The sequence below is a fragment of the Nocardia albiluteola genome (assembly GCF_018860155.1).
In the GTDB taxonomy this organism is placed as follows: Bacteria; Actinomycetota; Actinomycetes; order Mycobacteriales; family Mycobacteriaceae; genus Nocardia; species Nocardia albiluteola.
This window is the reverse complement of the sequence record NZ_JAHKNI010000027.1, coordinates 1-57,671: the sequence shown is the minus strand read 5'-3', so window position 1 is coordinate 57,671 and position 57,671 is coordinate 1. Positions and strand designations below refer to the sequence as shown.

49 protein-coding genes (1 of these 49 running past the window's edge) are annotated in these 57,671 nt (G+C 68.2%); 24 read left to right on the top strand and 25 right to left on the bottom strand.

The genetic code is table 11. The features are described from left to right. Positions 1–1,632, bottom strand: the 5' portion of a protein-coding gene (locus KO481_RS41300) for a thiamine pyrophosphate-dependent enzyme (RefSeq protein ID WP_308166983.1). Its footprint begins 699 nt before the window's first position; 1,632 of the gene's 2,331 nt are visible here — the first part of the coding sequence; it begins with the start codon at positions 1,630–1,632; its stop codon lies off the left edge, out of view. Positions 1,633–1,782: 150 nt separating this feature from the next. Beyond that, the gene (locus tag KO481_RS41295) at positions 1,783–2,556 is read right to left on the bottom strand and encodes an META domain-containing protein (protein WP_215924023.1); all 774 of its coding nucleotides are present in this window, start codon (positions 2,554–2,556) and stop codon (positions 1,783–1,785) included. 169 nt (positions 2,557–2,725) lie between these two features. On the opposite strand from KO481_RS41295, the gene secG reads away from it, so the two are divergent. Further along, positions 2,726–2,959, top strand: a complete 234-nt coding sequence (secG, locus tag KO481_RS41290) for a preprotein translocase subunit SecG (protein ID WP_215924022.1) — start codon at positions 2,726–2,728, stop codon at positions 2,957–2,959. A 45-nt stretch (positions 2,960–3,004) separates the two neighbouring features. On the opposite strand, the gene pnuC is transcribed toward secG, so the two are convergent. The 3 genes from pnuC to KO481_RS41275 form a co-directional block, all read right to left on the bottom strand. Next, positions 3,005–3,697 carry a nicotinamide riboside transporter PnuC gene (gene pnuC, locus KO481_RS41285; protein WP_215924042.1) on the bottom strand — a complete coding sequence of 231 codons (693 nt, stop codon included), beginning with the start codon at positions 3,695–3,697 and terminating at the stop codon, positions 3,005–3,007. A 93-nt stretch (positions 3,698–3,790) separates the two neighbouring features. After that, a complete protein-coding gene (locus KO481_RS41280) occupies positions 3,791–7,234 on the bottom strand; it encodes a DEAD/DEAH box helicase (protein ID WP_215924021.1) in 3,444 nt (1,147 codons plus the stop codon). 114 nt (positions 7,235–7,348) lie between these two features. After that, entirely contained in the window at positions 7,349–8,188 is an 840-nt protein-coding gene (locus KO481_RS41275; RefSeq protein ID WP_215924020.1) for an SDR family NAD(P)-dependent oxidoreductase, read from the bottom strand. A 41-nt stretch (positions 8,189–8,229) separates the two neighbouring features. Between KO481_RS41275 and KO481_RS41270 the strand changes: the two genes are divergently transcribed. Next, positions 8,230–9,219 (top strand): alpha/beta fold hydrolase, encoded by a 990-nt coding sequence (locus tag KO481_RS41270; protein WP_215924019.1) that lies wholly within the window; start codon positions 8,230–8,232, stop codon positions 9,217–9,219. A 15-nt stretch (positions 9,220–9,234) separates the two neighbouring features. On the opposite strand, the gene KO481_RS41265 is transcribed toward KO481_RS41270, so the two are convergent. From KO481_RS41265 to tkt, 6 genes are all read right to left on the bottom strand, one after another. Then, the gene (locus KO481_RS41265) at positions 9,235–10,308 is read right to left on the bottom strand and encodes an MCE family protein (protein ID WP_215924018.1); all 1,074 of its coding nucleotides are present in this window, start codon (positions 10,306–10,308) and stop codon (positions 9,235–9,237) included. Between the two features lie 198 nt (positions 10,309–10,506). Next, the gene (gene pgl / locus KO481_RS41260) at positions 10,507–11,241 is read right to left on the bottom strand and encodes a 6-phosphogluconolactonase (RefSeq protein ID WP_215924017.1); all 735 of its coding nucleotides are present in this window, start codon (positions 11,239–11,241) and stop codon (positions 10,507–10,509) included. A gap of 121 nt (positions 11,242–11,362) precedes the next feature. Next, complete coding sequence (opcA, locus tag KO481_RS41255; RefSeq protein WP_215924016.1) at positions 11,363–12,271, bottom strand: glucose-6-phosphate dehydrogenase assembly protein OpcA; 909 nt, start codon at positions 12,269–12,271, stop codon at positions 11,363–11,365. Further along, complete coding sequence (gene zwf / locus KO481_RS41250; RefSeq protein ID WP_215924015.1) at positions 12,268–13,830, bottom strand: glucose-6-phosphate dehydrogenase; 1,563 nt, start codon at positions 13,828–13,830, stop codon at positions 12,268–12,270. The genes opcA and zwf overlap by 4 nt, the downstream gene beginning before the upstream one ends. Positions 13,831–13,835: 5 nt before the next feature. Beyond that, positions 13,836–14,963 (bottom strand): transaldolase, encoded by a 1,128-nt coding sequence (gene tal, locus KO481_RS41245; protein WP_215924014.1) that lies wholly within the window; start codon positions 14,961–14,963, stop codon positions 13,836–13,838. Between the two features lie 5 nt (positions 14,964–14,968). Further along, the gene (tkt, locus tag KO481_RS41240; RefSeq protein ID WP_215924013.1) at positions 14,969–17,113 is read right to left on the bottom strand and encodes a transketolase; all 2,145 of its coding nucleotides are present in this window, start codon (positions 17,111–17,113) and stop codon (positions 14,969–14,971) included. A gap of 461 nt (positions 17,114–17,574) precedes the next feature. Here tkt and KO481_RS41235 point away from each other — a divergent pair, with 461 nt between their 5' ends. Continuing rightward, positions 17,575–18,558 carry a heme o synthase gene (locus KO481_RS41235; protein WP_215924012.1) on the top strand — a complete coding sequence of 328 codons (984 nt, stop codon included), beginning with the start codon at positions 17,575–17,577 and terminating at the stop codon, positions 18,556–18,558. A gap of 59 nt (positions 18,559–18,617) precedes the next feature. On the opposite strand, the gene KO481_RS41230 is transcribed toward KO481_RS41235, so the two are convergent. Further along, positions 18,618–19,787: a hypothetical protein gene (locus KO481_RS41230; protein WP_215924011.1), complete on the bottom strand. Its 1,170-nt coding sequence runs from the start codon at positions 19,785–19,787 to the stop codon at positions 18,618–18,620. A gap of 193 nt (positions 19,788–19,980) precedes the next feature. Continuing rightward, positions 19,981–21,495 carry an FAD-dependent monooxygenase gene (locus KO481_RS41225; protein ID WP_215924010.1) on the bottom strand — a complete coding sequence of 505 codons (1,515 nt, stop codon included), beginning with the start codon at positions 21,493–21,495 and terminating at the stop codon, positions 19,981–19,983. An 84-nt stretch (positions 21,496–21,579) separates the two neighbouring features. On the opposite strand from KO481_RS41225, the gene KO481_RS41220 reads away from it, so the two are divergent. Next, positions 21,580–22,254: a TetR/AcrR family transcriptional regulator gene (locus KO481_RS41220; protein ID WP_215924009.1), complete on the top strand. Its 675-nt coding sequence runs from the start codon at positions 21,580–21,582 to the stop codon at positions 22,252–22,254. A 29-nt stretch (positions 22,255–22,283) separates the two neighbouring features. Here the strand turns inward: KO481_RS41220 and KO481_RS41215 are convergent, their stop codons facing one another. Further along, entirely contained in the window at positions 22,284–23,249 is a 966-nt protein-coding gene (locus tag KO481_RS41215) for a quinone oxidoreductase family protein (RefSeq protein ID WP_215924008.1), read from the bottom strand. 81 nt (positions 23,250–23,330) lie between these two features. On the opposite strand from KO481_RS41215, the gene KO481_RS41210 reads away from it, so the two are divergent. From KO481_RS41210 to KO481_RS41200, 3 genes are all read left to right on the top strand, one after another. Then, a complete protein-coding gene (locus KO481_RS41210; protein WP_215924007.1) occupies positions 23,331–23,675 on the top strand; it encodes a hypothetical protein in 345 nt (114 codons plus the stop codon). Between the two features lie 405 nt (positions 23,676–24,080). Next, positions 24,081–24,803: a transporter substrate-binding domain-containing protein gene (locus KO481_RS41205; protein WP_215924006.1), complete on the top strand. Its 723-nt coding sequence runs from the start codon at positions 24,081–24,083 to the stop codon at positions 24,801–24,803. Between the two features lie 70 nt (positions 24,804–24,873). Further along, positions 24,874–25,758 (top strand): class I SAM-dependent methyltransferase, encoded by an 885-nt coding sequence (locus KO481_RS41200; RefSeq protein WP_215924005.1) that lies wholly within the window; start codon positions 24,874–24,876, stop codon positions 25,756–25,758. Positions 25,759–25,953: 195 nt separating this feature from the next. Here KO481_RS41200 and KO481_RS41195 read toward each other — a convergent pair whose 3' ends face one another. After that, on the bottom strand, positions 25,954–26,172 hold the full coding sequence (locus KO481_RS41195; RefSeq protein ID WP_215924004.1) for an FmdB family zinc ribbon protein: 219 nt from the start codon (positions 26,170–26,172) through the stop codon (positions 25,954–25,956). Positions 26,173–26,240: 68 nt separating this feature from the next. Beyond that, a complete protein-coding gene (locus KO481_RS41190; RefSeq protein WP_308166981.1) occupies positions 26,241–27,215 on the bottom strand; it encodes a COX15/CtaA family protein in 975 nt (324 codons plus the stop codon). Positions 27,216–27,335: 120 nt separating this feature from the next. Here KO481_RS41190 and KO481_RS41185 point away from each other — a divergent pair, with 120 nt between their 5' ends. The 3 genes from KO481_RS41185 to KO481_RS41175 all read left to right on the top strand — a co-directional run bounded on the left by KO481_RS41185 (position 27,336) and on the right by KO481_RS41175 (position 30,772). Next, the gene (locus KO481_RS41185; RefSeq protein ID WP_215924003.1) at positions 27,336–27,686 is read left to right on the top strand and encodes a VOC family protein; all 351 of its coding nucleotides are present in this window, start codon (positions 27,336–27,338) and stop codon (positions 27,684–27,686) included. Between the two features lie 325 nt (positions 27,687–28,011). Then, positions 28,012–29,295, top strand: coding sequence for an MFS transporter (locus KO481_RS41180; RefSeq protein ID WP_215924002.1), 1,284 nt, complete (start codon positions 28,012–28,014; stop codon positions 29,293–29,295). 217 nt (positions 29,296–29,512) lie between these two features. Beyond that, on the top strand, positions 29,513–30,772 hold the full coding sequence (locus KO481_RS41175; protein ID WP_215924001.1) for an MFS transporter: 1,260 nt from the start codon (positions 29,513–29,515) through the stop codon (positions 30,770–30,772). Positions 30,773–30,907: 135 nt separating this feature from the next. Here KO481_RS41175 and KO481_RS41170 read toward each other — a convergent pair whose 3' ends face one another. Further along, positions 30,908–31,561: a TetR/AcrR family transcriptional regulator gene (locus tag KO481_RS41170; RefSeq protein WP_308166980.1), complete on the bottom strand. Its 654-nt coding sequence runs from the start codon at positions 31,559–31,561 to the stop codon at positions 30,908–30,910. A gap of 199 nt (positions 31,562–31,760) precedes the next feature. Here KO481_RS41170 and KO481_RS41165 point away from each other — a divergent pair, with 199 nt between their 5' ends. From KO481_RS41165 to atzF, 5 genes are all read left to right on the top strand, one after another. Beyond that, positions 31,761–33,275 (top strand): amino acid permease, encoded by a 1,515-nt coding sequence (locus KO481_RS41165; protein WP_215923999.1) that lies wholly within the window; start codon positions 31,761–31,763, stop codon positions 33,273–33,275. 115 nt (positions 33,276–33,390) lie between these two features. Beyond that, the gene (locus KO481_RS41160; protein ID WP_215923998.1) at positions 33,391–34,155 is read left to right on the top strand and encodes a DUF1989 domain-containing protein; all 765 of its coding nucleotides are present in this window, start codon (positions 33,391–33,393) and stop codon (positions 34,153–34,155) included. A 118-nt stretch (positions 34,156–34,273) separates the two neighbouring features. Continuing rightward, on the top strand, positions 34,274–34,891 hold the full coding sequence (locus KO481_RS41155) for an urea amidolyase associated protein UAAP2 (RefSeq protein WP_215923997.1): 618 nt from the start codon (positions 34,274–34,276) through the stop codon (positions 34,889–34,891). A 496-nt stretch (positions 34,892–35,387) separates the two neighbouring features. Then, the gene (locus KO481_RS41150) at positions 35,388–37,325 is read left to right on the top strand and encodes a 5-oxoprolinase/urea amidolyase family protein (protein ID WP_245402265.1); all 1,938 of its coding nucleotides are present in this window, start codon (positions 35,388–35,390) and stop codon (positions 37,323–37,325) included. A gap of 317 nt (positions 37,326–37,642) precedes the next feature. Then, complete coding sequence (gene atzF / locus KO481_RS41145; RefSeq protein ID WP_215923995.1) at positions 37,643–39,274, top strand: allophanate hydrolase; 1,632 nt, start codon at positions 37,643–37,645, stop codon at positions 39,272–39,274. 366 nt (positions 39,275–39,640) lie between these two features. Here the strand turns inward: atzF and KO481_RS41140 are convergent, their stop codons facing one another. From KO481_RS41140 to mptB, 3 genes are all read right to left on the bottom strand, one after another. Next, positions 39,641–40,423, bottom strand: a complete 783-nt coding sequence (locus KO481_RS41140; protein WP_215923994.1) for an ABC transporter permease — start codon at positions 40,421–40,423, stop codon at positions 39,641–39,643. 163 nt (positions 40,424–40,586) lie between these two features. After that, positions 40,587–41,516, bottom strand: coding sequence for an ABC transporter ATP-binding protein (locus tag KO481_RS41135; protein ID WP_215923993.1), 930 nt, complete (start codon positions 41,514–41,516; stop codon positions 40,587–40,589). Then, a complete protein-coding gene (mptB, locus tag KO481_RS41130; RefSeq protein WP_215923992.1) occupies positions 41,513–43,192 on the bottom strand; it encodes a polyprenol phosphomannose-dependent alpha 1,6 mannosyltransferase MptB in 1,680 nt (559 codons plus the stop codon). The genes KO481_RS41135 and mptB overlap by 4 nt, the downstream gene beginning before the upstream one ends. A gap of 172 nt (positions 43,193–43,364) precedes the next feature. On the opposite strand from mptB, the gene KO481_RS41125 reads away from it, so the two are divergent. The 9 genes from KO481_RS41125 (at position 43,365) to KO481_RS41085 (ending at position 50,920) form a co-directional block, all read left to right on the top strand. Further along, the gene (locus KO481_RS41125; RefSeq protein ID WP_372452189.1) at positions 43,365–44,180 is read left to right on the top strand and encodes a helix-turn-helix transcriptional regulator; all 816 of its coding nucleotides are present in this window, start codon (positions 43,365–43,367) and stop codon (positions 44,178–44,180) included. Next, complete coding sequence (gene sufB, locus KO481_RS41120) at positions 44,177–45,613, top strand: Fe-S cluster assembly protein SufB (protein ID WP_215923990.1); 1,437 nt, start codon at positions 44,177–44,179, stop codon at positions 45,611–45,613. Before KO481_RS41125 ends, sufB begins: the two co-directional genes overlap by 4 nt. Further along, positions 45,613–46,791 carry a Fe-S cluster assembly protein SufD gene (sufD, locus tag KO481_RS41115; protein WP_215923989.1) on the top strand — a complete coding sequence of 393 codons (1,179 nt, stop codon included), beginning with the start codon at positions 45,613–45,615 and terminating at the stop codon, positions 46,789–46,791. The genes sufB and sufD overlap by 1 nt, the downstream gene beginning before the upstream one ends. Positions 46,792–46,821: 30 nt before the next feature. Further along, positions 46,822–47,595 (top strand): Fe-S cluster assembly ATPase SufC, encoded by a 774-nt coding sequence (gene sufC, locus KO481_RS41110; protein WP_215923988.1) that lies wholly within the window; start codon positions 46,822–46,824, stop codon positions 47,593–47,595. A gap of 1 nt (position 47,596) precedes the next feature. Then, positions 47,597–48,862: a cysteine desulfurase gene (locus KO481_RS41105; RefSeq protein ID WP_215923987.1), complete on the top strand. Its 1,266-nt coding sequence runs from the start codon at positions 47,597–47,599 to the stop codon at positions 48,860–48,862. Positions 48,863–48,865: 3 nt separating this feature from the next. Beyond that, positions 48,866–49,366, top strand: coding sequence for a Fe-S cluster assembly sulfur transfer protein SufU (gene sufU, locus KO481_RS41100; RefSeq protein ID WP_215923986.1), 501 nt, complete (start codon positions 48,866–48,868; stop codon positions 49,364–49,366). Beyond that, positions 49,359–49,721, top strand: coding sequence for a metal-sulfur cluster assembly factor (locus KO481_RS41095; protein WP_215923985.1), 363 nt, complete (start codon positions 49,359–49,361; stop codon positions 49,719–49,721). The genes sufU and KO481_RS41095 overlap by 8 nt, the downstream gene beginning before the upstream one ends. Before the next feature lie 140 nt (positions 49,722–49,861). Beyond that, positions 49,862–50,284: a DUF4189 domain-containing protein gene (locus KO481_RS41090; protein ID WP_215923984.1), complete on the top strand. Its 423-nt coding sequence runs from the start codon at positions 49,862–49,864 to the stop codon at positions 50,282–50,284. 159 nt (positions 50,285–50,443) lie between these two features. Next, entirely contained in the window at positions 50,444–50,920 is a 477-nt protein-coding gene (locus tag KO481_RS41085; RefSeq protein ID WP_215923983.1) for a DUF2231 domain-containing protein, read from the top strand. A gap of 1 nt (position 50,921) precedes the next feature. On the opposite strand, the gene KO481_RS41080 is transcribed toward KO481_RS41085, so the two are convergent. From KO481_RS41080 to KO481_RS41060, 5 genes are all read right to left on the bottom strand, one after another. Beyond that, entirely contained in the window at positions 50,922–52,148 is a 1,227-nt protein-coding gene (locus KO481_RS41080; protein WP_215923982.1) for an RDD family protein, read from the bottom strand. A gap of 45 nt (positions 52,149–52,193) precedes the next feature. After that, positions 52,194–52,730: a GNAT family N-acetyltransferase gene (locus KO481_RS41075; RefSeq protein ID WP_215923981.1), complete on the bottom strand. Its 537-nt coding sequence runs from the start codon at positions 52,728–52,730 to the stop codon at positions 52,194–52,196. Positions 52,731–52,769: 39 nt separating this feature from the next. Then, the gene (ku, locus tag KO481_RS41070) at positions 52,770–53,639 is read right to left on the bottom strand and encodes a non-homologous end joining protein Ku (protein WP_215923980.1); all 870 of its coding nucleotides are present in this window, start codon (positions 53,637–53,639) and stop codon (positions 52,770–52,772) included. Positions 53,640–54,645: 1,006 nt separating this feature from the next. Then, positions 54,646–55,509 carry a DUF8453 domain-containing protein gene (locus KO481_RS41065; protein ID WP_215923979.1) on the bottom strand — a complete coding sequence of 288 codons (864 nt, stop codon included), beginning with the start codon at positions 55,507–55,509 and terminating at the stop codon, positions 54,646–54,648. A gap of 266 nt (positions 55,510–55,775) precedes the next feature. Then, the coding region (locus KO481_RS41060; protein ID WP_215923978.1) for a tetratricopeptide repeat protein at positions 55,776–57,671 on the bottom strand (1,896 nt) is incomplete at its 5' end.

Genomic DNA, 57,671 nt, shown 5'->3' with positions numbered 1-57,671 from the left:
GAAGAACGGCAGGGTCGCGGCCTCGCCCCGGATCTGATCCAGCGCGTTGTGGACGTAGGCGAGATACTGGATCTCGGGAATCGGCACGAATCCGGCCAGCGCGGCCCCCAGCGCGGTGCCGAGCACGCTCTGCTCGTCGAGCAGCGTATCGAACACCCGCCGCGCCCCGAACGCGCGCTGTAATCCCTTGGTGACCCCGTACACCCCGCCCTTGCGCCCGACGTCCTCACCGAACACCAGCACGTCCCCGTCCCGCTCGAGCAACTGGCCGAGGGTGTGATTGATGGCCTGCCCCAGCGTCATTCGCGGTGCCGCGGCCGAGTCTCGCATCGCTGATTCGGGTGATTTGTCAGCGGGGACCACCTCGGCGGCAGGTTGGTCGCCGGATCCCTCGCGGTGCGCGGAATTCAGGTCGGCGGGATCCAGGCGGCGGGTGTCTAAGATGCCGGTTTCGGTCGGCGGGGCCGGGTGGGGGAGTGGCCGAGTGCGCAGGGCGTCGGCCCGGATTCGGTCCGGATGGTGCGGCGCGAGGGTGGCGGTGACCGCGGCGGCCGTGGTGAGCTTCGGTTCGCGCTGGACCTGTTCGGCGATCTCGGCGACCTCGGCGGCAACGGCGTCATAGCGGGCGATGACCTCTGGCCCGGTCGCCGCGCCCGCGGCGACCAGAAGGCGGCCGGTGGCGGTCACCGGGTCGCGGCGCAGGTCCTCGTCGATGTCGGCGGCGCGGCGGTAGGCCGATTCCACATCGGATCCGGCGTGGCCCAGCAGGCGGGTCGTGCGCAGCCGCAGGAACGCCGGGAGGCGGTTCTCCCGCACCCAGCGCGCGGCGGCATCGCAGACGCTCAGTGTCTCCAGGAGATCGGTGCCGTCGACCTCGAAATACCGGAGCCCGGGCCGCGATCCGTAGGCCTGCTGGATCCAGTCCGGGGGTGTGCGGACACTGATGCCGATCCCGTTGTCCTCGCAGACGAACAGCACCGGCATCGGCACCTGCTGGTGCGCGGTGTGCACGGCGGTATTGATCGCCCCGACGGCGGTGGAATGGTTGGCCGAGGCATCCCCGAAGGTGCACAGGATCACCGAATCCGATGGCCAGGCGGTGAATCGGCCCAGTCGGGTGGCCCGGTCCAGCGCGAATGCCAGCCCGACCGCGCGGGGGAGATGGGAGGCGATCGTGGAGGTCTGAGGGATGACGGCGGCGGGCGCGCTGCCGAAAACCTTGTGGCGCCCACCGGATATCGGATCGGTGGCCGCGGCGACCACACCGAGCAGCACGTCGCGAATCGGATCCAGCCCGGGCACCCGGCGGCAGCGGCGCACGAAGAAGGCACCCGAACGATAGTGCAGCAGTGCGGGATCGGTGGGCGCCAGCACCTCGGCCAGCGCGACATTGCCTTCGTGCCCGGACGATCCGATGCTGTAGTACCCCTGCCCGGCCGCGGTGAGCCGCCGTGCGGCCAGATCCAGATGCCGGCTGGCGACCTGCGCGTCGAACAACTCCAGCACGTCGGCGGCGGAATATCGGCTACCGGGCACCACGGGCTCGGTTGCGGCGCGGGCGGATCCGGGGCGGATGGCGGACACAGCGGCGCGGAACCGCCGATCGAGTTCAGCTTCCCGTTCGTTGATCACGTGTCCATGCTGCCTCTCGCCGCGGCTCCGGGTGGGCGTTTCTGCCGCGCGCTCGAGCGGGCCCGGCGCCTCCCGGTGTTCCGGTTCGAGGTTGGCGCGGGCGGTTGTATCCGGGTGCGCTCGATCCGCGTGGCTGAGCGCGGCCGCGGCTCACTCCGCGCGGAGTACGAGTCCGGTGTTGTTCGACGAATTACGGATGGTGAGGGTGTCCGAATCGACCGTGGCCTCGGTCGCGCCGTTCAGGGCCTCGAGGACTTGCCGTTCGACGTCCATGACGTCCGGCGCGCACACCATCCGGGTCGTGCCCAGTTGGAATGTCACCTGTGAACCGTCGATCTGGGCGGTGCCGGTCATCCGGTTGCAGCCCGCGCTGCCGAAGACCTGGCCGTCGGGGGCGATCGTGAGAGTCGGGAGCGCGGTCTCGAGGGTCTGTGAGCGGACCTGGCCGCTCGGGCGCAGCAAGGTCGTCACCACCCAGGTAGTGCGGGTGAGCGGGAGATCTGGCCGCAGGACCTGCTTGTCCGTCAGCGTCACTCTGGTGCCGTTGCCCGAGAGGGTCAGGGTGCTGCCGCTGAGCTTCCAGGTCGGTGCGGATTGCAGCAGCCCGGTCTGCCAGGCATCCGCGCCGGACTTGGCGGCTGCGCAGGCCATCATCGTGCTCGCCATTCCCGACACCCGGAGCACGGAGCCGTCGAACGAGACGGGGCCGGTGCTGGTGTTGCAGCCGGAATCGGCGGATACCCGCCCGTCGGCGAAGGTGAGCGTGAGTGGCCCACCGCCGGGAATCTGGGTGCCGGTGACGGCGGTGGAGATGTAGGTGTGTCCCATCGGCGTCGGCCCGGGCCCCGTGGTCGCCCGGCCGGAGCAGGCGGCGGCCAGTCCGGCGGCGACCAGTACGGGGACCAATCGCAGCAGTGCGGGCATGCGAGCGATGGTACCGGTGCTCATCGTTGCGGCCGGGTAGCCGAGCCCGGGCGATTTCGGCCCCGTCGAGGGAGTCCCGACCGGTGGACCGCGGGTCGCCGCCCGGTTGGCGGACGCGCACGATCACCTGATGCGAGCTTTGCGCCAGGTAACGCATAAACTATCGGACATGCGCATGTTCCTGGATATCCTCCTGGTGATCACCAGCCTGCTGCTGGTGCTGCTGGTGCTGTTGCACCGGGCGAAGGGCGGAGGCCTGTCCAGCCTGTTCGGCGGCGGCGTGCAGTCCAGCCTGTCCGGATCGACCGTCGTGGAGAAGAACCTTGACCGCATCACCATCTTCACCGGCCTGGTCTGGGTCATCGCGATCCTCGGCATTGGCCTGGAGATCAAGTTCGGCTAGCGGGTCCGCGACACTACGAGGGTTCGCCGTTGGGCGGGCCCTCTCTCAATGTGTACCGGTTGCCGCGAGATCCGGCCGCGGCATGGAGTCCGCGGCCTTGATGGTCCGGAACCACACGGCGAATCCCCACACCACAAAGCCCGCGTAGGCGAGGTAGAGGGTGGCCGAGGGGTAATAGCCCGCCTTCAGCAGCAGCGGCACCCCCACCAGGTCGACCGCGATCCAGATCACCCAGAACTCCGCCAGCCCGCGCGCCATGCCGTAGGTTGCCAGCACCGATCCGGTGAAGATCCACGATTCGGACCACGGCCCGTACGAGCCGATCAGGGCGAACAGCTTTGCGAACCCGAGGGTGCCCACCGCCATCGCGACGACCAGCACCCAGCGCTCCCGGGTCGTGGCCCAGCGCGGGACCACGCCCCGATGCTCGAGCCCGGATTCGGTCCGCGCGTGCCGGTACCACCCCCACCAGCCATACGCGCTGACCGCGATGAACATCAGCTGCCGACCGGCCTGACCCGCCATGTTCAGGTGCTGCGGGGTGTGGAAGATGCCCCCGACGAAGACCGTGAACAGCAGCGCGTTGCCCACGATCCCGATCGGCCACGCCCAGACCCGCCGCCGCATGCCGCCGACCGCGGAGCCGACGCCGAATACATTGCCGATGATCTCGCGCCACAGGATCTGCGAATGCGCGATGGTCAGCTTGGCGTCGAGCAGCGCGAAGACAGGATTCACCTCAGCTGTAACCGTAGCCATTGGGACGAGCATTCCCTATTGGGCTGCCTCTCCTGCTGGACCGGCGCTCTCACCGCGGCGGCAGTAGCCGTCTCACATCTCGCCGGCCTGAGTCTTCATGAAGGAGGCGAGCACGCTGAAGTTGTGCTCCTTGCACCACTCCTCACGGTTGCCGATCACATAGAACCTTCGCTTCGCGCGGGACACCGCGACATTGAGCAGATTCGGCTTGGCCGCGGCCCACTGGCGGGCGCCACCCTTGTGCGGTGGGGTTCCCAGGACGAGGATGACGACATCGGATTCCTGTCCCTGCACGGTATGGACGGTGCCGACGTTGTCGTTGGCGAAAGAGTGGCCGATGGTTTGCCGGGCAACGGTTTTCGCGCCTCGCACCACGTCGCGAAACGGGCTGATCACCCGAATGCTGTTGGCGGGCAGTCCCATACCGTTGCGGAGCATATCGAGTAGATGGTGCAGTTGCCGTCCCTCTGCGTGGACCCAGTTGCCGTCGGCATCGTTGGACCTGATGTCGAACCAGATGTCGTCATCGACGAACGGCTGACGGTCGGGCGTACCGAAGACCATGAGGTCGCCCCCGTACGCGATGCGGTTCGAGACCTCGAACATCGGCCGGTCGCACCGGCGATGCACGCGCAGTGGCGCGCCGACCCAGAACCGGCCGTCGCCTTCGGGCTCGGCGAGCATCGTGCCGAAGCGGGCCAGCCGATCGGACACCCGCTGCACGGACGTCGAGTCCGGCAGCCACTGGTGATCCACGCGATGGTGCTCGAGCAGCGCCCGCTGGGCACTGACCGGAAGCGTGACGACGGGCTCGAGCTGTTGGGGGTCCCCGACAATGACCGCGCGGCGGGTTCGCCAGAGCCCTCCGACCGCCTGCTGCGGTGTGGCCTGGCCCGCCTCGTCGATGAACAACCACCCCAAGGACTCCGAGGTCAGATCGGCAAACAGCCGCGGGAGCGATGCGAATGTCGTGGAAACCATCGGGACGACGAGAAACAGCGCCTGCCACGCCGCGAGGACAACCTCGGTCGCGGGAGTGTTGCGAACCTTGTTGCCGATCAACGTCATTGCCGCACCCAGATTGCTGCGCAGTGGGCCGGCCGCATTGAGGGCGAACGCCTTGTGCAGGGTGAGCGCCTGGAGGAAGAGTTTCTGCCTGGCCGCGGTGAATTCCTCGTCGGACCAGGCGTTGAGCAACTGGAAGCGGTCCTCGTCGGCGATCGCTTCCCCGAAAGGGACTGTGGTCGGCCAGTTCTCGCGTGCTTCGTCGATCAGATCGGCATGACGGCGTGCGTCGGCCACTGCGGCCCGATGGTCCTGCACGCAGCGGCGGCCGGTCTCGGCGGCGGTGCTCCAGCCCGCGGTGCATCGGGCAACCTCCGCCTCGCAGAGGCTCAGCTTCTCCCTGGCGGCGCTGTGTGTGTCGGCGAGTTCTTCGCTGCGCCTGCTCCACGTCCGTCCGGCCCGGAACAGCGTGGACAGCAAGATCCAGAATCCGGGACGGCTCTGATTATGTAACGAGATGTCGTCCGTGCACTGCTCCAGCGCGTGGGAGGCGGCGTCGCGGGTGTCCGTCGCGATCCGATGCTGTTCGCGCCATCGGCTGTGTTCGATGTCGGCCGCGTCGATGGCGCTCTGCGCCTCGCGAATCGCGGCCTCCAACCGGGGGAGCTCCGCGACAGCGTCCGCGACGACCTGCCGTTCGGCCGCGAGGCGGTGTACCTCGGCGCGGGCGTCCCTGAATTCACGGACCGCCGTCGCCCAGTCCGGCGGTGCGTCGACTCCGTTCGCTGCACGTTGCAGGACACGCAGCATTCCCTCGTCGTCGGAGACGGGTTGCTCCTGCTCACCTGAGGACGGTTGCCGTTCCTGGCGCGGATCGTCGCCGAACCAGAATCTGCTGATGAACTGCCTACGTTTGCCCATATTGCCCAGGACGGCGGCCGCGAGGCCCCAGGCGTCACCGTTGCGCATGCGGGTGGCGATTTCCGTGAAATAGTCGATCGCCACGGCCTCCGCCCTGGCTCCGGCCACCGCGGCGAGTGCCGGAATCTCGGCCGTGACGTTCTCGGCGGCCTTGTTGCCCGCGGTTGCCAGCAGGATCTCGAACCCGGTCAGTTCGGGGCGCAGGCCGCGCACGGACCAGCCGCGGTCCTCCTGATAGTCGATCTGTCCCAGCCGGTCGGTGAACGCGTTGCGCGGGTGGTCCAGCTCAGCGAGCCGTTCGGCGCGTTGCACGACGAGACCGGCCAGGGCATCACGCAACATGGTCGTCTTGCCGGTGCCGGGCGGTCCGTTGACGGCGAAAATGCCAGCGGTGCCGCCGATTTCGGTCATCATACGGTTGACCGCGAACTGCTGGCCGAGCACGAGCGGTCTGCTGAGGGCGCCGGGCCATCGCCCGCCGGGGAACATCGTGGGGGCAACGCCGCTGAGGATCGCGTCACGATTTGTGCGGACATCCACCCGCTGTGAGTCGGCGATGGTGTCGGACAAATAGTCCCGCAGTGCGGCGCCGATGGTGCCGGCGCGGACGGCGGACTCGACCCGCTCGAGATCCTCGGCGATGTAGCTGTTGAGAAACGTGTGGTCGCCGCCGCCGTCGTCATCCGCATAGCGGGTGGCGATCTGGCGACATTGCACGCGGACCCCCTGGACACCGAGATTTTCCGTGATCTCGAGCCCGTCGCCGAGCTGTTTCACGAAGTCGTGAAGGTCGTGTGTGGTGAAGCGGTAACGAGTGGGAGCTGCCGGTGCTCCGGCCTCGGCGTCACCGGAATCCTCTTGGGCCGGTTTGCGTTCCAAGACCTTTTCGACGAAGGCGCCCGCCGCCTTACCGGCGATCCCGCCGACGATCGGCCCGCCGACCGCCGTCGCCCCCGCGGTTGCCGCGGCCGTCGCGGCGGCGCCCGCCCCCTTGATCAGGGCCTCCGCGGCTCCCGCACGGCCCCGCTCGGCCACCGCCGCGCCCGCGCGGGACAACGGGCCGGGACCGGGATCCGAATTCGTGGTGGAAGGCACCGCCAGCTTGTCGACTGCATCGGAAAATTCGGCGGCATCCTTTCCGAAGCCGTGTAGCCAGCCGCGCGCATTCGGTCCGGGATCTCGAAGGCGGCTCATCGCCCAGGCGCATGCGGACAGGACCGACGAGTCCGCCACCACTGTGCCCTGGGCATCGAGCGTGAATGCGAACATCGCGGTGGGGCCGGCCCGTCGTCCGTCGGGCTGAACACCGTCGTCGCCGAACACCCGGGCGAGCTCGACGCATACGTTCTGGACATCAAAGATTCCGCCGTACACGGTAAACCGCCAGGTCTTGTCCTCCGGCAGCGGCATTTCTCGATGGATCCAATGATCTTCGTGCCACGGCGGAACATCATCGTCCGGCATGTCGAGAACGAACGGGCTCGAGGGCCGGTTCGTTCGCGGGCTGGGCGCGGGCACCTCTTGCGGGCTGAACATCTCGATGGATTGCCAGAATCGCACCAATTGCGCAGCATGTTCGGGCCCCCGCATACCGTCCTCCCCCGATCGTCGGCGGTGATCGCTGAACGAAAGTTCAGACTACGCCCGGGATCCGCATGATCAAAGCGCCGTTGATCGGGACCGGGACGGTAGGGCGCTCTCTGCTCAGCCGAGGCGGGGTACGCGGCCGTCGATGTCGGTGAAGCCGTAGGCATCGGCGAGATCGCGCACCCGCCAGGCCTTTCCGGTCCGGGCGCGGCGGTCGGGGTCGGTGGCGAGCGCGACGACGGCGCGGCCGGGAAAGCGGGGAGTCTCGGCCTCGTTCAGGTCGAAGGTGCCTTCGCCGGGCAGGGTGATCAGGCGGCGGCCGTCGGCGTCGGGTGGAACCATTTGCAGCAGTTCGGTATTGACGATGCCGGGCCACAGCGAGACCGCGGTGACGCCGGTGTCGGCGAGATCGTGGGCCATATCGGCGGTGAGTCGGTCGACCGCGCACTTCGCGACGCCGTACACGGTGTTGTGGGTGAAGTGTTCCGCGCCGGGGGAGGAGATGCTCACGATCAGGCCGCCGGACTCGATCAGTGCGGGAGCGGCGAAAACGCTTGCCACGTAATGGGATCGGACGCCGATGTCGAAACTCTCGTCCCAGGCCTCCGGCGGCACCTCCCAGAACGGGCGGCCGAGCCAGCGCGCGGAGGCCGGTGCGTTGTAGACGTTGTTCACCAGCACATCCAGGCGTCCGTGGTCGGCGCGGATCTGCTCGAACAGGCCCCGCACGGCATCGTCGTCGCGGTGGTCGCACACGTACGGCACCCCCACACCGCCGAGCTCGGCGATCTCCTCGGCGGTCTGCGCGACGGTGCCGGGCAGGCGGCCCGGGCTCGCGGTGCGGCCGGTGATGTACACCGTCGCGCCGGCCGCGCCCAGTTCCAGCGCGATGCCCTTGCCGATGCCCCGGCTGGCGCCGGTGACGACCGCGACCTTGCCGGAAAGTGTTCCGCTCATAGTTTCGGGACACTACCTTGGAATGAGAACATGTTCTAGTAATGAATGGAGGCGGCGTGGAGCCAACACATCGGTTCGTGCAGACCAACGGCATCTCGATGCATATCGCCGAGCAGGGCGAGGGGCTTCCCGTGATCTTTTGTCACGGATTCCCGCACGGCTGGTTCGTCTGGCATCGGCAGCTGGCCGTGCTGGCCGCGGCCGGATATCACGCCATCGCCCCCGATCTGCGCGGATACGGCCGCACCGAGGCGCCCGAGGGCGTCGAGGCGCACACCAACCGCGAGGTGATCGCCGACCTGCTGGGCCTGCTCGACGAATTGGGTGCCGAGCGAGCGGTTTTCGTGGGCCTGGACTTCGGAGCGCAGCTGGTGTGGGAGCTGGCACTGCGCGCGCCCGAGCGGGTCGAGGCGGTCTTCGTGCTGAACAATCCGTATGCCCCGCGCCCGCCCAAGGCGCCCTCGGCGTTCTGGACCCGAGCCGCCGAGCGGCATTTCCTCCATCTGTCGTACTTTCAGACGCCCGGGGTGGCGGACGCCGAACTCGCTGCGCGCCCGAGGGAATTCCTGGCCCGTGTCTACTATTCGCTCAGTGGCGACTACCACTACCTGGACACCTGGAAGAACCCGCCGGGCCTGGGCTATCTCGACGTGCTGCCGCAGGCCCCCGAGCTGCCCTGGAAGTGGCTGACCGAGGGTGAATTCGAAATTCTGGCAACGGAATTCGAGCGCACCGGATTCACCGGTGGCCTGAACTGGTATCGGGCCCTGGACCGCAACTGGGAACTGACCGCGGAGCTGCCGACGGTCGTGGAGGTGCCCGCCTACTTCCTGTACGGCGAAAACGACCCGGACATGGAGGGTTTCAGCGGCCGCGACCCACTGGCCACGCTGAGTGCCAACGTCCGCGATCTGCGCGCGGTCGAAAAGGTCGAGGGTGCAGGGCATCTGGTGCATCTGGAGCGTACGGGCGCGGTGAACGAGTTCCTCCTGACGCATCTGGCCGAGCTCTCGCCGGTCGGCCGGCGCTGACCGGTTCGGCGGGACTCAACGCGACAGGCCCAGCAGGGCCGCGGTCAGGCCGAAATCCAGGCCGAGGTCCTGCACGTCTCCGGTGCGGCAACCGTCGGCCCGCATCTGGATGCGCTCGCAGAAGGTGGTGATGATCTCGCCGGAGAAGAACGCACCGAGCACCACGTGCCCGCGGGCATGGCCGCCCGGCCGGTCGACGACACCGTCGAGGTTCTCCAGTAACAGCGGCAGGACGTCGGTGATCTCGGTGACGCCGGCGGCATTCGCGCGGAGCTGTTCCGCGACGGTGATCAGTCCGGTCAGGGCCGAGGTGAGGCGGTCGCGGTACTGGTAGAAGGCGGTTCCCGTACCGCTCAGCACCGCCTCGAGTTGGTCGAGGGTGGCCTGCAATCCCGGTGATTGCTCGGCCAGTAATTCGATCATCCGGCTGATCTGATTGCTGAATTCCCGCACCCAGCGGTCGTTTCCGGCCAACGTCGTCGTCAGCTCGTCCAGCGTGACGATGATGTGCGAGATCGCATCCCGGTCCGCGGCGCCGGTCCGCAGGGCGCCCGTCAGCGCCGCGAGGGTGTCGTGGATCTGCTTGCCCCGGCCGTCGAGCATCCGGGACAGCAGGTCGGCGTCCAGCGGGCCCGCGGTGCCGCCGGGGCGAGGACGCAATGCGGCGGTGAATTGGTCGATCGTCTTCAGGAGGGTGTCCAGTTCGACGGGGCTGCGGGTCCGGTCCAGCGGAAGGTAGGCATCGGCGGGCAGTTCGGGTCCGCCGGTGTATCGCGGGGTCAGCTCGATGTGCCGGTCGGTCACGATCGAGGGGGAAATCAGTGCGGCGGTGACGTTCTGCGGGAGTTGCACGCCGCCGTCAACGGTGATGTGCACCTCGGCGTAGGTGTCGTGTGGGACGATTCGATCGACGCGGCCCACCCGGATGCCCAGTACGGTCACGGGATTTCCTTCGAACATGCCTGTGATACTTCGGAATTCGGCCGTGATGTGGGTGGCGCCGGATCGTGACGACATCGAACAGCCGCCCGTCGTGAGCGTGAGGACTCCGAGCAGCAGGAGCGCGCCGACCCGAACCGGATGTCTCATCGCCCCGCTCCTCATCCCCGAGACAAAGCACCGAGTTTTGTGTCGATGCTTCACTAGAAGGGTGCCGCCATGGCGGGGCTTCCCGCAGCGAAAACGGTGAAACCGGCTATCGGAAATCCGCGAGCGCATAGAGACTCCGGCCCGGCCGCACGTATGCGGCCGGGCCGGAGGAGGGAATATGTGCGGTTTCGGTCCCGGTCAGCGGGGGAGATCGGCGGCGGCGGGCTCGTCCAGCAGCCACGTCGTGGACTCGGTGCCGATCGCGCCCGCCGACGGAATATCCACGGGCGCCGCGCCATTGAGCGCCGCGGCGACGGCCGCGGCCTTGGCCTCGCCGCCGACGACCAGCACCACGTGCCGGGTGCGGCGCACCGCCGGCAGGGTCAGGGTGATCCGGACCGGCGGCGGCTTGGGCGAATTCGTCACCGCCACCACCAGCTCGTGCTCCTCACGGACCGCATCGGTATGCGGGAACAGCGAATTGATGTGCCCCTCACCGCCCATGCCGAGCAGGTGCAGATCGAACGAGCCGTGCTCGGCGAGGTGGGCGTGCACTGCGGCGGAGTACTCCGCGGCGGCCTCGACCGGGTCCGGATATTCGCCGTCCGAGGCGGCCATCGGATGCACCCGCGACGGATCCAGCGGCACGTGATCCAGCAGCGCCTGGCGGGCCTGCAGGTCGTTGCGGTCGCCGTCGTCCGCCGGAACGAACCGGTCGTCGCCCCAGAACACATCCAGTCGCGACCAGTCGATGCCCCCGGGTGACTTGCGCACCATCTCCAGCAGCCCGATGCCGGTGCCCCCGCCGGTCAGCACCACCGACGCCGACCCACGCTCGGACTGCGCCTTCGTCACCACGGCGACGAAGTGCGCCGCCGCCGCGGCCACCAGATCCGCTGTGCCGGAATGCACCTCGACGTTCGGCTGGTTCATGAGTCACCTTTCGTCCGCTGATTCGGTTGTGCGATGCCGCTTTCGGCGATTCGGCTCGAGGATGCGAAACGGCCTGCGCGGGTACCGATTCGGATTCCGCGCAGGCCGCATGCGATCGAGCCTATTCGTAGGTCACCTTCGCGATGCCCGCGAGCGCCTCGGCGTAGACGTCGTCCGCGTCCAGGCGGCGCAGCTCCTCGGAGAGGCAGTCGGTGGTTTCGCGGCGGGCCAGGGCGAAGCGCTGATCGGGTTCCCCGGTGCGGGTGAGCGTCGCGGTGCGGCCGGTCTGCGGCCGGGTGATCCCGACCGAGACCGACGGCCGGTGCAGCTCCACCTTCAACTCGCCCGTGCGCCGGACCACCGGACAGCCCAGGCGCGAGGCCAGCCAGCCTGCCAGGATGTCGAGGGCGGGCTCTTCCCGCAGCCCCGAGACCGTCACCGACTGGACCGGCTCGAACGGCGGCTCGTCCAGGGCCGCGGCCAGCAGCGCCCGCCAGTAGGTGACCCGGCTCCAGGCCAGATCCGAATCCCCGGCCGCGTACGACTCGAGCCGCTTCTTGATCGCGGCCTGCGGATCGGGAGCGAAGGTGGCATCGGTGATGCGGCGAATCGCCAAGCGCCCCACCGAATCCTGCGACGGGAACTGCGGGGCGCCACGCGGCCACCACGCCACCACGGGCGTATCGGCCAGCAGGAACGGGATCACCATGCTGGACTCGTGATTGACCAGCTCGCCCTGCAGCCGCAGCACGATCACCTCGGCCGCACCCGCGTCGCCGCCGACGCGGATCTGCGCGTCCAGCTTCGTCTCGGCGAACCGGTCGCCACGCGCCAGCACTATCACCCGGCAGGGGTGCTCGCGGCTGGCGTCGTTGGCCGCGGCGATCGCATCTTCGGCCTCGGAGCTGTCCAGCGTGCACACCACCAGCGTGAGGACCCGTCCGACGGTGACCACGCCACTGGACTCGCGCAGCGACACCAGGCGCTTGTTGACCGCCTGGGTGGTGGTCTCGGGCATATCGACGATCACGGCCGCCGCCATTCCCGCCCGCTGCGCGCGAGCATCTCGTCGGCCGAGTCCGGACCCCAGGTACCGGATTCGTACGGTTCGGGTTTACCGCTGGCGGCCCAGTGCTCGAGCACGGGATCGAGGATGCGCCAGGACAATTCGACCTCCTCGTTGACCGGGAACAGCGACGGCACCCCGAGCAGCATGTCCAGTATCAGCCGCTCGTACGCCTCGGGGGAGGATTCGGTGAACGCCTCGCCGTAGCTGAAATCCATGTTGACGTCGCGGACCTCCATGCTGGACCCGGGCACCTTGGACCCGAATCGCAGCGTGATGCCCTCGTCCGGCTGCACCCGCACCACCAGTGCGTTCTGCCCGAGTTCCTCGGTCATGGTCTGGTCGAACGGCAGATGCGGCGCACGCTTGAACATCACCGCGATCTCGGTCACCCTGCGGCCCAGGCGTTTTCCGGTGCGCAGGTAGAACGGGACGCCCGCCCAGCGGCGGGTCTCCACGTTGACGGTGATCGCCGCGTACGTCTCGGTGCTGGACTGCGGGTCGAAGCCCTCCTCGTCCAGCAGCCCGACGACGTGCTCGCTGCCCTGCCAGCCCTCGGCGTATTGGCCGCGGGCGGTGGTCTCGTCGAGCGGTTCGACCAGCTTGGCCGCCTGCAGCACCTTGATCTTCTCGATCTGGAGCTGGCGCGGGTTGAAGTTGATCGGATCCTCCATCGCCGTCAGCGCCATGAGCTGCAGCAGATGGTTCTGGATGACGTCGCGCGCGGCGCCGATGCCGTCGTAATAGCCCGCGCGCCCGCCCAATCCGATGTCCTCGGCCATCGTGATCTGGACGTGGTCGACGTAGTTGGAGTTCCAGATCGGCTCGAACATCTCGTTGGCGAAGCGCAGCGCCAACAGGTTCTGGACCGTCTCCTTGCCCAGGTAGTGGTCGATCCGGAAGACCGTCTCCTCCGGGAACACCTCGTTGACCAGGGCGTTGAGCTCCTTGGCGCTGGCCAGATCGTGCCCGAACGGCTTCTCGATCACCACTCGCCGCCAGGGTTTGGGCTTACCCGGGCCCGGATCGGCCGGTTTGGCCAGGCCCGTGCGCGAGAGCTGCTTGAGCACCTGCGGGAAGGCGTTGGGCGGAATCGATAGGTAGAAGGCGTGATTGCCGCCGGTGCCGCGCTCGGTGTCGAGCTGTTTGAGCGTGGCGGCGAGCTGGGAGAAGGCCGCGTCGTCCTCGAAGGTGCCCTGCACGAAGCGGATGCCCTCGGACAGCTGCTCCCAGACCTCCTGGCGGAACGGCGTGCGGGAGTGGTCCTTGACCGCCTCGAGGACGACCTGCGCGAAGTCCTCGTCCTTGTAGTCCCGGCGCGCGAAACCGACCAGCGCGAAACCGGGCGGCAGCAGCCCCCGGTTCGCGAGGTCGTAGATCGCGGGCATGAGCTTCTTGCGCGAGAGATCCCCGGTCACACCGAAGATCACCATGCTGCACGGGCCTGCGATCCGGGGTAACCGCTTGTCGCGCTCCTCGCGCAGCGGATTCACCGGGACGGCCGCTGTCTCGTCTCCGGCCATATCGGTTACTTGCCCCCGGTGAGTTCGGCCGTGGTAGCGGTGAGCAGTTCTTCCCAGGACTTCTCGAACTTGTCCACGCCCTCGCGCTCGAGCACGTCGAAGACGTCGCTCAGGTCGATGCCGACGGCGGTGAGCTGGTCGAACACATCCTGGGCGGCCGCGCCCGTGCCGGAGACCTTGTCGCCCTCGAGGGGACCGTGGTCGGCGAAGGCCTGCATGGTCTTCTCCGGCAGCGTGTTCACCGTGTTGGGAGCCACGAGCTCGGTGATGTACATGGTGTCCGGGTAGTCGGGATTCTTCACACCGGTGGAGGCCCACAGCGGACGCTGCTTGGTCGCGCCGCCGGAGGCGGCCAGGCCGGCGAACGTGGAGGTGTGCTGGCCGCCGTCGAAGACGTCCTGGTATGCGACGTAGGCCAGGCGGGCGTTGGCGATGCCGGCCTTGCCGCGCAGCTCCAGGGCCTCGGGGGTGCCGATGGCCTCGAGCCGCTTGTCGATCTCGGTGTCCACGCGGGAGACGAAGAACGAAGCGACCGAATGGATTCGGGCCAGATCGTGCCCGGCGATCTTCGCGTTGCGCAGACCGTCCAGGTAGGCGCCCATCACCGCGCGGTAGCGCTCGACCGAGAAGATCAGCGTCACGTTCACGCTGATGCCCTCGGAGATGACCTTGGTGATGGCGGGCAGGCCCGCCTCGGTCGCCGGGATCTTGATCAGCAGGTTCGGCCGGTCGACGATCTTCCACAGCTCGATCGCCTGCGCGACCGTCTTGTCGGTGTCGAAGGCGAAGCGCGGGTCGACCTCGATGGAGACCCGGCCGTCGACACCGCCGGTGCGCTCGAACGTCTCGGTGAAGATGTCGCAGGCCGAGCGGACGTCGTCGGTGGTGATGGTGCGGATCGCCGAGTCGACGTCCGCGCCGCGCGCGGCGAGCTCCTTGATCTGCTCGTCATACGCGGTGCCCTTGCTCAGGGCGCCCTGGAAGATCGTCGGGTTGGTGGTCACGCCGACCACGCTGCGGGTGGCGATCAGGTCGGCGAGGTTGCCGGACCGGATGCGGTCCCGCGACAGATCGTCGAGCCATACCGATACTCCCGCCGCGGACAGTGCCGCGAGGTTTTCGTTCTGTGCCATAACGCTTATCCCTTCACCTTGTCGAGTGAACGCTGGGCGGCCTCGACCACGGCGTCGGCGGTGAAGCCGAACTCGCGGAACAGGGTCTTGTAGTCGGCCGAGGCACCGAAGTGCTCGATCGACACGTTCTCGCCGTCCGCACCGGTGAACCGGTGCCACGGCATCGCTATTCCGGCCTCGACGGTGACGCGGGCCCGGACGGCGGGCGGCAGGACCTCGTCCCGGTAGGCCTTGTCCTGTGCGTCGAACCACTCGACACACGGCATGGACACCACCCGGGTACCGATGCCCTGCGCCTCCAGCCTAGTGCGCGCCTCGACCGCGAGCTGCAGTTCCGAACCGGTCGCGATCAGGATTACCTGCGGTGTGCCGGTGGAGGATTCGGCCAGCACGTAGCCGCCGCGGCGCACGCCCTCGTAGCTGGTCCCCTCGAGCACCGGCAGGTCCTGACGGGTCAGCGCCAGCGCCGACGGGCCGTCGGTGTGCACGGCATCGGCGGGCTTGAAGTGCGAATGCCGTTCGGCGCTACCGAGTTCCAGGACCGTCCGCCAGGCGTGCGCGGTCTCGTTGGCGTCGCCCGGACGCACCACGTTCAGGCCGGGGATGGCGCGCAGCGCGGCCAGGTGCTCGATCGGCTGGTGGGTGGGGCCGTCCTCGCCGAGGCCGATGGAGTCGTGCGTCCACACGTAGGTGGCCGGGATCCGCATCAGCGCGGCCAGGCGCACCGCGGGGCGCATGTAGTCGGAGAACACCAGGAAGGTGCCGCCGTACGGGCGGGTCGGGCCGTGCAGGGCGATGCCGTTGAGGATCGAGCCCATCGCGTGCTCGCGGACACCGAAGTGCAGGGTGCGGCCGTACGGGTCGGTCTTCCACGCGCCGGTGCTGATCGCGGTGGGGCCGAAGCTGAGCACGTCGGGCATCGTGGTGTTGTTCGATTCGGCCAGATCGGCCGAGCCGCCCCACAATTCGGGCAGCACGGGGGCCAGCTGCGCCAGCACCTTGCCCGAGGCCTTACGGGTCGAGGTGCCCTTGGGATCGGCGTCCCAGGTCGGCAGGCCGGTCTCCCAGCGCTCGGGCAGCGTGCGCTTCTGCAGGCGATCGAACAGGACCTTGTTCTCCGGGTTGGCCTTGGCCCACGCGTCGAACTGGTCCTGCCAGGCCGCGCGCGCTGCCTTGGCGCGATCGGCGGAGTTGGTGCGGGTGTGGGCGATGACCTCGGCGGCGACGTCGAAGGACTTGTCCGGATCGAAGCCCAGGACCTTCTTGGTGGCCGCGACCTCGTCCGCGCCCAGGGCCGCGCCGTGCGCCGCGCCGGAGTTCATCTTCTTCGGTGCCGGGTAGCCGATGATGGTGCGCAGCTGGATGAACGACGGCTTGTCGGTGACCGCCTTGGCGGCCTCGATCGCGGCCTCGATGGCGGTGACGTTCTCCCCGCCCTCGACCTCCTGCACGTGCCAGCCGTAGGCGCGGTAGCGCGCCGCGGTGTCCTCGCCCAGGGCGATGCGGGTGTCGTCCTCGATGGAGATCTTGTTGTCGTCGTAGATGACGATCAGGTTGCCCAGCTCCTGGGTGCCCGCCAGCGAGGAGGCCTCGGAGGTGACGCCCTCCTCGATGTCGCCGTCGGAGGCGATGACGTAGACGAAGTGGTCGAACGGGCTCGCGCCGGTCGCGGCGGCCGGATCGAACAGGCCCCGCTCGCGCCGCGCGGCCATTGCCATGCCGACCGCGGAGGCCAGGCCCTGGCCGAGCGGCCCGGTGGTGATCTCTATGCCCTCGGTGTGCCGGTATTCCGGGTGGCCCGGGGTCAGCGATCCCCAGGTGCGCAACGCCTCGAGATCGGTGAGCTCGAGGCCGAAGCCGCCCAGGTACAGCTGGATGTACTGGGTGAGGCTGGAATGCCCGCACGACAGCACGAACCGGTCGCGGCCGGCCCACGTCGGATCGGTCGGATCCAGGCGCATGATGCGCTGGTAGAGCGTGTACGCCAGCGGCGCCAGGCTCATCGCCGTGCCGGGATGGCCGTTGCCGACCTTCTGCACAGCGTCCGCGGCGAGCACGCGGACGGTGTCGACCGCCTTGGTGTCCAATTCGGTCCAGTCGGCCGGATGGTTCGGCTGGGTGAGGGCGCGGATGTCGTCTGTGACTGACACGACCGGAATTCTCCTGACCTTCGTCAACTTCAGGGGCGGATTGGGCTGTTGCCCACCACCCTAGAGGCCCGGCCCCGGTCGTGACGACAGAACCCTGCCGGACCGGGCCGTGTCTACTGTTTCGTCACGGTCGTATTCGCGCTGTCCGATACCGTCCGGGCGAGCCGAGGGTGTCGTTTGCGCACGTGGCGGCGCGACCGCGCGCCGGGGCCGCGGCCCGGCGCGATCGGCAGGGGGCCATGACGCCGGTTGGCGGCGCCGGGCCGGGTGAGGGGCGAGACTGTGGCTGCGACAGGGGCGGATTCGCGGCAGGGGGTGCGGGAGCACTCCCGGCCAGGGTCTACCATCGTGTGTAGTAGTCGGCGCTGCCGCCGGAGGAGTGCCCTGGTCGAAGGGGTTCCGCCGAGCTGGCGCGCCGAAGTTCCGTAACCGGATCGATGCACCACCTGCGAGGAGAAACAGTGCGGATTGGGCAACACCCGGGTGGCGCGCATGGCTCCTCCTCGACGGTGCTGGCGGACCGTGTCACCGGCACCGGACCACTCTCGGCGCTGACCCGGCGGGTGCTGGCCTACATCGCGCTGACCAAGCCGCGCGTGATCGAACTGCTGCTGGTGGCCACGATCCCCACCATGCTGCTGGCCGACCGCGGCCACGTCGAGATCCGGCTGATCCTGGCCACCCTGTTCGGCGGCTGGATGGGTGCGGCCAGCGCGAACACCTTGAACTGCGTGGCGGATGCCGACATCGACAAGGTGATGAAGCGGACCTCGAAGCGGCCCCTGGCGCGCGAGGCCGTGCCGACGCGCAATGCCTTCGTCTTCGGTGTGACCCTGGGCGTCGGATCCTTCGCGTGGCTGTGGTGGCAGGCGAATCTGCTGTCCGGTCTGCTGGTGGTCGCGACCATCCTGTTCTATGTCTTGGTCTACACGATGGGGCTCAAGCGCCGCACCTCGCAGAACGTCGTGTGGGGCGGCGCGGCCGGCTGCATGCCGGTGCTGGTCGGCTGGTCCGCGGTGACGGGCACCATCGGCTGGCCCGCGATCGTGCTGTTCCTGGTGATCTTCTTCTGGACACCGCCGCACACCTGGGCGCTGGCCATGCGGTACAAGGAGGACTACCGCGCGGCGGGGGTGCCGATGCTGCCCGTGGTGGCCACCGAGCGTGCGGTGACCAAGCAGATCGTCATCTACACCTGGCTCACGGTGCTGGCCACGCTGGCGCTGATTCCGGCCACGGGCGTCATCTACGGCGCTGTCGCGCTGGCGGCGGGCGCGTGGTTCCTGCTGATGGCGCATCAGCTGTACGCCGGTGTGCGGCGCGGGGAGTCGGTGAAGCCGCTGCGGCTGTTCCTGCAGTCGAACAACTATCTGGCCGTCGTATTCTGCGGCCTGGCAGTGGATTCCGTGCTGGGCTGGCACACAATTGGCCATATGTTCTTCTGAGGGGTGAACGCATCAGGGCCGAACGGTGGAAAACCGCTCGGCCCTTTTTGTGACGATGTTCAGCTGCCCGGGCAGGGCTGCAGGGGGAAGCAGGCCGGGCCGTTGGTGTCGGTCGGGATGGTGCGTTCGGGGGCGGTGGTGAACGACGGTGGTGTGGTGAGGGTCGTCTGGGACGATCCCGGCGCCGGGGTGGTGCGTTTGCCGCCTCCGCCGCCGGTGCACATGGCCGCCACGGCCAGCACGACCACCAGGAAGCCGAGCACGATCAGCGGTGCGATGCTGCGATTGCCGCGGGGTGGGCGCTCGGCCTTGGGGGGGCGTGGATCGAACGGCACCGAATACGGTTGCGGCGTGGGCTGATACGACGGCGCCGCCCCGGATTCGGGTGCCCCGGCGGGGGATTGGGCCCGAGCCGCGGCGAATTCGCGCGGGGGAGTGACCGGCGGTGGTGCGGCGGCGAATTCGCGTGGCGGAGCGGAGCGCGGCCGCGGTGGCGTGGGACGCGGCGCGCTCCGCGGCGGTGCCGGCTCGGGCTCGGGGACCGGCAGCGCCGCGGCCCGCTGCGCCGCGACGGGTTCCGGTGCCGCGGCGCGTTTCGCGCTGGGAGTCCCGAAGCCCTCGGCGACGAGATCGGAGTAGGTTGCCGCCGCTGCGAATCCGAGCATGCCCAGAGCCTGGCCGACCTGCGCGGCATCCCAGGAATCGGGCCCGCCCGCGCCGGATTCGTCGCCCGCGATCCGGGTGAAATAGGCGCGCAACGACGAGGGCCCATCGCCCACCACCACGTCGATTCCCGGTGGCAGCGGGCCTTTCTCCAGCGCGATCCGGGTGCCCAGCTGCGGGATGATCAGCACGATGCCCATCACCGCGACCGATTCGCGCCCGGGCGCGGAGCGCAGTTCGCGTTCGAGTTCGCTCGTGCGGTAATGGATCTCGTCCATCGGCTCGGTGCCTTGGTCGACGTCCTCGAGCGGGGCCAGGGCGCCGTCGATGGTCCAGGGCTCGGTGTCCGAACACCGCAGGGTGCCGTTGACCCGCTCGGTGAAGCCCTTCACCACGACCACCACGCAGGTCTTCGGCGTCCACACGATGACGTCGGCCGCGCGCGACCGCACGAGCGCGATACCGCCGAGCGCATGCGACCCGGTCCACGACTTGAGCCAGTTCACCACCGTCCGCTCGGTACTGGACAGCCGTGACGGGTCGTCACCACGGACCTTCACCAACATCGCTATCAACCCCTACCCGATGTCCTCATCTTCCGACCGCGCACTCGGTCGCCCGAACACCGTAGAGCGTACGGGCACCGGCGCGGACAGGCTTGCGCGCCAGCAGAAAGGATCCAAGATCGAGACCGTCCGGGCCACACCGGGATTCATCCATCGATGTAGGTCGGACGTCCGTCCGGGGACGCGGGACGTGTCAGCGATCGCTGCGCCAGGCCAGATAGCCGTCCGGGCGGATCAGGATCCGGGTGCCGGGAACGGCGTCGTAAGCGGTGAATGCGTGGTTGTCGACGGCGAGCAACTGGTCGCCGCGGGGGTCGGTATCGGGCGTGGTCAGCGAGAACTCCCTGATGGTGGAGCCCGCTGTGAGCGTCGTCGGGAGGTCGTCCGCCGCGCCGGTGAGGTCGGCGGGTGCGGTCCGGACCGTAATGTCGTCGGCTGGAGTGGTGGAGGTCCTGGCGGGCTGGAAGTGCAGCAAGGTGAAGCATGGGCCCGCGAGTAGCTGGAAGAGGCGGATCGATGTGCCGTCGGAGCGGCGCAGGGGAGCGTCCGGCGCGCGGTCGCCCGCGACGAGGGCGCCGGACGCGCCGGGGGCGCGATAGGTGACCGAAAGCTGATGGGTCTCCTCGCCGCGATGCAGTGCGTCCGGTTCGCCCGACACGTGCTTGTCGAGCAGGTCCGAGCTCAGGCCCAGGACCCGCGCGGCGACCGCGCGGCGTTCGGGCTCGTAGGTGTCCAGCGCCTCGGGAGTGCCCGCGAGCGCGGCGGCCAGCTTCCAGCCCAGGTTGTAGGCGTCCGCGATGCCCGTGTTCATGCCCTGCCCGCCGGTGGGGGGATGGGCGTGCGCGGCGTCGCCCGCCAGGAAGACCCGTCCATCCCGGAAGCGCTGTGCGAGACGGATATTCGGCCGCCATACCGTGGACCAGACAGGTTCACCGAGCGCGACGTCGGCGCGCCCGGACAGCCGGTCGAACTGGTCCTGAAGCACCGCGCGGGTGGGTTCGGCATCCTGGGCCAGCGGCGCCGCGAACTGGAACAGCCGCCGTCCGGGCAGCGGGGTCAGCGCGATTCCCGCGCCCGGTTCCCGCGCCGCGGCGAACCAGTAGCCGAACTCGTGGTCGAGCGCGTCGGCAGGGACGTCGCCGAGCAGCATCCGGATCGATTCGTCCGTGCTGCCCTCGAAGACGATGGCGAGGGTCTTGCGCACCGTGCTGCGACCGCCGTCCGCGCCGACCAGATAGTCCGCGCGCATCGTCTCGGGGCCGCCCGGCCCCGCGAGCACGGCGGCGACACCCTCGGCATCCTGGGTGAATGTGACCAGGGCCGTGGACAATTCGACCTCGACGCCGAACTCGGCCAGGCGCGAGCGCAGGATCGCCTCGGTATCGGACTGGCCCAGCACCCACGGATTCGCATACGGCACATCCGGAGTCGACTCGCGCAGATCGCTCATCCGCTGCTCGGTGACGAACTCGCCGTCGAGGAACACGCGCATCGGCGCCTGCGGCGATCCGGCCGCGTGCACCGCGTCCAGGACGCTCAGATCCTCGAATATCTCCAGCGTGCGCGGCTGGATGCCGTCTCCCCGAGATCCGGCGAAGAACTCTTCGGCCTGGTCGACTATCCGTACCGTGACGCCCCGGCGGGCCAGATCGATGGCGAGGGTCAGGCCGGTCGGCCCGGCTCCGGCGATGAGTACCTGGGGTGACATGGCAGCTCCTATGGTGAATCGTGGTTCAGTGAATGTAGATTCAGTATTCTGTTGATAGGCTCCGCTGTCAAGGAGGTGGTGTCGATGGCCGCGGGAGGCGTCGCAGGAGCCGGTGGTGCGTCGCGGGACGGTCGCGGGGAAGAGGCCGGCCGCCGGGAACGTGGCGTCCGCAAGGAGCGCTCGGCCGAGACCGAACAGGCGCTCAAGAGTGCGGCGCGGCGGTTGTTCGCCGAGCGCGGCTATCTCAACACCAAGATCACCGACATCACCGCGGCGGCCGGGCGTGCGGCCGGATCTTTCTACAATCACTTCGGGAGCAAGGAGGAGTTACTCCAGGCCCTGATGAAAGACTTTGCTGCCGAGGGAGATACGGCCGTCGAGGTAGAAGCGCACAATCCCGACTTCACCGATCCGGACGCGGTCCGCTTCCACGTCGAAACCTATTGGCGCTTCGCGCGCGAGCACTGGCCGGTGCTGCGCGCGGTCCAGCAGGCCGCCCTGGTGAACGAGGAATTCGCCCGGCTCGCAGGGCAATTCAGCGCCGAGCAGCGCAACGAGATCGCCGATCACCTCGACGCATTCCCCGCGGCCGGGGTCTCGTTGCCGAGTACCCCGGAGGCCAGCCTGGCAATGATGTTCCTGACCGTGCAGGGTCTACTGGAGGCGCAACAGGACGGCACGGTCGAGCTCGCGGAGGACGAAGCGGTAGCGGGCCTGACCCGCTTCATCTACCGCGGTCTCACCGGCCGTGATTGCTGAAGCCCGTTCTGTGGCAGAGATTTACGGACTCAGGGGATCAGGACGATGGACCCGGTGGTCCTGCGGCCCTCGAGGTCGCGGTGGGCCTGCTGCGCCTCGGCGAGCGGGTAGCGGGCGCCGATCCGGATTTTCAGTGTGCCCGCGGCGATCGCGTTGAAGATATCGCCTGCGCGCCAGAGTAATTCGGCGCGGTCGCGGGTGTAGTGGGCCAGCGAGGGGCGGGTGACGAACAGGCCGCCGCCGCGGTTGAGGCGCTGCAGGTCGAAGGGGGGCACCTGGCCGCTGGCGCCGCCGAACAGGGCGAGCGTGCCGCGCACGCGCAGGGAGTCGAGGCTGGCGTCGAAGGTGTCCTTGCCGACGCCGTCGTAGACCGCGGCCACGCCGGCGCCGTCGGTCAGCTTGCGCACCTGCAGGGCCAGCTCGGGGTCGTAGCGCAGCACCTCGGCCGCGCCGGCCTCGCGCGAGATGGCCTCCTTCTCGTCGGTCGAGACCGTGGTGATCACCCGTACCCCGCGGGCGGCCGCGAGCTGGGTCAGGATCATGCCCACGCCGCCCGCGCCGGCGTGCACCAGCACGGACTCGCCGGGTTCGGGCCGGTAGACCGATTCGATCAGGTAATGGGCCGTCATGCCCTGCAGCAGCGCCGAGGCGGCCACGGCCGGATCGACTCCCGCGGGTACCGGAATCGCGGCCGCCGCATCGACGGTGACCTTCTGCGCGTAGCTCCGCGCACCGCCCGCCCAGGCCACCCGGTCGCCGACGCGGAATTCGGTGACCCCGTCGCCGATCGCGGCCACCACGCCGGTGCCCTCGGCGCCGGGGACGTACGGCAACTCCTGCGGGTAGACGCCCGCGCGGATGTACGTATCGATGAAATTCACCCCGATGGCGTCGGTGTCGACCAGCAGCTGACCCGGGCCGGCCTCCGGATCCGGCAGCTCGGTGTAGTGCAGGACCTCGGGACCGCCGTTTTCGGAAACCTGAATCGCATGCATGGTCTGGTTCTACACCGCAGTGACGCGCTTCATTCCCGGTGGCGCGCCGGACCGGACTTACCGGGCGGTAAACTTCCCGCCATGAGTGCTACAGCGGCCCCCGCGAAGCCGTCGCCCGCCGTGATCGATTCGGTCAAGGAATTCGTCGCCGACCACGGCGGTTCCGCCACCGCGGTGCTGCAGCCGATCGGCCGCGCCGGGGTGCGGATCACCCTGGTCGGCAAGGACGGCATCCTGGGCGACCGCGTCGTCGGCGATATGGCCACGGCGAAGGCGCTGTTCGGCCTCGTGGACGGCCTCACCGAGACCGAGCACTGGGACCGCGAGCTGACCTCCATCGTCACCCCGGCCCCTGGCCACTGGGCCAAGATGGCCGGCTGGGTCGCCCGCCAGACTCGATTCCCCAAGGCGCGCAACGAGCGTTGATCCCGCCGCGCCGAGTAGTCGGCGTTGAAGGGTTCTCGCCGTACGAGATCCCCCGCATCGCCGAACCGGTCGCGCTCGGATTGGTATCTCGAGCGGCTCCCCTGGTCGTACCGGTCCGCGATCGGATCGGCATCGTGAGCGAGGTGTCCGGACCGGTCCCCGGTGACGTCGACGTCTCCGCCCGGCCACGTGGATCCCGGAGCAGACGCGCTGTGCGGCTGCCATTGCGATTCGCAGCGCCGGAGCCGTCCGCGGCCAGGTGACGTATTGTCTCCGTCAAGCCCGGTGAATGCCGGGAGCGCACCTGCACGATACGTGCGCAAATGACGTGAGGCATTGGGAAGTTCTATGCGAGTCCGATATGTTCTTGCCGCTGCCGCGGCCGGTGTTGTATCCCTTGTGCCCGTGACGGTTCCGGCCGGGGCGCAACAGCCCGGCGACGCGCTGCGGGTATGTACCACCGGCGATTACGCGCCCTATTCGATCGCCGACGGCCACGGCGGATACCGCGGCATCGACATCGATCTGGCGAACGGCCTGGGCGGGGTGCTGCATCAACCGGTGGAATTCGTGCACACCACCTGGCCGACCCTGGCGGCGGACTTCGGCGCGAAGAACTGCGATATCGCGGTCGGCGGCGTGTCGGAATCGGCGTCGCGTCGCGCATTCTCGGACTTCTCGATCAACTACGGAACCGACGGCAAGACGCCGATCGTCCGGGCCGCCGACGCGGGCAGGTACGCCACGATCGATCAGATCAACCGGCCCGGCGTGCGGGTCGTCGTGAATCCCGGCGGCACCAACGAGCAGTTCGCGCACGCGCATTTCCCTGCCGCGCACCTGATCCTGTGGCCGGACAACACGACGATCGTGGACCAGGTGGCCAACGGTCGCGCCGATGTGTTCGTGACCGATTCGGTCGAGGGCCGCTACCGCGTACGCCAGCATCCGGACCTGCGAGTGTTGCACCCGGACAAGACATTCGACTCCTCGGGCAAAATCTTCCTGCTCCGCAAGAACGACCCGCTGCTGGCCGCGGAGGTCAACAGCTGGCTCGAATCCCAGCTCGTCACCGACGGCATGAACCGGCTGTTCGACCAGTGGATCGGGCCCAACGCGACCGCGTGAGCCGATTCCGGCGTGCCGCGTCGCGATGTCGAGCGGCGGATTCGGTCCGCGAGGACGATAATCGGCGGGCGTGACGGACAAACAGGCGAGCCGCACCGCAGTGCTGGTATGTCAGGGCCGGGCGGTGGGCGACGGACGGATGGCGCCCGGGCGATTCTCCGACCCCGTTGCGGTGCAACTACTTCGGAGTGAGGAACGATCCGAGGTGGAGCACGCCCGCACCGAATCCGCACCATCGGGCTGGCGGGACCGGCTGGGGTACGAGATGCTGACCGCCACCGCCACGGTTCTGGTCACGCGCACCGTCGTGATCGACGACGCGGTTCGCGCGGCGCGCAACTCCCAGCTCGTCGTCCTCGGCGCCGGATTGGATGCGCGCGCGTGGCGGATGACCGAGCTGTCGGACGTGGCGGTGTTCGAGGTGGATCACCCCGCCTCGCAACAGGACAAGCGGGAGCGGGCAGACGGGCTGGAACCGGTGGCGAAGTCGCTGACGTATGTCCCGGTCGATTTCGGCCGCGACGCGCTCGGTGCCGCCCTAGCCGGTGCGGGGCACGACTCGGCGGTGGCGACCACGTGGGTCTGGGAGGGCGTGCTGCCCTATCTGACGCAGCCCGAGGTCGATTCGACCCTCGCGGTTGTGGCCGGACGGTCGGCCCCCGGTAGCCGCCTGATCGCCACCTATCCCGTCCCGTATCGCCTGTCGGGCATGGGCCGCCGGGCGATGCGTGTCTACAGCGCGCTGTCCGGGGCCCAGAACCCGCTGCGGCACGAGCGCCACGTGTCGGCCTGGACTCCCGAGCAGATGCACACACTGCTTGTCGCACAGGGATTCTCGGTCACCGCGAACGAGAAACTCGCCGATACCGCCCGTGAGCTGTCGGTCCCCGCCCGCGCCGAATCCCGGTTCTACGGCCTGGGGTGTGCCGTTGTGGCGGACCGGCCCGCCTCCTGAGCGCCGACTACTGGGTGCTGTCCGCGCCGTCGTCCGTACACCGAGGCCGGCCGACGCCAAATGTGGCGATTCGGCTATCCGGGCTCGGGTTCGCGGACCAGCCGACGGAGCCGGTGCGGGCGATGGTGGTCAGCAGTTCGGCCGCGTCGGCGTGGCCGTCTGCCGTGGACGGCCGATATGAAGGCGGAGATTCGCCTATCCGCAGCACCCGCCACCGCAGCAGCCTCCGGCCGCGGGTGCGGGGGTCGGGCCGGCCGATCCGCCCGCGGAGCCGGTGAGGGCGATGGTGGTGAGGAGTTTGACCGTATCGGCGTGGCCGTCGGGGCAGGTCGCGGGGGCGCTCGACTCGCTCATCGGCCGGTGGAGCTCGAAGGTCTCGGTGCATTCGCGGCAGCGGTACGCGTAAGTCGGCATGCCGGAATTATCGCCGATACCGGGCGGGGGCCGTGCATCGCTCCCGTGAGCTGGGACGGCGGTGACGATCAGGACGCGTGCGCGACCTGGCTCTCCGTCTGCGCCGTGATTGATTCGCGGGTGCGCATGGCGGCCCAGAGGGCGGCGGTGGCGGCGGTGCAGGCGGCCGCGCCGCCCACGTGCGCGGCGACCAGTGCGGCGGGAACGTGGGTGAAGTACTGCACGATGCCCACCAGGCCCTGCGCGCACACCAGCGCGATCACCACGGCGAGGCGGTTGCGCAGGGCGCGCGTCATGCCGACGGCCGCCAGGCCGAAGCCGAGGCCGATGATCAGCGCGAGGTACGCCACGACCATCTCCGCATGCGCGTGCACCAGGGTCACGATCTCGATCTTCAGGCGCGCAACGGGTTTGGTGACGCTCTCATCGCCCGCATGCGGCCCGGCGCCGGTGACGAAGGTTCCCGCGACGAGGGTGGCCGTCAGCGCCACCGCGCTCAGGACGGTCAGCCAGCGCAGCGGCGCGGGCACTCGCGGCGCGGCGATGCCGTCGTCGGGCTCGCCGATCTTCGCGAACAGCAGGACCGAGAGCCACACCATCAGCATCGAGGCCAGCAGGTGGATCGACACCGTCCACCACAGCAGCCCGGCGCGCACGGTGATGCCGCCGAGGACGGCCTGCAGCACGGTGCCGCCCGGCATCAGCCACGCATAGGCGACGACCTCGCCCCGCCGCCGCGCCCGCAGCACCGCGAGCACCACCAGCGCCGCGAAGAACGTGACGACGAAGGCCGCCATGCGGTTGGAGAACTCGACGGCCTGATGCCAGAACGGCACCGCCGCGTGCGGAACCGGGGTGAAGCTGCCGGGGAAGCAGGTCGGCCACGTCGGGCAGCCCAGGCCCGAGGACGTGACGCGCACCACCGCACCGGTGACCGAGATCCCGGCCTGGGACAACACCACGAGGAACGCAATGATCCGCTGCACTCGAAGGGAGGGCAGCGGCAGCAGGTCGACGAGTCGCATGAAGGCGCGTGACAGCACAAAACGATGGTAGTCCGGGCCGATGCAGCCGCCGCACGCGGGCTACTACGGCCCGTCGTTGTAGCCGCACCGGTCACCCGAACGCCTGACAGGGGACCGCGCGGCTGATAGGTGTTCCACATGACCCTCCGTGCGCGCCTGTTCGCCGCCACCATCGACTGCCCGGACCCCGTCGGCCTGGCACGGTTCTATCGGACCTTCCTCGGCGGGCAGCTGCGTTCCGGGAGCCCGGATTTCGTCGTGCTCACCAGCGACCCCGGTATTCGCCTCGACTTCCAGCGTGTTGCCAACCGTCAACCGGCGCCGTGGCCCGACCCCGCAGCGCCCGGCCGGGTCCACCTGGACTTCAGCGTTGAGGACCTCGGAGAGGCGGAAAGGCAGCTGCTCGAGCTGGGTGCCACCCTCGCGTCGTATCAGCCCGGCGGGGAACGCTTCCGCGTGCTCCTGGACCCCGAGGGGCATCCGTTCTGATTTGCACCGAGCCCGCGACGGCGACTCCGGCCGACCTGGTCCGCTGATGTAATAAATCAACCGCCCAGTTGGTTTTGATCCGAATTATCCCGATTTCTGATGACGCACCGATCACTTTCGCGAGTTATGGCGTGTTGTCGCAAGGGATTTCGCTAGCGTGAAATCCGCAGCGAATATCCAGTGAACTTCGCCGTCGCTTCACACAGCAGCTCGGGACTACCGAATCGCCGCCCGCCTCCGGCCGTTGCCGGTGGTGCATTTCCTTTCGTCCAGACCGGCTCCGCGCCGCGTGGATGGGTACGTGCCGACGCCAGAAAGGTGGCCGATGTCGAAGATCCGGGTGGTCGCGGTGTGTGCCGGGTTCGGGTTGGAGGCTTACGACTGGGGAATGTATCCGCTGCTGCTGAGCTATTTCGGGCCGAACTTCTTCGGTGCGGACGTGCAGCGTTCGCTGGTGTCCGGCTTCGCGGTCTTCGCGGTCGGATTCGTCACGCGCCCGTTCGGTGGGGTGATTCTGGGCCGCTTCGCCGATGTGCGCGGCCGCAAGCCCGCGATGCTGGTGTGCATGACCGGGGCCGGGGTGGCGGCGCTGGGCATGGGGGTGACCCCGAGCGCGGCGGCGTTCGCCGGGGCGCCGGTGCTGGTACTGGGCTGGCGGGCGCTGCTGGGATTCTTCTTCGGCGGTGAGGCCCCGCTCGGGCACGGCTACGTCTACGAGATGACCACGCCCGGCCGCCGCGGCACGGGCGGGAGCTGGCTGTCCGCGGCCGCGGGGGTCGGCGGAATCCTCGCGAATCTGCTTGTGCTGGGCCTGGTTTCGGCCGTGGGATCGGATGGAATGACCGCCGGATACTGGCGCGTTCCGTTCCTGGTCGGCGCCGTGGCGTCCTTCGTATTCGCCGCGCTGCGTGGCGGCCTGGTCGAATCCGGGCAGTTCCAGGCTTACCGCCACGACGACTACTCCTGGTGGTCGGCGCGGCGGCGGCTCGCGCTGCCGATGCTGGTCGTCGCGGGCGTGACGATCGGCGCGTCGGCATCGTTCTACCTGTGGGGCGGAGTGTCCACGACCTACGCCATCAGCGTGCTGCAGCTCGACGATCAGCAGGTGCTGCTGGCGGCGATGTCCGCGACGCTGGCGACCACCATCGCCGTGCCGTTGCTCGGGCGCCTGGGCGACCGGGTGGGGTGCCGGTTTCTGCTGGCGGCGGGCGCGCTTGCGGCGGCCATTGCCGTCGTCCCGCTGCAGTACGGGCTCGAAAACGGTGGGGTACTGGGCTTCTGGCTGGTGATCGTCGCCGCGCACCTGCTGAACGCGCCGATACTGGCGATGATGCCGACCGTGCTCGCCGGCCTGGTGCCGGGCCGCTACCGCGTCGCCGCCGAGGCGCTGCCGTACACGCTCACCACGATGCTGTTCGGTGGGACGGTGCCGATGCTCAAGCAGCTCACCGCCGACCACACCGCGCTGATCGGCAGCTATGTGGCGCTGCTGCTGCTCATCACGTTCGCGACGCTGCAGCTGACCTCGCGCAGCGGTGCGGAGTCGCCGCACGGGGAGGTGGCGGAAGACGTTGTGGGGGAGGTGATTCCGGTCGTCGTCCAACCGTGAAGCCCTGTGGGCAGCCCTGACTCCCACATGGCCGGTGCGACGGGAGCCGCCTGCCGGTTCGCGCCGAACCGGTCCCGCTCGCCGTCCCGTCGCGGTGATCCGGCAAGCCGAACCAGGGCGTCGGTCGCGCTGACGCGCATCGGCCGTGTGGTGTCCGGGTTGGCATCGAACCCGCACGTCGCATCAACACTTGAACGGTGTTAAAGTTGGCGCGCTCATGAATACTCTTGTGATTGCGCGCACCCGCCTGGCCCATCGGCTGACCGCCTCGGGTGCCGGTGCCGCGCTGGAAGCCTACGAATGGTCGCTGTACGCGCTGCTGGTGACCTATTTCTCGCCCCACTTCTTCGGTGGCTCGCTGCAGCATTCGGTGCTGTACGGCCTGGGCGTTTTCGCGCTCGGGTTCGTGATCCGGCCGGTCGGCGCGTTGGTGCTGGGGCGCCTGGCCGATCAGCGTGGCCGGCGGCCGGCACTGATGGTATCGATCTCGCTCGCGGGTGTGGCAACCCTGGCGATGGCGCTGACGCCGGGCCGGGAGAGCATCGGGGCGGCCGCCCCGGCGCTGCTGCTGGTGTGGCGGCTGGTGCTGGGGTTCTCCTTCGGCGGCGAGCAGGCCATCGCTCAGGCGTACATGTACGAATCCGCGCCGGAGGGTCGGCGGATCCTGGGCACCAGCGTGTATTCGATCTTCTACGGATTGGGCACGGTCTGCGCGAATCTGATCGCCGCGGCGCTGCTGGCCGCCGTCGGATCGGCGGCGATGACGGCCGGGTACTGGCGCGTGCCGTTTGCGGTTGCGGCGGTGCTGTCGTTCGTATTCCTGCTCGCGCGGCGCACCCTGCCCGAGACCTTGGACCGCGCCGCCGCCTCGGAAACCGTTGCGGTGCTGCGGGAGTGGCGCACGTTGATCTGGCCGGTGCTGGCCGTGGCGGGTCTGACCGCGGGCTCGCTGTCGTCGTACTACCTGTGGATCAGTGCGCCGACCAGCTACGCCATCAGCGTGCTGAAGATGCCCGACACCCAGGTGCTGTGGGCGGGGGTGGTGTCGCAGCTGGCGTTCATGGTGATCGCCCCGGCCTGGGGCTGGCTGGCCGACCGGATCGGCGTGCTGCGCTGGATGGCAGGGGCATCCCTGATCCTGGCGGTGGCGACGCTGCCGATGCAGCTGTTGATGAATTCCGCGACGGTGACCACCTACTGGGTGCTCATGATCGGGGCGGCGGTGTGCGTGGCGACCCTGTCCGCGACGCTGACCGGCGCCTCGGCCGCGATCGCCCCGGCCCGGCATCGGGTCACTGTGATGGCGCTGCCCTACGCCGTTGCCAGCGCGATCTTCGGCGGCACCACCCCGGCGCTCAAGGAGCTTTCCGCCCCGCATCCGCGGTTGTTCTCGCTGTATATCGCCCTGCTGCTGGTGATTACGGCCGCCACCGCGCTGCTGGCTCGGCCTCTGGATCGGTCGCGAACGGCCGAGTAGATGACTCGGCCGCGCAGCTGCCGGACGTGGCCGCCGCGATACGCGAACTCGGCAAGGTCCTCGAGCTGTCACGAATGGTCGAGACGACTCGGGCTGCCCGCAGCCCCAGGCGCCTGCGGGCGCAGGCAGCTCGCGCTATTGGGCGGCGAGGCGGTCCAGGAGGTCGGCGGCGGCGGTGCGGATTGCAGCCGTATCGTCGTGGCCGAGCATGCGCAGGACCGCGTCCGGGATCAGGCGGTCGACATCGCCGGGCGTGGCGGTCTCGTCGGAGCGGATATTGATCACGCTCTCGACCAGGCGGAACGGCAGCGCCCACGCGTCTGCCGCGGCATCGCCGGTTACGGCGGCGGCCAGGCGCTCATAGTGTTCGCGTAATTCTTTGCGGCGCAGCCGGAAGTCCGCGAAGCGCTCCGACCGCAACTCTGGTAGTAGGTACAGCGCGCCGAGATTCCAACGCGCCGAGGATAGTTGGTGCACGTCGAACCAGGCCAGGGCGTAGAGGCGGACCTCCGACGGCTCCGGTTCGTCGCTCATCCGTCCGAGGAGTTCCAGTGGGGCGGAGATGGTTTGGTCCAGTAGCGCCTCGAGGATGTCGTCCTTGGCGGAGAAATGATGGTAGAGCGAGGCCTGCCGGATACCGACCGCGTCGGCGATGGCCCGCGTGGAGGTGCTCGCGTAGCCGCGCGTGGTGAACAGCTCGGCGGCGGCGTCGAGGATCTCCGCGCGCGGGGTCGGCCCGCGGCGGCGCCGGGGCTCGAGGCGGGGGCGGCCGGGTCCGAGTTGCGTCACGGCTCCCATTCTGGCTCATCGGTGGTGGTCGATGCCCGCGACCTGCGCGGGGAGATTCCTGTCATATGACAGAAATAGCCGCAATCCAAAAGTTACCGCACGTCACGGATCGGATACATCGACGTCACCGGGAACGCGATCCGGATCGCAAAACTATCAGTCGATAGATATTGACCCCGACGCCGAAGGACACGCACCCATGTCCACCACCGTCACCGCTCCCACATCGTCCGATAGCGCCGACCTCGAGGCGTTCGGCTATCGGCCCGTCCTGCACCGAAAACTCGGCCGCTACGCCTCGTTCGCGGCCGGATTCTCCTTCGTCTCCATCCTCACCACGATCTTCCAATTCTTCGGATTCGGCTACGGATTCGGCGGCGGGGCCTTCTTCTGGACGTGGCCGATCGTCTTCGCCGGGCAGTTCCTGGTGGCGCTGAATTTCGCCGAACTCGCCGCGCGATACCCGATCTCGGGCTGCATCTACCAGTGGTCGCGGCGCCTGGCCGGTGAGGTCGTCGGCTGGTTCGCCGGGTGGATGATGATCATCGCCCAGGTCGTCACGGCCGCGGCCGCCGCCATCGCCCTGCAGGTGGTGCTGCCCTCGGTCTGGAGCGGCTTCCAAGTCATCGGCCATGACACCGCGCTGACCTCGAAATCCGGTGCGGCGAACGCGGTTCTGCTCGGCAGCGTGCTGCTGGTGCTGACGACGGTGGTCAATGTGGTCGGCATCGAGGTGATGTCGCGGATCAACACCATCGGCGTCACCGTCGAGATCGTCGGCGTGATCGCGACCGTCGCGCTGTTCCTGACCCACACCGAACGCGGCCCGGGCGTCGTCTTCGATCACAGTACCGCCGCGCCGGGCGGATACTGGGCGGCCTTCCTGGTCTCCGGACTGATGGCGGCCTATGTGATGGTCGGATTCGATTCCGCCGGCGAGCTTTCCGAGGAGACGAGGAATCCGCGCCAGGTTGCGCCGCGCACGATCCTGACCGCGCTCACGGTCTCGGCGCTGGGCGGCGGGCTCATGCTGCTCGGCGCGCTGATCGCGGCTCCGAGCCTGAGCGACGGAAAACTCGCCACGGACGGCCTCGCCTATGTGATATCCGCGAAGCTGGACAGCCCGGCGGGCCGGGTGCTGCTGTGCTGCGTGGCCGTCGCGATCACGGTGTGCACCTTGGCGATTCAGACCGCCGGGTCGCGGCTGATGTTCTCGATGGCCCGGGACGGGCGGCTGCCGTTCGCGCGGCGCCTGGCGGCGGTGCATCCGCGCTTCGGCACCCCGGTGCTCCCGGCCGTGGTGATCGGCGCGCTCGCCATCGCGCTGCTGGTGTTGAACCTCGGCAATGCCGCGATCTTCGCCACGCTGGCGAGTGTCTGCATCGTTATGCTGTATCTGGCCTATCTGCTGGTCACCGTGCCGCTGCTCGTCCATCGCATCCGGAACCGCGCGATCGCGGACGATACCGGACTGTTCTCGCTGGGCCGCTTCGGAATTCCGGTGAATGCGCTGGCGGTGCTGTGGGGTCTCGGGATGGCGGTGAATCTGGCCTGGCCCCGCGCCGCGGTGTATACACCGACCGGCGGTGGGTGGTGGATGCTCTGGGCCGCACCGCTTTTCGTGCTTGCGAGCATCGCGGTCGGCGCGGTGGTGCACCGGTTCGTCGCCGACCGCCCCGCCGGGGACTCCGCGCCCGCGATGCAGCCCGCATGACCGGACGCGACGGCGTTCCCCTGGGTCGGCCGGCCCTCGCGCTGCTGCTCATCGACCTGATCCGGCGAATCGCTCCGGGGGACATCGCATCACTTCGACGCAGAAAGGACTCGTTATGACCGGCACCGCATCCACGACCGGGGCGCGGGTACATGCCCGCTCCCAGGCGGCGGCCGCGCAGATCATGGGCCCCGACCTCCCCGCGGGAATCGAGGCCACGGACGTACGCTTCGCGCAACGTATTCCGGACGGCGGCTACGCCAATGTGGTGCTTGCCAGAGGAACCCGGATCCGGCTGTCCGATCCTCGAGGCGCGGCGTGTGCGCACATACTGCTGCTGCGCGCCGAATCGCCCTGGGAGCGGCTGAATGTCGCGGATACCGTCAAGGTGCCCTGGCAGGCGTACCTACAGATCGGACATCCCCTGCTGTCCGATCAGGGGCGGATCCTGGCCACGCTCGTCGCCGATTCCTCGGGGCACCACGACGCGCTCTGTGGTCCGGGGCCGGACGCTCGCCGGGCGTTGCGGCTGGCCGGTGCGAAACACGGTCTGGCGCCGCGGGATATCGGCCCGACCGTCTCGCTGTTCCGCGGCGTGCGCGTGGAGCCGGACGGCGCACTGACTCCGACCGGCGGAGGCGGGGCGGGCGCCGCGGTGGAGCTGCTGACGCATCTGCCGGTCACGCTGCTGATCGCCAATGCCCCGCATCCGCTGGACGATGCGCCGGCCACCGACCTGGATGTCGTCGCGTGGCAAGCCCGCGGTGATCTGGCCGTCTCGCACAACGACGACCCGGAATATCAACGGGCGGTCGAGAACACCGAGTCGGCTTGGAATGCCGCGCTCGGCGGGAGGACGCGGCGTGAGCAAGCGAAGTAGGCGCGGCCGGGCCCCACGGCATGCCAGAGCCGAGCGGGCGGGAGGTGGCGGCGGGGCGTAACCACACTTCGAGCGGGTCACGACGTCTCGCACCAACCCGGACGCAAAGGAGAATCGTATGAACACCCTCGCACATACCGTACTGCTGGATCAGACCGTGCCCGCCCGGGCGCCGTGGTCGGCGATCGTGCCCGCCGGGGCGCATCTGGACATCGTCGATCTGCACGGCAACCAGGCCGTGGACTGCCTGCTGTATTCGGCCGCCGACCACGCCGAACGCTACAGCGCCCAGGCCACGATCACCGCGCAGCGCAACATCTTCCTCACCACCGGCAGCGTGCTGCGCACCGACGCGGGCGCCGCGCTGATGACGGTTGTCGCCGACGAGGTCGGCAATCACGACACCGTCGCCGGCGCATGCTCCCAGGAGTCGAACACCCTGCGCTACGGGCACCACACCCGCCACCAGCACGCCTGCGTGGAGAACTTCCTCGCCGAGGGCATGAAATGGGGCCTGGGCAAACGGGATCTGGTCTCGAACATCAATTGGTTCATGAACGTCCCCGTGGAGGCGGACGGCACCCTCGGCATCGTCGACGGCCTCTCGGCCCCCGGCAAGAAGCTGACCCTGCGCGCGGAGATCGACACCCTGGTCCTGGTCTCCAACTGCCCGCAGATCAACAACCCCTGCAACGGATTCGACCCCACCCCGGTGCGCATGGTCATCACGCGCTGACGTCCGCACCCCGAATGCCATTGCACTGCAACCCATTCGTTCAGGAGGTTCGGTTATGAACGCCGCCGAAGCGACGGGCGCGACCCTCGCGCATCCCACCGCCCATACGCCGGAGAGTCCTGTCGGCGCGCACGGACCGACTCGGGTATCCGCACGGGTCGCGTCTGTGGTTCATTCTCCTGCGAGGGAATCGGTTCGTTCAGAAGGCGCGGACGTGGCCGATGCGCCGGAAAGTCCTGCGGGGGTGCACAAACAGACTCCGGTGTCCGTGCTCGCCGCCGAGACATCGGAAGGTCACACAGGCACACGAGAATCGACTCCCGCGGACCTGCTCGCGAAAGGGGCCGTGTCGATGGCTCTGGCGAATCCCACGGGCGTGTACGAACCGAGTCGGTTCGAATCAGATCGGGTTGCCGCAGAGGCCGGGGGGCTGACGGCTCCGGTGGCGGACGCGGCGGCGGCTGAGCGGCCCGGCATCGACGTGATCCGGCCGGGAATGCTGACGACGGTGCAGGATTGGCCCGGGCGGGTGGGGTATTGGCATGTGGGGGTGCCGCCGTCGGGGCCTATGGACGATCTGTCGTTCCGGTTGGGCAATCGCGCGCTCGGCAATGCGCAGGGGGCGGCCGGTCTCGAATGCACGCTGACCGGACCGGGATTGCGGTTCCGGACGGCGGGTTGGGTATGCGTGACGGGTGCACCCGTGCCGGTCACCGTCGATGGCGCATCGGTTCCGATGTGGCGGGCGATTCAGGTACCGGCGGGCGGGATGCTGGAAGTGGGCGCCGTGCGCGGGCCCGGTATGCGCTGCTACATCCTGGTGGCCGGAGGGATCGATGTTCCCGAATATCTCGGCAGTGCGGCGACTTTCACGCTAGGACATTTCGGAGGCGGCACCGGGGCCGCGCTGCGGGCCGGGCAGAGCCTGGCGCTCGGGCGGGCGGGGCGGATCGGCTCGGGAGTGCCCGCCGACGAGCGGCCCGTGCTGTCGCGGCGCTGGGAGCTCGCGGTGACCGAGGGGCCGCACGGGGCGCCGGAGTTCTTCACCCGCGCCGATATCGAGACGATCGTCGGCATCGACTACGAGGTGCATTTCAACTCCGATCGGACCGGCGTGCGGCTGGTCGGCCCGAAACCGCGGTTCGCGCGCCCGGACGGGGGCGAGGCGGGGCTGCACCCGTCCAATATCCACGACACCGCGTATTCGGTCGGCGCGCTGGACTTCACGGGGGACACCCCGATTCTGCTCGGGCCGGACGGGCCGAGTCTCGGGGGCTTCGTCTGCCCGGTCACGGTGGTGGCCGCGGATCGCTGGAAGCTCGGCCAGCTGACGCCGGGCGACAGCGTGTGTTTCGTTCCTGTGCGGGCGGCACGGGCGGCGTCGCCGCGTGCGCTGGGGCCCGCGCGGCGCGCCGGATGGCCGTTCGTGCTGTCGAGCGGCGGGGACGGCGACGACGGCGTACTCGCCCGCGCCGAGGCGGACGACACCACACGGATCACCTATCGGCGTGCGGGCGACGACGGCATCCTCGTCGAATACGGCGATATGACATTGGATCTGGGTCTGCGGGCGCGGGTGCACGCGCTGCACGAACATCTGCTCGAGCATCGCGAGCCGGGTGTGGTCGAGCTGACGCCCGGTGTGCGATCGCTGCAGGTGCGTTTCGACCCGGATCGGCTGTCGTCCGCGAAGCTGCTGGAGCTGCTGTCCGCCGTGGAGGCGCACCTGCCGTCCGCGGAGGATCTGGTGGCGCCGAGCCGGACCGTGAATCTGCCGCTGTCGTGGGATGATCCGGCGACGCGGGAGGCGATCACTCGATATATGCACGGCGTCCGCGCCGATGCGCCCTGGTGCCCGTGGAATATCGAGTTCATTCGCCGCGTCAACGGATTGCCTTCGGTGCGAGATGTTTTCGACACCGTCTTCGCCGCGGAATATCTCGTGCTCGGCCTCGGCGATGTCTATCTGGGCGCACCGGTCGCGACCCCGGTGGATCCCCGGCACCGCCTGGTGACCACCAAATACAATCCGGCGCGCACCTGGACCCCCGAGAACGCGGTCGGCATCGGCGGCGCCTACCTGTGCATCTACGGCATGGAGGGCCCCGGCGGCTACCAGTTCGTCGGCCGCACCACCCCGGTATGGCGGCACGGCGGCGACGGATCCGGCGAATCCCCCTGGTTGCTGCGATATTTCGACCGCATCCGCTGGTATCCCGTCGAACCGGACGAACTACTGGACCTGCGGGCCGAATTCGCCTCGGGCCGGGGAGAACTCCGCACCGAGGAGGGCGAGTTCCGCCTCGCCGACCACCGTCGCTTCGTCCATGACAACGCCGCCTCGATCGCCGAATTCCGGACCCACCAGGCCGCGGCCTTCGCCGCCGAACGCGAATCCTGGCGCACCGCGGGAGAACTCGCCGAGAGCCGATGACGGCCACTGGGCCCTGGTCCACCCCGCGTGCGTGCCCAACGCGCCGCAATCCGTCGTCACCCAGTCGGCGCGGTGACGATGTGAAAACGACGCCGGGGGCGCCCGGGTGATGCCGGGGCCGCGAGGTCATGCGGGAGCCGGGCGGTGATGCCGGAGGTCGGGCACGGTGCCGAGACGGGCGGCGACGCCGGGGATGGGTGCGATGCCGGAGCCGCGGGAGGACACAGGAGCGTGCGGCACCGCAAGGGGACGTGCAGTGTCCCGATCAAACGTGAAGCATCTGGGTAAGCGATGACTACGAGTGAGGAGTACCGGCCATGAGCGTATGGATTCACCGGCGGGCCGATGATGACATCGCCCGTGAGATCGCCACGGCGCAGGGCCCGTTGGCTGGGCTGCGGCTGGCCGTCAAGGACAACGTCGACGTCGCGGGGATTCCCACTACCGCGGGGTGTCTCGCATTCGCGTACGTCCCCGAGCGGGACGCTGCGGCGGTTGCGGCGCTGCGGGCGGCCGGGGCAGTGGTGGTGGGTAAGACGAATCTGGATCAGTTCGCGACCGGACTCGTCGGCACGCGTTCCCCGTACGGCGCCGTGCCCGATGTGCATAGGCCCGAATTCGTCTCGGGAGGTTCGAGTTCCGGCTCGGCCGTGGCAGTGGCGGGCGGTGCGGTCGATATCGCCATCGGCACCGACACGGCGGGATCCGGGCGGGTGCCCGCGGCGTTCGGCGGGATCGTCGGGATCAAGCCGACCGTCGGGGTGGTGTCCACCGACGGGGTCGTGCCCGCCTGCCGCTCCTACGACTGCGTCACGATCTTCGCCGCAGATCTGCCGCTGGCGGACCGGGCGATGGGTGCGCTGGCGGCGGGTGCGGGGGCCCGCGCCTGGCCCGCCGATGTCAGGTTCGCCGCGCCGCCGGACCCCGTCGTGGCGGTGTTCGATGCGCTGCCCGAGCTGGATCCGCTGTGGCGCACGGCCTTCGAGCGCACGGTCGCGGCACTGCGCGAGGGGGGTGTGCGGATCGTGACAGTCGATCCGGAGCCGTTCCTGGCCGCGGCCCGGCTGCTGTACGAGGGCGGACTCGTCGCCGAAAGATATGCCGCGGTAGGCGCATTCGTCGACGCCCACCCCGAATCGGTCGACCCGACGGTCGGATCGATCATCCGCGCGGCCCGCGATATTCCGGCCCACCGACTGGTGTCGGACCTGGCCGCCCTGGAGTCGCTGCGGGCGCGGGCGCTGGCGAGTCTCGAGGGGGCCGACGCACTGCTGACCCCGACCGCGCCGGGGCAGCCGACGCTCGCCGAGGTGGCCGCCGATCCGATCGGCGCGAACTCCCGGCTCGGTACCTACACGAATTTCTGCAATCTGTTCGATCTGTGCGCGGTCGCGGTCCCGGCCGGAACCGCGGGCCCGGGGCAATTCGGCGTCACCGTGCTCGCCCGGGCGTTCGAGGACGCGGTGGCCCTGGATATCGCCTCCCGAATCCCGAACGGCGACAACGAATCCGCGGCACCGCCGGAGACAGTCTGGCCGCTGCGCGCCGCGCCCGCACACGAACTGATCGTCTTCGGCGCCCACCTGCGCGGCCAGCCGCTCGAGCATCAGCTGACAGACTTGGGCGCCCGCTGGATGGGCCCAGTGCGCACCGCGCCCCACTACCGCCTGGCCGCCCTGGACACCACCCCACCCAAACCCGCGGTCACCCGCCGCCCCGCCGGCGAGACGGGCATCGCGGTGGCGGGGGAGCGCTGGCTGCTGTCGCCGGCAGCCCTCGGTCGCTTCCTCGCGCAGCTTCCGCATCCGATGCAGCTGGGCGCGGTCGAGCTCGAGGACGGCTCCTGGCACACCGCATTCGGCTGCGACGGAGCGGCCGCCGCGTCGGGCAAGGACATCAGCGAGTACGGCGGCTGGGCGGCGGCCCTGGCGGCGGGTGCCGTCGGCTGACTATTTCCGGACGTGACCTCTACGGACGTCCGCCGTGCGTCGGTCGGCGCGATCGAATCGGGGCACGGCAGTAGAGTCTGCGGCGGCGGGCAAGGGCGTCGGCTCTCACGCGGGCGCGGCCGGTTGAACGTGCTCGGACGCGACATCGCGCGTGGACACAGACGTGGGTGGGCGGATTCGGCGACGGCCGGATGCACGGTAGCGTTCAACTGCGCGGCCGATGTGGGTGAGGACGTCAGCGACTACGGCGGGCCCCGACCGCAGACACTGTCGGCTGAGCGCATCCGGATGTGACGCACGGCGCAGCGCGCAACGGTGGGTGCCTAGGCGGCGGGAGGTCGGGACCGGATCGCAAGCAGAGGCCGATCAGTCGAACTTGAAGTACCGCGTTGCGAGCCAGCCGGTGACCACGGCCCACACGACCAGCACGACCAGCCCGTACCAGTCGACGCTCGTGCGCAGGGCCTGATCGAGCGCCTGGGCCAACGCCCCGGACGGGATCAACCGGGCGACGACGCTCAGCGGCTTGGGGATGTCGCCCGCGGCGAAGACCAGGCTGGCGACCGCGAGCATGACGAACCACGCGATATTGGCCAGGGCGAGCACGATTTCGGCCTTCAGTGTGCCGCCCAGCAGCAGTCCCATCGCCGCGAAGGTGGCGGTGCCCAGCGCGATGACCACCGCGCCGAAGACCAGCCCGGCCGCGCCCGGCCGCCAGCCCAGCGCAATACCGATGAGCCCCAGCAGGATCGACTGCAGCACCACCACGATGAGCACGGCCGCGCACTTGCCGCCGACGATGCCCCAGCGCGGCAATGCGGTGGCGCCCAGGCGTTTGAGCGCCCCGTAGCGCCGGTCGAAGCCGACGGCGATGGCCTGACCCGTGAACGCGGTGGACATGATGGCCACCATCATCACCGCGGGCACGATCCGGTCCACCCGGTGCACGCCGAGGCTGCTCAGCGGCAGCAACGTCAGCCCGATGAGCATGGCGATCGGGATGAACATGGTCAGCAGCAGCTGTTCCCCGTTGCGCAGCAACAGGATCAGCTCCATGCGGGTCTGCGAGGCCAGCATCGCCGCCCGCGCGGCCGGGCGCGGGTCGGGGGTGAAGGTGCCCGGCTCGAAACGGGCGGCCCTGTCGGTCATCTGGACTGCCCTTCGTGTGGGTCGTTGATCGGATGCAGGGTCGGCGCTCCCGGGGGCGGGCCGAACCGCTTCCTGCGCTTGGCATTCCGTCGAACGTCGTGCGGAGTCGCGATTGCGGTGCGTCGCGGTGATCCGATACCGATCTCAGTGGCGGGGGAGGGGCTCAACTGCGGATCTCCCTTCCGGTCAACTCCAGGAACACGTCCTCCAGGCGCCGCTGGTCGATGCGAATATCAGTGGGCAGCACGTCGATTCGCGCGCACCAGGCCGTCAGGGTGGCCAGCACCTGGGGGGTGATGTCGCCGCGCAGCAGGTAGGACCCGGGGCTGGTCTCCTGCGGCGAGAAACCCTCCGGCAGTGCGGTTGTCAGCAACGTCAGGTCGAGTTTCGGTGGGGCGGTGAAGTGCAGCCGTCCCTCGGCCCCGGCGGAGGTCACCTCGGTGGGCGTACCCGCGGCGACGACGCGGCCGTGGTCGATGATGACCAGGCGGTCGGCGAGCTGCTCGGCTTCGTCCATCATGTGGGTGGTCAACAGCACACCGACCCCGTCGCGGCGCAGCGCATCGATCAGCTCCCACACCAGATGCCGTGCCTGCGCGTCCATACCGGCGGTCGGCTCGTCCAGGAACACCATCTCCGGCCGCCCGACCAGCGCGCACGCCAGGGCCAGGCGCTGCTGCTGGCCTCCCGACAGCCGCCGGTACGGGGTGCGGCGGGCGTCCTGCAGGCCCAGGGTGTTCAACAGCCACTGCGGATCCAGGGGATTCGCCGAATAGGACGCAACCAGGTCGAGCATCTCGCCCGCCTTGGATCCGGGATACGCGCCGCCGCCCTGCAGCATGACCCCGATACGGGGACGCAGCGCGTCGGTGTCCGCGATCGGGTCCAGGCCGAGCACCCGCACCGTGCCCGCGTCGGGTGCGGAGAAGCCCTCGCACATCTCCACGGTGGTGGTCTTGCCCGCGCCGTTGGGGCCCAGCAGCGCCACGACCTCCGCCCGCTGCACCTCGAAGCCGAGGCCGTCGACGGCGGTGGTCTCGCCGAAGCGCTTGACAACACCATCGACCTTGACGGCGCAAGAGGATCCGTTCACGAAGTGACACGGTATGCCGCGGGCGGCTGTGATGGAGCAGACACCCCCGCACGGTTCCGCCACGGCAGCAGATGGCGGGTGAGCACGATGAAGATCACCCCGACGACCAAACCGGCCGACGCGGCCTCAATGATCTGGAAGACGCCGAAGTCTGCGCCGCGCGGCATCAGGATCATGCTGACCACGGCGGAGAACACCACCGCGGGTACCCGGAACGTGCGCGTGGTGGCCCAGGCCGCGAGCGGGACGATCGCCCACAGCAGGTACCACGGCTGCACGACGGGATACAGCAGCACGATCGCGGCCAGCGACACCCCCATGGCCCCGACCGGGTGGAGCCGGCCCTTCCAGGTGGCCACGAGCATGCGCAGGGTGAAGAATCCGGCCACGACCTCGGCGATCGGGCGGGTGATGCTCAGCAGCGCGGTGGTGTGATCGCCCAGGCCGAGCAGGACGCCACCGAATCCCGTGATGACTCCCAGCGCCGTCGGCAGCGACATCCAGCTGCGCACGCTGTTGGCGGTGTTGAGGGTGTGTATCCAGCCCATGCCCAGGCCGCTGACCTCGGCGACCAGCAGCGTGGCGCCGACCGCGATCACGAGCATCACGACCGCGGCGAGCAGCACCGGGCGGATGCCCTGGCCGAGCTTGCGTGCCAGGGCCATTCCGACGAAGCCCATCGCGATGATCGAGGTGAATTTGACCGATGCGGACAGCGTGATCACCGCCGCGCCGAGGACGATCCACGCCCAGGCCCGCCGGTCCAGGACGACGCCGTCCTCGAGCCCGCGCAGGCAGAACTCGAAGCCCGCGAGCATCAGCCCGAGCATCAGCGCATCGTTGTGCACGCCCCCGACCAGGTGGAACAGCACCAGCGGGTTGGCCGCACCCAGCCACAGCGCGCTGACGGGCGCGACGCCGCAGCGCCGCGAGAGCCGGGGCAGCGCCCACACGATCAGCGCCACGCCTCCGAGCTCGAGCAGCCGGTGCGCCCAGACGCCGAAGATGATGTTGTCGCCGGTCAGCTTGGCGATGCCCTGGCCCATCCACAGGAAGAGGGGGCCGTAGGGCGCGGGGGTGTCGCGCCAGATGTTGGGCACGTTGTTGGTCAGGACATTGGCCAGGCCCAGGCCGTTCGCCGGACCCACGACGTACGGGTCCATGCCGCGCTCGGCGATCTCGCTCTGCGCCAGGTAGGAGTAGACGTCGTTGGAGAACATCGGCGGAGCGATGGACAGTGGGACAATCCACAGCAACAGCGTGCGATCGAGCTGTGACCGGCTCAGCCGGTGCAGCGGACCCCCGCCGTAGCCGACGGCGAAGCGGCCCAGCAGCAGCCAGGCGCCCACGACCGCGGCCGTGCCGATCATGCACATGGCCAGGGTGGGGGTGGCCGCCCGCGCGAACATCCCGACGACCCGCATCCCCGACACGGGATTCTGATGCACCGGCTGGGCGCCCACCCCGAGCGCGCTGATCGCCATCAGCACCGCGCCGGTCGCGCCGAGCAACCGAATCCGCTTGAACTGCACCATTTCCCGCGCGTCGAGGCCGGGCGCCTCGGACTCGTTGGTGTGCAGCGCGGCGATGGTGTGATCGGGTGCGGGGACGTCCAGGCCCAACGCCCGGCGCCCTACCGCGATCGACCTGCGCCGTATGTCCTCCACTACCGCCACGGGGAAAGAGCCTAGTTCGGGCACGAGCCGCGGCGGTGACGGGATCGGACTAATTCACCCGGGCTCGCGGGAAGGCCGGAATACGGGCCCGACCGGCCGGTTCTCCCCGGTGGCCGGACTACTCAGGCGACCCTTACTAGAATGCGGGAAGGAATTCCGTCACACTGATGTTGTGAAAACCGTGGGTTTGCGGAACGCGAGTGCGGAGTCCGGGCGCCAGGCTGGCGCCCGGAACGCTGTCGCGCCCGCAGCGCCGGCGAGCGAGGGTCACACCCGCGAGGCTGTGGTGCAGCTGCTGCTCGAGCAGGGTCCCATCACCGCGACCGCGATCGGCGAGCGGCTGGGCCTGAGCCCGGCCGGGGTGCGCCGGCACCTCGACGCGCTGATCGAGTCGGGCGAGGCGCAGGCCGCCCGCTCCGCACGCTGGCAGCAGCAGGGACGCGGCCGTCCGGCCAAGCAGTATCAGCTGACCGCGGCGGGCCGCGGCCGCCTGGGGCACACCTACGACGATCTCGCCGGTGCGGCCATGCGCCAGCTGCGCGAGATCGGCGGGGAGTCGGCGATCACCGAATTCGCGCGCAAGCGGGTCGGCACGATCGTCGCCGGGATCGAGGCGCTGGGTCCGCACACGCCGGAGACCACCGCGGAGAAGGCGCACGAGATCGCCGAGGCCTTCACCGACGCGGGATTCGCCGCCTCCACACGCAAAGTCGGTGCGGGCGTGCAGATCTGCCAGCATCACTGCCCGGTGTCGCACGTGGCCGAGGAATTCCCGGAGCTGTGCGCCGCCGAACTCGACGCCTTCCGGGAGCTGCTGGGCACGCACGTGCAGCGCCTGGCGACCATCGCCAACGGCGACTGCGCCTGCACCACCCACGTGCCACTGTTCCTGCCGACCCCCGAGATACCTACTCCCGAACCGAACGAAACCGACGCCGCCGCGCAGCCCGCGGTGGCGCGACCCAACTCCGGAAGGAGTGCGCAATGACGACCACGGCCGATCAGGCCCTGCCGCTGACCCAGGAGGAAACGATTGCCTCCCTGGGCAATTACGGCTACGGCTGGGCGGATTCCGACGCGGCCGGCGCCGCCGCGCAGCGAGGCCTGTCCGAGGACGTCGTGCGCGACATCTCCGGCAAGAAGAACGAGCCCGAGTGGATGCTGGACTTCCGGCTCAAGGCCCTGCGGATCTTCGACCGCAAGCCCATGCCGGGCTGGGGCTCGAACCTCGAGGGCATCGACTTCGACAACATCAAGTACTTCGTGCGCTCGACCGAGAAGCAGGCCGAGAGCTGGGAAGACCTGCCCGAGGACATCAAGAACACCTACGACAAGCTGGGCATCCCGGAGGCGGAGAAGCAGCGCCTGGTCGCCGGTGTGGCAGCCCAGTACGAGTCGGAGGTCGTCTACCACCAGATCCGCGAGGACCTGGAGGCGCAGGGCGTGATCTTCCTGGACACCGACACCGGCCTCAAGGAGCACCCGGAGCTGTTCCGGCAGTACTTCGGCTCGGTCATTCCCTCGGGTGACAACAAGTTCTCCGCGCTGAACTCGTCCGTGTGGTCGGGCGGCTCGTTCATCTACGTGCCGCCGGGCGTGCACGTGGACATCCCGCTGCAGGCCTACTTCCGGATCAACACCGAGAATATGGGCCAGTTCGAGCGCACGCTGATCATCGTCGACGAGGGCGCCTACGTGCACTACGTCGAGGGCTGCACCGCGCCGATCTACAAGTCCGACTCGCTGCACTCCGCGGTGGTCGAGATCATCGTCAAGAAGGGCGGCCGCTGCCGCTACACCACCATCCAGAACTGGTCGAACAACGTCTACAACCTGGTCACCAAGCGGGCCAAGGCCGAGGCGGGCGCGACCATGGAGTGGATCGACGGCAACATCGGCTCCAAGGTCACCATGAAGTACCCGTCCGTGTGGATGATGGGTGAGTACGCCAAGGGCGAGGTGCTCTCGGTGGCGTTCGCCGGTGAGGGCCAGCACCAGGACACCGGCGCGAAGATGCTCCACCTGGCGCCGCACACCTCCTCGACCATCGTGTCGAAGTCGGTGGCGCGCGGCGGCGGCCGGGCCTCCTACCGCGGCCTGGTCCAGGTCAACAAGGGCGCGCACGGGTCGAAGTCGACCGTGAAATGCGATGCGCTGCTGGTGGATACGATCAGCCGCTCGGATACGTACCCGTACGTCGACATCCGCGAGGACGACGTGACGATGGGCCACGAGGCCACCGTCTCCAAGGTCTCCGAGGATCAGCTGTTCTACCTGATGAGCCGCGGCATGACCGAGGACGAGGCGATGGCGATGGTGGTGCGCGGCTTCGTCGAGCCCATCGCCAAGGAACTGCCCATGGAATACGCGCTCGAGCTGAACCGCCTGATCGAGCTGCAGATGGAAGGAGCCGTCGGCTGATGCCGGTCGATAACATCGCTGAGGCCGCCGAGGGCCGGGTGCCCGGGCTCAACAAGGGCGAGGTCTTCACCTCGTTCGACGTGGACGCGTTCGAGGTGCCCTCGGGCCACGACGAGGCCTGGCGCTTCACCCCGATCCGCCGCCTGCGCGGGCTGCACGACGGCACCGCGGTGCGTGACGGTGCGGCCCTGGTCGAGGTCGCGCCGGTCGCCGGGGTGAGCGTGGAGACCGTGGCCCGCACCGACGCTCGCCTGGGCGAGGGCGGCGTGCCCGCGGATCGCGTTGCCGCCCAGGCATATTCGAGTTTCGAGCAGGCGACCGTGATCACCGTCGGTGCGGAAACCGAAGTGGCCGAGCCGATCGTGGTCACCATCACCGGCCCGGGCGAGGGCAGGACGGCCTTCGGGCACGTGCAGGTTCGTCTGGGCAACTTCGCGAACGCGACGGTCGTCGTGGACTACCGCGGCAGCGGAACCTACGCGGAGAACGTGGAATTCGTGCTCGGCGACAGCTCCAAGCTGACCGCCGTGGCCGTGCAGGACTGGGCCGACGACGCCGTGCACGCCACCGCGCAGCACGCCAAGCTGGGCCGCGACGCGGTGCTGCGGCACACCAACGTCACCCTGGGCGGCGATCTGGTGCGCCTGACCGAGACCGTCCGCTACGACGGCCCCGGCGGCGAGGCCGAACTGCTCGGCCTCTACTTCGCCGACGACGGCCAGCACTTCGAGCAGCGCCTGCTGGTGGATCACGCGGTGCCGCACTGCAAGTCGAACGTGCTGTACAAGGGCGCCCTGCAGGGCGATCCGGCCTCGCACAAGCCCGACGCGCACACGGTCTGGGTGGGCGATGTGCTGATTCGCGCCGCGGCCGAGGGCACCGACACCTACGAGGCCAACCGCAACCTGGTGCTCACCGACGGCGCCCGCGCCGATTCGGTGCCGAACCTGGAGATCGAGACCGGCGAGATCGTGGGCGCCGGACATGCCAGCGCCACCGGACGTTTCGACGACGAGCAGCTGTTCTACCTGCGCGCCCGCGGAATTTCGGAGGAGGCCGCCCGGCGCCTGGTGGTGCGCGGGTTCTTCCACGAGATCATCCAGAAGATCACCGTCCCCGAGGTCCGCGAGCGGCTCGAGGCGGCCGTCGAGGCCGAACTCGCCGCCATCGGCGTCTGAAACCACTTACCCCGCAAAGGAACCGCCTGTATGACCACCCTGGAAATCAAGGACCTGCACGTCGAGGTCGCCAACCCCGACGAGACCGGCGAGCCCATCAAGATCTTGAAGGGCGTCAACCTCACCATCAAATCCGGTGAGACGCACGCCATCATGGGCCCCAACGGCTCGGGCAAGTCGACCCTGTCGTACGCGATCGCCGGGCACCCCAAGTACACCGTCACCCAGGGCACGATCACCCTGGACGGCGAGGACGTGCTGGCCATGTCCGTCGACGAGCGCGCCCGTGCGGGCCTGTTCCTGGCCATGCAGTACCCGGTCGAGGTGCCGGGCGTGTCCATGTCGAACTTCCTGCGCACGGCCGCCACCGCGGTCCGCGGCGAGGCCCCCAAGCTGCGCACCTGGGTCAAGGAGGTGAAGGAGTCGATGAACGAGCTCGAGATCGACGCCGCCTTCGCCGAGCGCAGCGTGAACGAGGGCTTCTCGGGCGGCGAGAAGAAGCGTCACGAGATCCTGCAGCTGGGCCTGCTCAAGCCGAAGATCGCGATCCTGGACGAGACCGACTCGGGCCTGGACGTGGACGCGCTGCGCATCGTCTCCGAGGGCGTGAACCGCTACAAGGAGCGCGAGGACGGCGGCATCCTGCTGATCACCCACTACACCCGCATCCTGCGCTACATCGAGCCGCAGTTCGTGCACGTCTTCGTCGGCGGGCGCATCGTGGAGGAGGGCGGGCCCGAGCTCGCCGAGGAACTCGATGCCAATGGGTATGTGCGATTCACTTCGGCCGCTGTAGGAGCATGAGATGACCGCTGTCTCGGACGTGGCAGTGCCGGCGCTGGATACCGGGCGTATCCGGGCCGACTTCCCGATCCTGAGCCGCACCGTGCGCGACGGAAAATCGTTGGTGTACCTGGACTCCGGGGCGACCTCGCAGCGGCCGCTGCAGGTGCTGGACGCGGAGCGGGAGTTCCTGCTCACGCACAACTCCGCTGTGCACCGTAGTGCGCACGCGCTGGCCGAGGAGGCCAACGACGCCTACGAGGGCGCCCGCGCGCGGATCGCGGACTTCGTGGGCGTCGGCGCGGACGAGATCGTGTTCAGCAAGAACGCCACCGAATCGCTGAACCTGGTGGCGCACGCGTTCTCCGACGACCGCTTCCGCTACCGGCTCGGCCCGGGCGACGAGATCGTGATCACCGAGCTCGAGCACCACGCGAATCTCGTTCCGTGGCAGGAGCTTGCACGCCGCACCGGGGCCACACTGCGCTGGTACGACGTCACCGACGACGGCCGGATCGACCTGGACTCGCTGGATCTGTCGCCGCGCACCCGGGTGGTCGCGTTCACCCACCAGTCCAATGTCACCGGCGCGGTCTCCCCGGTCACCGAATTGGTTCAGCGCGCAAAGGAAGTCGGCGCCCTGGTGGTGCTCGACGCCTGCCAGTCGGTGCCGCACATGCCGGTGAACTTCCGCGAGCTCGGCGTCGATTTCGCCGCCTTCTCCGGCCACAAGATGCTGGGCCCGTCCGGGGTGGGCATCCTGTATGGCCGCCGCGCGCTGCTCGAGGACACCCCGCCGTTCATCACCGGCGGCTCGATGATCGAGACCGTCTACATGGACCACAGCACCTTCGCGCCGCCGCCGCTGCGGTTCGAGGCCGGTTCGCAGATGATCTCGCAGGTCGTCGGGCTCGGTGCGGCCGTGGACTACCTGTCCGGGGTCGGGATGGAAGCTGTTGCGGCACACGAGCATTCGCTGGTCACCGCGGCCCTCGACGGCCTGAACGCCATCGAGGGCGTGCGGATCATCGGCCCGACGAAGGGCGAGAACCGCGGTGGCGCGGTGTCGTTCGTCGTGGACGGCGTTCACGCCCACGACGTGGGCCAGATCCTGGACGACGAGGGCGTCGCGATCCGCGTCGGCCACCACTGCGCCTGGCCGCTGCACCGCCGGTTCGGCATCGCGGCCACCGCCCGTGCCTCCTTCGCGCTGTACAACACCCTCGACGAGGTGGACGCGCTGGTCGCGGCGGTGCGGAAGACGCAGGACTTCTTCGGGGTTGCATAAGCCATGCGCATGGAGCAGATGTACCAGGAAGTGATCCTGGATCACTACAAGCACCCGCATCATCGGGGGCTGCGCGAGCCCTTCCAGGCCGAGGTGCACCACGTGAACCCGACCTGCGGGGACGAGGTGACCCTGCGGGTGCATATCGACGACAAGGGCGATGTCGCGGACATCTCCTACGACGGCCAGGGCTGCTCGATCAGCCAGGCCGCGACCTCGGTGCTCACCGACCAGGTCATCGGCCTGCCGGTGCAGCAGGCGATGAAGACCGTCGACGCGTTCAGCGAGATGATCTCCAGCCGTGGCACCATCGAGGGCGACGAGGACGTGCTCGGCGACGGCATCGCCTTTGCGGGTGTGGCGAAGTATCCGGCGCGGGTGAAGTGCGCGCTGCTGGGCTGGATGGCGTTCAAGGACGCCGTCGTGCGGGCGGCGTCCGCGGAGGGCACGAACTTGGCCGAGGCCGCGAAGACGATCTCCACGAACGGGAGTAGCAATGAGTGAAACGCCAGTGAACGAGGCTCCGGCGCAGCCTTCGGCGGAGGAGCTCAGCCTCCTCGAGGATCTCGAGGAGGCCATGCGCGACGTCGTCGACCCCGAACTGGGGATCAACGTCGTGGATCTGGGCCTGGTCTACGACATGCGGGTCGAGGACGACATCGCCGTGCTGGACATGACGCTGACCTCGGCGGCCTGCCCGCTCACCGATGTCATCGAGGATCAGTCGCGCAACGCGCTGGTCCGCAGCGGTCTGGTGGAGGATCTGAAGATCAACTGGGTCTGGATGCCGCCGTGGGGCCCGGACAAGATCACCGAGGACGGCCGCGAGCAGTTGCGCGCGCTCGGTTTCACCGTCTGACCCACCGACGGAGCCGGCTGTCGATCCGGTTGCGGCGCGGGAGATTTCGGGCGCCACCATATCGGATTCGAATTGGACAAAGCACCACCGTTCGGCAATGATCCTCCCGACATATTTCTCGAACCGGGGAGGATTCTTCGATGTCATTGCTGCGCAAGGCTACCGTGGGTCTGGTGGTCGCGTCGACCGCCGGGCTCAGCGTCGCCGGAGCGGGCGCCGCGAACGCGAATCCCAATGCGTACGGTGCCTTTTCGCTCTCGGAAAGTGCGGGTACCGTCGCCTACGCGCTGAACTACGCGAATTATCCCGATGCCATTCACGCGGCCGATGCCAAGTGTGGACATCCGGACTGCCACAACATTATCCAGATCGTGAACGCCTGCGGTGCGGTCGCGCAGGGCGCGGACGGGCGCTACTCCTGGAACTGGTCGGCCTCCAAGACCGAGGCCGAGCAGTCCGCGGTGAAATCGCTGGGCATGAGTGCCCCGCCGTTCCCGGATCTGGGTTCCGCCTCGCCGCGTGCGGCGCACGTAGTGCTGTCGGGGTGCACCGACAACGTCTGAGCGAGTGGTTAGCAACATCGGGCTCGGTGGCGAGTAGGCTCGCCACCGAGCCCGATGTCGTGCTCGAGTGAACTCGGCCCGGGGCCTCAGCGTGTTCTCAGCGACGATTTCGATACTTGTAACCGCCTTGTTCCGAATCCTCAGGAGAAACGCCTCGCTATGTCGACCATCAACGGTCTTCCTGCCCACGTGCTGCTGGTCCACATCATCGTCGTCCTGGTGCCGCTCACGGCCCTGCTGACCGTCGTGAGCGCGCTGTGGCCCGCGGCGCGCCGCAGGCTGATCTGGCTCCTAGTGGCGCTGTCCGTGTTTTGCGTGGTGATGACCCCGATCACGACCGACGCCGGCGAATGGCTCGAGCACAAGATCGGCCGCTCGCCCGCCATTCGTAACCACGCCCATCTGGGCGACACCATGATCTACTTCGCGGTCGGCCTGCTGGTGGCGGTGCTGTTGCTGCTGCTGGTGCACCTGCGCGAGACCCGCAATCGGCCGCTCGGGCGCGCCCTGGTCGGCGTCGTCGCGGTGATCGCTATCGCGGCCGGGGTGGCCGCGACCGTGCAGGTGTACCGGATCGGCGACAGCGGAGCCCGGGCGACGTGGGGCGGTCAGGTCGCGACGACGTCGGCCGGCTGACTCAGACCTTGACCACGATCGTCTTCATGATCATGTCGGCGAAGGTCTGACGCTTCTTGTCCCACAGCGGCCACAGATAACCGATGTAGCAGAAGCTGTCCAGGATGTGGCAGAGGTTGCGCACGAAGGCCATGCCGAAACCCATGAACTGCCCGTCGGCCTCGCGAATCAGCGTGATGCCGAGCAATTTCTTGCCTGGCGTCTGCCCGGTGGTGCCGACGAGGTAGGTCAGATACAGGCCGCCGCACACCGTGATGAGCCAGCCGATCAGCACCAGCGCCCAGCCGGCGCCGGTGAGCCCGCCGCCGGTGCAGACCGAATACCCGTTGGCATCGGTCGTGCAATCCAGCGACCGCATGCCGACGGAGAATCCGCTGATGTAGAACATCAGCGCCGGAATGCCGATGATGATCCCGTCGACGAGCGCCGCACCGACGCGCTGCAGCCAGCTGGCGTACGGGGGCTGCGGTCCGTAACCGGGCGGCGGATAGCCGTAACCCGGTGCGGTTGGCTGATATCCGCCGTAGCCGGGTGCGGGCCGGCCGTGTCCGCCCGGCGCCTGGTCGTAGCCCGGCGTCATACCGGCGTACCCGGCGCCGTACCCGATCGGCGCGTCGTATCCGTATGTGCCGGGGTCGGAGGGATCGGCCCATCCGGGCGCGTCGTGCCCCGCCGGGCCGGTCTCGTAGGCCCGCGGCGCGCCGTAGGTCGGCATGCCGGGCCACGACGGGCCGCCGTGGTCGGGGCCGTATCGGGCTCCGTTTCCATAGTCGTGGGGCGTGCCATAGGGCGGCTCGCCCGAGGGGGTCGCGGGCCCCGGGGTGCCGTATCCGGGGGACTGTCCGAAGGTCGGTCCGCCGGACGGAGGTGGTCCGCCGGGCGCGCCGTATCCGGGAGGTTGGCTGAAATTCGGGCTGCCGGATGGGGTGTGTCCGCCAGGGGTGCCGTATCCCGGAGGTTGGCTGAAATTCGGGCCGCCGGACGGGGACTGTCCGCCGGTCCCGCTGTATCCGGGCGGGACCGGACCGAGCCCGGGCGTAGCGGCAGGTGGTGTGCCGAGTCCCGCGGCGGGCGCGTCGTCTTCGAACGGAGTTCCCGGTGGGGGAGTGATCGAGCCCGGCGTCCCGGAGAGCTCGAATCCGAGCTGTTCCGGTGGATTCAACTCGGGATGTGGCATGTCGGCTGGCTCCGAGGCGCTCGAGTCGCCCGGTTCCGGCGGATTGCTCATGCGATTCCTCCGATGGTGAAGGGACGAGAGCTCAGACCACGTACGTTACCGCCGCAGCCGCCCGGTGCGTGCGAAGGTGCGCTTGGCCGCCGGCGACAGGCCCGGGGTCGCACCGTCGGCGGCACGCTCGGCCTCTTCCGGATTCGGGCGGACGAACAGGGTGACGGTGGTGGCGTCGGTGAATCCGTGCCGCGTCATCATCGTCGCCGAGGCCGTGTTGCCCACCTCGACGTCGGTGACGATGCGGCGCGCGCCGCGCGCGAACAGCGCCGAACAGCACATCTCGACCAGCCGCCCGGCGATGCCGCGGCCCTGCATATCGGGGGCGACGGCGATCCACTCCAGGTAGGCCCAGTCCTCGCGCAGTTCGAATTCCATGGAGCCCAGCACGAATCCGACGACCCGGTCCGAATCCAGCGCCACCCAGCAGGAGCCGTCGGGATTGTCCAGATGCTCCGCGACCGAGGTCAGCGACCACGACGTATACGGTTTGATCTCGGTATTGAACACCTCCGTGCCGAGATCGAGCACCTCACGCAGGTGGCCCAAGCCCATGGGGACGATCGCGGCGTCGGATTCCATGGCCGACAGTGTGCCATCGCGCGGTTCCCGGCCGACGATTCACGCGCCCTTGCGCGCGGCCTTCTTCGCTGTCTTTTTGGCCGCTTTCTTGGCGGGCTTCTTCTCGGGCTCGGGTGTGCCGGTCCGGCGACCGGAGGCCTCCAGGCTGCGCTGCAGGGCCGCGACCAGGTCGACGACCTCCGCGTCCATCTCGGCGGGCGCCGGTTCCTCGCGGCGGGCGACCGTGCCCGAACCCGAGGCGATCGCCTCGTCCAGCAGCCGCTTCAGTTCGATCTGGTACTCGTCGGTGTACTGGTCCGGATCGAATCCGTCGGACATGCTCTCGACCAGGGTCTGCGCCATCGCGATCTCCTGCGAGCGGGGTTCGGCGGCGCCGTCGAGCGCGGCGAAGTCGACCGCGCGCACCTCGTCGGGCCACAGCAGCGTCTGCAGCACCAGCACCCCGTCCCGCACCCGCAGCGCGGCGAGTCGCGTCTTCTGCCTCAGCGTGAAATGCACGAGCGCGACCCGCTCCACCTGATCGAGCGTCTTGGCCAGCAGCACATAGGCTTTCGGCGTGGTGGAATCGGGCTCGAGATAATAGCTCTTGTCGAACAGGATCGGATCTATCTGCTCCGCGGGCACGAACTGCAGGACCGGAATTTCGTGTTTCTCCGCGACCGGCAGCTTCGCGAAATCCTCGTCGGTGAGCACGACCTTGTCGCCCTCGGGCGATTCGTAGGCCTTATCGATATCGGCATACTGCACCGGCTGCCCGCAGACCGTGCACACCCGGTCGTATTTGATCCGCCCACCGTCCTTGGCGTGGACCTGGTGAAACCTGATGTCGTGATCCTCGGTGGCGGTGTAGACCTTCACCGGGACGTTCACCAGCCCGAACGCGATGGAACCCTTCCAGATCGATCGCATCCTATGATGCTACTTTCGACCTGCGCGGTCTGTCCGGCGAACCGCCGCGACCTGCGGGTTCGTCGTTGTTGGTGCGTGTTGCCAGGTGTTGTTTGTTGCTGTTCGTGGATTTGTGACGTCCTGTGGACGTCCTGATACCGACGCGATTTGCCCACGCCACGTGCTGTTTCGGGGCGATTCAGCGGTTGCTTGTTCTGTGCTGAGCGGCCGTTTCGGCGCCGCTGGATCGTCTGCCAGGTGCCACAAATCCGTGACTGCGAGTTCGGGCGGACCCATGTATCTCTGAGATCTCTTACGTCGCTCTCGGTAGGCCGATGCCGTGCGTGGACCTGCGGCAAATACCTTGGTACCGATATATGCGCATTTGACTAATTGTCGTGAACGTGGCGGGAGCAGGAGAAGGGAAAGCTTGTCTCGTATCCTCAGCGGCGAGGGGCCGGTGGAGGTCTTGCTGTCGCGCGGTCCGGCCCGGACTGCGCCGAGTCGGTGTTGGGCGAGGGGCTGGGACGCTGTTTGTCGAGGTCGCCGAGATGGTACCGAGGCGATTTCTTGACCTGAGCCGGTTTCGGGGTGTTCAGACGCCGATCTGCATGGGCTCGACAACAGTGCGGCTGGATCTCGAAGGACGGGCTGACAGGATTTGAACCTGCGACCACCTGACCTGGAAGCAGATTCCTGGCATGCATCCCAACGATTCCCAATATGTATCAATAGCTGCACTAATAGCGGATATGCATGGTTTGTCATTTCCTGTTGCAACCTGCCGTTTCTCAGCCAAACCGTGTACTGCCCGTGTACTGCGGGCATATTGCAACGGTGTCACACTCGTGCAGCGCTTTACATCAACATCGAAGAATCCGCCGCCGCTGGTGATGGTGCGCGAACCGGCCCATGAGAGTACGGATCGCACACCGCGACGTTTGGGGTCCCCGACGTCCCTGGCATACATCCACTAACAACGGATCGCATCCGCCGAAGAGCGCAGCTGGTTTTCAAGGTTGTTTGTCTATTCCGGCTCCTTCGCACTTGGTTCCGTTTCACCGTTGGCGGGTTGTGCGGTTGCAGGCGATCCGGTTGAGGTCTCGAACTCGTGGGGTACCAGTTGCCGTCTGAGCTCATCGATTTGTCGACGACGTTCGAGGGCTTCGTTATGGCGCCGGATAGACTCCTCTTGAGCATCGGCGATGTATGTCCACAGGCCGTAATCTTCACTGCCGAACTTTTGAAGAGACTCGTTGATAGAAGCGAGATGCTTACTTGATTGTTTCGCCTCTGCCACAAGGTCGTGCATCGTATTGGTAACTACCTTATTTGCATTCTCGAGTATGCCCCAATCAAGAATCGATTTGGTTTCGAATGGTTTCCCCCCTTTGTCCTCGTAAGTTACGAATCCCTCATAGCGGAGGGGGAGATCAGTCTTGAAGCGTCTTATTGCGGAGTCCCACAGAACTCGCCACTCCTGCCACGGCGCAAGGATTGGAATGACGTCTGGGTGCCAAAGTTCGGTTACGGTTGCGCCCGGCTCCATGCTTGGGCTGACCTGAGGGGCCTGTTCAAAGTTGAGACGAATGTTGTAAGCAGGCGTCGTTCCAAAATTCTTGACAACCAGTTCGAGTACGTGCCAGTGCGTTTGATTAGGCTCCGAATACATGATGACATTCGGCTGAGCTTGCTCCTCACGAGTTTTGCGAGCTTCAGCGGCTTGTTCCATTGCCGCATCTACCTGCTTCTTCGCATAGCGGCCAGCTACGATCACAGTCCCGAGTGCAATAACCGCTGTTGCCCATCCGGCTGATGCGGCCCAGGCGTCGGCTCGAACGTGGTGCAACCAATCCCATGCGTCGCCAATCCAAATACCGATATCGTGCATCCAACTCAACAGTGGTCCTCCGTCCATAGAGGCTGCCCGATCAACTTGTTGATCTTGTGAACGAGCTGCCGGCGGTGCACATCCCGTTGGTAGGGGAAGCTACAGAAGACCCGTCCTGGCCACGTTGCCCTCCAGCGCTTGGGGTGCGCGCTTGTCCTATCGGACTGCGCTCGTGATTGTTTCTGACATGTTGCCCGGCAAGTCCCTACCAAGCGGCGGCGCTGCTGGTGGGGGTCGTGCTCGTGGAACGGTGTGCGGTGTGTCTATCAGTTCGATAATGGGCGTGTTTCGAGTTCGCTGAGATACATGGCGGCGATTTCGGCCTCGGGGGCCTTGAGATGCCGGTAGATATCGACAGCGGCTCGGAGTTGAGCGATGGCGGCGTCGGTGTCGCCAAGGGCGGCCTGGGCGCGGGCGGTGCCTTCCAGGGCGCGAGCTCGCTCACGTTGGCTACCGATGGTCTCGGCCAAGTTAAGTGCGTCAGTGAACATCCTCAAGGCTTCATTCAGTTCGCTGGTCGCCAACAGCACCGTCCCGATCTCGTTGACCACCTCAGCTTCACCGCGGCGGTTGCCGATACCCTGGAAAATCACCAGTGCTTGCTGGTGTAGGTCGGCAGCCTCACCGTAATCCTCGGTGGCCCAACGCACGACACCAAGATTGCGGAGAGCATTGGCTTCCCCGAAACGGTTACCGACGCCCCGGAAAATTTCCAGTGCTTGCTGGTGCAGGTCGGCAGCCTCACCGTAATCCCCTGTAGCCCAACGCACGACACCAAGATTGCGGAGAGCGTCGGCTTCCCCTAGGCGGTTGCCGATTTCCCGGTAGATTGCCAGCGCCTGCCAGTTCAGGTCAGTAGCCGTACCGTAATCCCCTGTAGCCCAACGCACGACACCAAGATTGCGGAGAGCATTGGCTTCCCCTAGGCGGTTGCCGATTTCCCGATAGATTGCCAGCGCTCGCTGGTCCAGGTCGGTAGCCGTACCGTAGTCTCCGGTGTCCCTGCGTACGACGCCGAGATTAGTGAGAGCATTGGCTTCCCCGAGGCGGTTGCCGATTTCCCGATAGATTGCCAGCGCCTGCTGGTCCAGGCCGGTAGCTGCACCGTAGTCTCCGGTGTCCCTGCGTACGACACCGAGATCGGTGAAAGCATTAGCGAGACAAAGCCGGTCGCCGAGATGTTCGGCGTTGTCTGCGGCGCGCCGGTGCAATTCCAACGCCTGCGACCACGGCCCGTCTCGCTCGAGCAACCCGGCCAGCAGTCCCGTCAACGCCAGCAACCGCTCAGATGAGTTCGTAGCAACGCTTTCGAGGCAGGCCACCAGATTCGCCCGCTCGAGCCGCATCCACGCTACTGCCTGCATCTCGCCAGAGAAATCCTGCGTTGGAATGCTCCGATGCGGGGTGGGGGGCCTCACGGTGGGCCGAGGTCGGCGTACCAACCAGCGATCCGCGGCGCTTGCGGCAGTCTGGTAGTAGTCAAGTAGCCGATCCACCGCTTGGTCGTTGTCGAATGCGGGGTCGCCGGTGGTGAGGGTGTGGGCGTAATTGCGTAGCAGGTCATGCAACCGAAATCGGTCCGAAGCGGTCTCGTCGAGGAGGTGGTCGACATAGAGAGCGTTCAATTCGTTCTGCGCCACTGCAACCGGGATGCCGGCCAGTGCCGCGACCGCGAAGGTGTCGAAATGGGGTCCGGGGTGTAGTCCCAGGCGGCGGAACAGAAGTTTCCGCTTGGGTGGCAGGTCGCGGTAGGACAGGTCAAAAGCAACGCGCACAACCGGATCATCGACCGGGTCGAGTATAGCTAGCCGGTTCGCTGCGGTCGCCAATGCATCAGCCCGGGTGGCAATGTCTGCTGCTGTCCAGCGTGGATGGTGTGCTGCCTGCCCTGCAACCAGCCCGATCGCCAGTGGAAGCCTTCCGCACACGTCAGCGGTGCGGGCCGCGGCTTCTCGCTCGCCGCGAGTGTGCGGGTTGCGTTGTGCGATGGTGAGGAACAGGTCCGTAGCCGGTTCGGGGTTGAGAACTTCTAATGCTAGTGCCGTGTCCTGAAAGGTTGATGCTGAAACCCGCAGTCGGGGTGGCGGGTTGATCATCGGCCGGTGACCGGCGATGCTGCCGGTGGAGGTGGTGCCGGTGGCTCGTAAACCGGATGTGTTCGT

Bases quoted from the DNA above. Each gene is read 5' to 3' on its own strand.
- KO481_RS41295 (WP_215924023.1), bottom strand. From the start codon at position 2,556: ATGCCCGCACTGCTGCGATTGGTCCCCGTACTGGTCGCCGCCGGACTG.
- secG (WP_215924022.1), top strand. From the start codon at position 2,726: ATGCGCATGTTCCTGGATATCCTCCTGGTGATCACCAGCCTGCTGCTG.
- KO481_RS41280 (WP_215924021.1), bottom strand. From the start codon at position 7,234: ATGCGGGGGCCCGAACATGCTGCGCAATTGGTGCGATTCTGGCAATCC.
- KO481_RS41275 (WP_215924020.1), bottom strand. From the start codon at position 8,188: ATGAGCGGAACACTTTCCGGCAAGGTCGCGGTCGTCACCGGCGCCAGC.
- KO481_RS41270 (WP_215924019.1), top strand. From the start codon at position 8,230: ATGAATGGAGGCGGCGTGGAGCCAACACATCGGTTCGTGCAGACCAAC.
- KO481_RS41265 (WP_215924018.1), bottom strand. From the start codon at position 10,308: ATGAGACATCCGGTTCGGGTCGGCGCGCTCCTGCTGCTCGGAGTCCTC.
- pgl (WP_215924017.1), bottom strand. From the start codon at position 11,241: ATGAACCAGCCGAACGTCGAGGTGCATTCCGGCACAGCGGATCTGGTG.
- zwf (WP_215924015.1), bottom strand. From the start codon at position 13,830: ATGGCCGGAGACGAGACAGCGGCCGTCCCGGTGAATCCGCTGCGCGAG.
- tal (WP_215924014.1), bottom strand. From the start codon at position 14,963: ATGGCACAGAACGAAAACCTCGCGGCACTGTCCGCGGCGGGAGTATCG.
- KO481_RS41230 (WP_215924011.1), bottom strand. From the start codon at position 19,787: ATGTTGGTGAAGGTCCGTGGTGACGACCCGTCACGGCTGTCCAGTACC.
- KO481_RS41225 (WP_215924010.1), bottom strand. From the start codon at position 21,495: ATGTCACCCCAGGTACTCATCGCCGGAGCCGGGCCGACCGGCCTGACC.
- KO481_RS41220 (WP_215924009.1), top strand. From the start codon at position 21,580: ATGGCCGCGGGAGGCGTCGCAGGAGCCGGTGGTGCGTCGCGGGACGGT.
- KO481_RS41215 (WP_215924008.1), bottom strand. From the start codon at position 23,249: ATGCATGCGATTCAGGTTTCCGAAAACGGCGGTCCCGAGGTCCTGCAC.
- KO481_RS41210 (WP_215924007.1), top strand. From the start codon at position 23,331: ATGAGTGCTACAGCGGCCCCCGCGAAGCCGTCGCCCGCCGTGATCGAT.
- KO481_RS41195 (WP_215924004.1), bottom strand. From the start codon at position 26,172: ATGCCGACTTACGCGTACCGCTGCCGCGAATGCACCGAGACCTTCGAG.
- KO481_RS41185 (WP_215924003.1), top strand. From the start codon at position 27,336: ATGACCCTCCGTGCGCGCCTGTTCGCCGCCACCATCGACTGCCCGGAC.
- KO481_RS41180 (WP_215924002.1), top strand. From the start codon at position 28,012: ATGTCGAAGATCCGGGTGGTCGCGGTGTGTGCCGGGTTCGGGTTGGAG.
- KO481_RS41175 (WP_215924001.1), top strand. From the start codon at position 29,513: ATGAATACTCTTGTGATTGCGCGCACCCGCCTGGCCCATCGGCTGACC.
- KO481_RS41165 (WP_215923999.1), top strand. From the start codon at position 31,761: ATGTCCACCACCGTCACCGCTCCCACATCGTCCGATAGCGCCGACCTC.
- KO481_RS41160 (WP_215923998.1), top strand. From the start codon at position 33,391: ATGACCGGCACCGCATCCACGACCGGGGCGCGGGTACATGCCCGCTCC.
- KO481_RS41155 (WP_215923997.1), top strand. From the start codon at position 34,274: ATGAACACCCTCGCACATACCGTACTGCTGGATCAGACCGTGCCCGCC.
- KO481_RS41150 (WP_245402265.1), top strand. From the start codon at position 35,388: ATGCTGACGACGGTGCAGGATTGGCCCGGGCGGGTGGGGTATTGGCAT.
- atzF (WP_215923995.1), top strand. From the start codon at position 37,643: ATGAGCGTATGGATTCACCGGCGGGCCGATGATGACATCGCCCGTGAG.
- KO481_RS41140 (WP_215923994.1), bottom strand. From the start codon at position 40,423: ATGACCGACAGGGCCGCCCGTTTCGAGCCGGGCACCTTCACCCCCGAC.
- sufB (WP_215923990.1), top strand. From the start codon at position 44,177: ATGACGACCACGGCCGATCAGGCCCTGCCGCTGACCCAGGAGGAAACG.
- sufD (WP_215923989.1), top strand. From the start codon at position 45,613: ATGCCGGTCGATAACATCGCTGAGGCCGCCGAGGGCCGGGTGCCCGGG.
- sufC (WP_215923988.1), top strand. From the start codon at position 46,822: ATGACCACCCTGGAAATCAAGGACCTGCACGTCGAGGTCGCCAACCCC.
- KO481_RS41105 (WP_215923987.1), top strand. From the start codon at position 47,597: ATGACCGCTGTCTCGGACGTGGCAGTGCCGGCGCTGGATACCGGGCGT.
- sufU (WP_215923986.1), top strand. From the start codon at position 48,866: ATGCGCATGGAGCAGATGTACCAGGAAGTGATCCTGGATCACTACAAG.
- KO481_RS41095 (WP_215923985.1), top strand. From the start codon at position 49,359: ATGAGTGAAACGCCAGTGAACGAGGCTCCGGCGCAGCCTTCGGCGGAG.
- KO481_RS41090 (WP_215923984.1), top strand. From the start codon at position 49,862: ATGTCATTGCTGCGCAAGGCTACCGTGGGTCTGGTGGTCGCGTCGACC.
- KO481_RS41085 (WP_215923983.1), top strand. From the start codon at position 50,444: ATGTCGACCATCAACGGTCTTCCTGCCCACGTGCTGCTGGTCCACATC.
- KO481_RS41080 (WP_215923982.1), bottom strand. From the start codon at position 52,148: ATGAGCAATCCGCCGGAACCGGGCGACTCGAGCGCCTCGGAGCCAGCC.
- KO481_RS41075 (WP_215923981.1), bottom strand. From the start codon at position 52,730: ATGGAATCCGACGCCGCGATCGTCCCCATGGGCTTGGGCCACCTGCGT.
- ku (WP_215923980.1), bottom strand. From the start codon at position 53,639: ATGCGATCGATCTGGAAGGGTTCCATCGCGTTCGGGCTGGTGAACGTC.
- KO481_RS41065 (WP_215923979.1), bottom strand. From the start codon at position 55,509: ATGCACGATATCGGTATTTGGATTGGCGACGCATGGGATTGGTTGCAC.